Origin of the sequence: Blastopirellula marina DSM 3645, from assembly GCF_000153105.1 — a bacterium.
GTDB classification, from domain to species: Bacteria; Planctomycetota; Planctomycetia; order Pirellulales; family Pirellulaceae; genus Blastopirellula; species Blastopirellula marina.
This window is the reverse complement of record NZ_CH672376.1, coordinates 1297503-1355173: the sequence shown is the minus strand read 5'-3', so window position 1 is coordinate 1355173 and position 57671 is coordinate 1297503. Positions and strand designations below refer to the sequence as shown.

At 57.6% G+C, this 57671-nt stretch carries 36 protein-coding genes and 1 pseudogene (2 of these 37 cut by a window edge); 22 read left to right on the top strand and 15 right to left on the bottom strand.

Features of this window, described 5'->3' with window-relative positions; genetic code table 11:
• The 3 genes from DSM3645_RS07240 to DSM3645_RS07230 form a co-directional block, all read right to left on the bottom strand.
• On the bottom strand, positions 1-301 hold the 5' portion of the coding sequence (locus DSM3645_RS07240; protein ID WP_002651438.1) for an REP-associated tyrosine transposase. It extends 248 nt beyond the left edge of the window; the window shows 301 of its 549 coding nt (coding positions 1-301); it begins with the start codon at positions 299-301; its stop codon lies beyond the left edge, outside the window.
• A 124-nt stretch (positions 302-425) separates the two neighbouring features.
• Complete coding sequence (locus tag DSM3645_RS07235) at positions 426-1526, bottom strand: isocitrate/isopropylmalate dehydrogenase family protein (protein WP_002651437.1); 1101 nt, start codon at positions 1524-1526, stop codon at positions 426-428.
• A gap of 91 nt (positions 1527-1617) precedes the next feature.
• Complete coding sequence (locus DSM3645_RS07230) at positions 1618-2892, bottom strand: outer membrane protein assembly factor BamB family protein (RefSeq protein WP_002651436.1); 1275 nt, start codon at positions 2890-2892, stop codon at positions 1618-1620.
• Between the two features lie 211 nt (positions 2893-3103).
• Between DSM3645_RS07230 and mdh the strand changes: the two genes are divergently transcribed.
• Positions 3104-4051, top strand: coding sequence for a malate dehydrogenase (gene mdh, locus DSM3645_RS07225; RefSeq protein ID WP_040351679.1), 948 nt, complete (start codon positions 3104-3106; stop codon positions 4049-4051).
• 229 nt (positions 4052-4280) lie between these two features.
• On the top strand, positions 4281-5012 hold the full coding sequence (locus tag DSM3645_RS27855; RefSeq protein WP_002651433.1) for an alpha/beta hydrolase: 732 nt from the start codon (positions 4281-4283) through the stop codon (positions 5010-5012).
• Between the two features lie 237 nt (positions 5013-5249).
• Here the strand turns inward: DSM3645_RS27855 and DSM3645_RS07215 are convergent, their stop codons facing one another.
• Complete coding sequence (locus DSM3645_RS07215) at positions 5250-6827, bottom strand: AAA family ATPase (RefSeq protein ID WP_002651432.1); 1578 nt, start codon at positions 6825-6827, stop codon at positions 5250-5252.
• 645 nt (positions 6828-7472) lie between these two features.
• Positions 7473-7643 (bottom strand): annotated as a pseudogene (locus DSM3645_RS31230) (IS110 family transposase); the annotation flags it as partial.
• A gap of 210 nt (positions 7644-7853) precedes the next feature.
• On the opposite strand from DSM3645_RS31230, the gene rfaE2 reads away from it, so the two are divergent.
• Positions 7854-9356: a D-glycero-beta-D-manno-heptose 1-phosphate adenylyltransferase gene (rfaE2, locus tag DSM3645_RS07210; RefSeq protein ID WP_040352240.1), complete on the top strand. Its 1503-nt coding sequence runs from the start codon at positions 7854-7856 to the stop codon at positions 9354-9356.
• A 31-nt stretch (positions 9357-9387) separates the two neighbouring features.
• On the top strand, positions 9388-10440 hold the full coding sequence (gene waaF / locus DSM3645_RS07205) for a lipopolysaccharide heptosyltransferase II (protein ID WP_040352239.1): 1053 nt from the start codon (positions 9388-9390) through the stop codon (positions 10438-10440).
• Positions 10441-10629: 189 nt separating this feature from the next.
• Here the strand turns inward: waaF and DSM3645_RS27850 are convergent, their stop codons facing one another.
• Positions 10630-11070, bottom strand: a complete 441-nt coding sequence (locus DSM3645_RS27850) for a CsbD family protein (protein WP_002651427.1) — start codon at positions 11068-11070, stop codon at positions 10630-10632.
• A complete protein-coding gene (locus tag DSM3645_RS07195) occupies positions 11070-12071 on the bottom strand; it encodes an NAD-dependent epimerase/dehydratase family protein (protein WP_002651426.1) in 1002 nt (333 codons plus the stop codon). Before DSM3645_RS07195 ends, DSM3645_RS27850 begins: the two co-directional genes overlap by 1 nt.
• Positions 12072-12292: 221 nt before the next feature.
• Between DSM3645_RS07195 and DSM3645_RS07190 the strand changes: the two genes are divergently transcribed.
• The 13 genes from DSM3645_RS07190 to DSM3645_RS07130 all read left to right on the top strand — a co-directional run bounded on the left by DSM3645_RS07190 (position 12293) and on the right by DSM3645_RS07130 (position 28446).
• On the top strand, positions 12293-15490 hold the full coding sequence (locus DSM3645_RS07190; protein WP_002651425.1) for a tol-pal system YbgF family protein: 3198 nt from the start codon (positions 12293-12295) through the stop codon (positions 15488-15490).
• Between the two features lie 12 nt (positions 15491-15502).
• Positions 15503-16387, top strand: a complete 885-nt coding sequence (locus DSM3645_RS07185) for a MotA/TolQ/ExbB proton channel family protein (RefSeq protein ID WP_050769322.1) — start codon at positions 15503-15505, stop codon at positions 16385-16387.
• A gap of 60 nt (positions 16388-16447) precedes the next feature.
• Positions 16448-17062 (top strand): hypothetical protein, encoded by a 615-nt coding sequence (locus DSM3645_RS07180; RefSeq protein ID WP_002651423.1) that lies wholly within the window; start codon positions 16448-16450, stop codon positions 17060-17062.
• A gap of 341 nt (positions 17063-17403) precedes the next feature.
• Positions 17404-18549 carry a recombinase RecA gene (recA, locus tag DSM3645_RS07175; protein WP_040351678.1) on the top strand — a complete coding sequence of 382 codons (1146 nt, stop codon included), beginning with the start codon at positions 17404-17406 and terminating at the stop codon, positions 18547-18549.
• Positions 18550-18887: 338 nt separating this feature from the next.
• The gene (gene alaS / locus DSM3645_RS07170) at positions 18888-21701 is read left to right on the top strand and encodes an alanine--tRNA ligase (protein ID WP_002651421.1); all 2814 of its coding nucleotides are present in this window, start codon (positions 18888-18890) and stop codon (positions 21699-21701) included.
• 67 nt (positions 21702-21768) lie between these two features.
• A complete protein-coding gene (locus tag DSM3645_RS07165) occupies positions 21769-22539 on the top strand; it encodes a TIGR04255 family protein (protein WP_002651420.1) in 771 nt (256 codons plus the stop codon).
• The gene (locus DSM3645_RS07160; RefSeq protein ID WP_002651419.1) at positions 22536-22997 is read left to right on the top strand and encodes a hypothetical protein; all 462 of its coding nucleotides are present in this window, start codon (positions 22536-22538) and stop codon (positions 22995-22997) included. Before DSM3645_RS07165 ends, DSM3645_RS07160 begins: the two co-directional genes overlap by 4 nt.
• Positions 22997-23407: a hypothetical protein gene (locus tag DSM3645_RS07155; RefSeq protein ID WP_002651418.1), complete on the top strand. Its 411-nt coding sequence runs from the start codon at positions 22997-22999 to the stop codon at positions 23405-23407. The genes DSM3645_RS07160 and DSM3645_RS07155 overlap by 1 nt, the downstream gene beginning before the upstream one ends.
• 193 nt (positions 23408-23600) lie before the next feature.
• Positions 23601-23813 carry a BON domain-containing protein gene (locus DSM3645_RS07150; RefSeq protein ID WP_002651416.1) on the top strand — a complete coding sequence of 71 codons (213 nt, stop codon included), beginning with the start codon at positions 23601-23603 and terminating at the stop codon, positions 23811-23813.
• Positions 23814-24000: 187 nt separating this feature from the next.
• Positions 24001-24525 carry a thiol peroxidase gene (tpx, locus tag DSM3645_RS07145; protein ID WP_002651415.1) on the top strand — a complete coding sequence of 175 codons (525 nt, stop codon included), beginning with the start codon at positions 24001-24003 and terminating at the stop codon, positions 24523-24525.
• A gap of 161 nt (positions 24526-24686) precedes the next feature.
• On the top strand, positions 24687-26108 hold the full coding sequence (locus tag DSM3645_RS07140) for a hypothetical protein (RefSeq protein ID WP_002651414.1): 1422 nt from the start codon (positions 24687-24689) through the stop codon (positions 26106-26108).
• A gap of 32 nt (positions 26109-26140) precedes the next feature.
• Positions 26141-26650: a TspO/MBR family protein gene (locus tag DSM3645_RS07135; RefSeq protein WP_116344377.1), complete on the top strand. Its 510-nt coding sequence runs from the start codon at positions 26141-26143 to the stop codon at positions 26648-26650.
• A 173-nt stretch (positions 26651-26823) separates the two neighbouring features.
• On the top strand, positions 26824-28446 hold the full coding sequence (locus tag DSM3645_RS07130) for a methyltransferase regulatory domain-containing protein (RefSeq protein ID WP_002651412.1): 1623 nt from the start codon (positions 26824-26826) through the stop codon (positions 28444-28446).
• Positions 28447-28483: 37 nt separating this feature from the next.
• Here DSM3645_RS07130 and DSM3645_RS07125 read toward each other — a convergent pair whose 3' ends face one another.
• A complete protein-coding gene (locus DSM3645_RS07125) occupies positions 28484-29446 on the bottom strand; it encodes a deoxyhypusine synthase family protein (protein ID WP_002651411.1) in 963 nt (320 codons plus the stop codon).
• Positions 29447-29802: 356 nt separating this feature from the next.
• Between DSM3645_RS07125 and DSM3645_RS27845 the strand changes: the two genes are divergently transcribed.
• A complete protein-coding gene (locus tag DSM3645_RS27845) occupies positions 29803-32295 on the top strand; it encodes an ATP-binding protein (RefSeq protein WP_002651409.1) in 2493 nt (830 codons plus the stop codon).
• Between the two features lie 229 nt (positions 32296-32524).
• On the opposite strand, the gene glgP is transcribed toward DSM3645_RS27845, so the two are convergent.
• Complete coding sequence (gene glgP, locus DSM3645_RS07115) at positions 32525-34726, bottom strand: alpha-glucan family phosphorylase (protein ID WP_002651408.1); 2202 nt, start codon at positions 34724-34726, stop codon at positions 32525-32527.
• Between the two features lie 373 nt (positions 34727-35099).
• On the opposite strand from glgP, the gene DSM3645_RS07110 reads away from it, so the two are divergent.
• The 3 genes from DSM3645_RS07110 (at position 35100) to DSM3645_RS07100 (ending at position 37276) form a co-directional block, all read left to right on the top strand.
• Positions 35100-36155, top strand: coding sequence for an acyl-CoA dehydrogenase family protein (locus DSM3645_RS07110; protein ID WP_116344376.1), 1056 nt, complete (start codon positions 35100-35102; stop codon positions 36153-36155).
• A 22-nt stretch (positions 36156-36177) separates the two neighbouring features.
• The gene (gene cysC / locus DSM3645_RS07105) at positions 36178-36843 is read left to right on the top strand and encodes an adenylyl-sulfate kinase (RefSeq protein WP_002651406.1); all 666 of its coding nucleotides are present in this window, start codon (positions 36178-36180) and stop codon (positions 36841-36843) included.
• 106 nt (positions 36844-36949) lie between these two features.
• On the top strand, positions 36950-37276 hold the full coding sequence (locus DSM3645_RS07100) for a BON domain-containing protein (RefSeq protein WP_002651405.1): 327 nt from the start codon (positions 36950-36952) through the stop codon (positions 37274-37276).
• A 93-nt stretch (positions 37277-37369) separates the two neighbouring features.
• Here the strand turns inward: DSM3645_RS07100 and DSM3645_RS07095 are convergent, their stop codons facing one another.
• The 6 genes from DSM3645_RS07095 to DSM3645_RS07070 all read right to left on the bottom strand — a co-directional run bounded on the left by DSM3645_RS07095 (position 37370) and on the right by DSM3645_RS07070 (position 56926).
• Positions 37370-37813, bottom strand: a complete 444-nt coding sequence (locus DSM3645_RS07095; protein WP_002651404.1) for a DoxX family protein — start codon at positions 37811-37813, stop codon at positions 37370-37372.
• A 59-nt stretch (positions 37814-37872) separates the two neighbouring features.
• Complete coding sequence (locus DSM3645_RS07090; RefSeq protein ID WP_002651403.1) at positions 37873-38571, bottom strand: pirin family protein; 699 nt, start codon at positions 38569-38571, stop codon at positions 37873-37875.
• Between the two features lie 69 nt (positions 38572-38640).
• Positions 38641-39132: a MarR family winged helix-turn-helix transcriptional regulator gene (locus DSM3645_RS07085; RefSeq protein ID WP_002651402.1), complete on the bottom strand. Its 492-nt coding sequence runs from the start codon at positions 39130-39132 to the stop codon at positions 38641-38643.
• Positions 39133-39435: 303 nt separating this feature from the next.
• The gene (locus tag DSM3645_RS27840) at positions 39436-40641 is read right to left on the bottom strand and encodes an FHA domain-containing protein (protein WP_002651401.1); all 1206 of its coding nucleotides are present in this window, start codon (positions 40639-40641) and stop codon (positions 39436-39438) included.
• A gap of 178 nt (positions 40642-40819) precedes the next feature.
• The gene (locus tag DSM3645_RS07075; RefSeq protein ID WP_002651400.1) at positions 40820-46078 is read right to left on the bottom strand and encodes a protein kinase domain-containing protein; all 5259 of its coding nucleotides are present in this window, start codon (positions 46076-46078) and stop codon (positions 40820-40822) included.
• A 201-nt stretch (positions 46079-46279) separates the two neighbouring features.
• Positions 46280-56926, bottom strand: coding sequence for a beta strand repeat-containing protein (locus DSM3645_RS07070; protein WP_002651399.1), 10647 nt, complete (start codon positions 56924-56926; stop codon positions 46280-46282).
• Between the two features lie 378 nt (positions 56927-57304).
• Between DSM3645_RS07070 and DSM3645_RS07065 the strand changes: the two genes are divergently transcribed.
• Positions 57305-57671, top strand: the beginning of a protein-coding gene (locus tag DSM3645_RS07065) for a hypothetical protein (RefSeq protein WP_131282307.1). 419 nt of this gene lie beyond the right edge of the window; only the first 367 of its 786 coding nucleotides appear in the window; the start codon lies at positions 57305-57307; the stop codon falls past the right edge of the window.

Below are 57671 nucleotides of genomic sequence, written 5' to 3'. Positions count from 1 at the left end.
TCAGCGACGGTTCTTCGATGTGGCCGCCGCTGGCGATCCAATTCCGTGAAAACTGCCCTTTGATTCTTCGCCAGCGGGTCGAGTAGTCGGAGTCTCCTCGCGGTAGTCGCCAAATCGCGTGAAGGTGTTCCGGCATCAAGACAATAGCGACCATCTCAAAGGGAAACTTTTTCCGGACCTCTTTGAAGGCCGTTCTTAGGCATTCTCGCCCAAGATCGGTCGTCAAAATTGGCCGCCGCTCATGGGTCACGATGGTGAAGAAGTAGATTGAGCCTTCGCGCCATCTTCGGTACTTGCTCATTCTCTCTTGCTCGCTATCGAAAGAGGTGCGTCTCGACGCACCCTACACTAGAGGCGAACCGCACAAAGAGGCCGTCTCTGCGGAGACGGCCTCTGGCGGATGAACGCTCCTGGGAACGATGCGACTAGCCGCCCAACTTGGCGCAGATCGCGGCGGCCATCTCTTGCGTGCCGACGGCGGTCGGATCGTCGCGGTTCGGCTTCAGGTCGTACGTGACGTGCTTGCCTTCGGCGATTACGTCGGCGACCGCTTTCTCCAAACGTTCGGCGGCGTCGATTTCGCCCAGGTGACGCAACATCAACATGCCGGAGAGGATCAACGCGACCGGGTTGACCTTGTTCTGCCCTTTGTATTTCGGGGCCGAACCGTGGGTCGCTTCGAACACGGCGCCTTCGGGGCCGAGGTTGGCGCCCGGTGCGACGCCCAAACCGCCGACGATGCCGGCGCCCAGGTCGCTGAGAATATCGCCATACAAATTCGGCAACACGATGACGTCATACAGTTCCGGCTTTTGCACCAACTGCATGCACATATTGTCGACGATGCGCTCTTCGAACTCGATGTCCGGATATTCTTTGGCGACTTCGGTCGCGGTCTTTAGATAAAGACCGTCCGAGTACTTCATGATGTTCGCTTTGTGAACGGCCGTCACTTTTTTGCGACCATTCTTTTGGGCGTAGTCAAACGCACAACGGACGATTCGCTGCGTGCCGCTGACGCTGATCGGTTTGATCGAAACGCCGGTTTCATCACCGCCGGTCTTGATCTTCTTGTCCGACGGCAGGCCGTTGATGTACTCAATCAGCTGCGACGTCTCGGGCTTGCCTGCTTCAAATTCGACGCCGGCGTACAGGTCTTCCGTGTTTTCACGGACGATGACGATGTCGACGTTCAATTCACTGAAGTAGCTGCGGACGCCGGGGTAATACTTGCAAGGGCGAATGCAGGCGAACAATCCCAGCTCTTGTCGCAGATGGACATTGATGCTGCGAAAACCGGTGCCGACCGGCGTCGTGATCGGCGCTTTCAGCGCACAACGCGTGCGACGAACGCTATCCATGACCGACTGAGGGAGCGGAGTGCCGACCTTCTCCATGATGTCGACGCCAGCTTCTTGCTCATCCCAGTTGATCTTGACTCCGGTCGCGTCCACGCACTTGCGCGCGGCTTCGGCCAGTTCGGGACCGGTACCATCGCCGGTGATGAGCGTCACTTCGTATGCCATTATTCACACCCTATTGCGCTAAAAGATGCCGAAAACTGTGTGTTAAAACGGTGAAGAGTACCACAGCGACTCACCACCGTAAACGGGTCCGTTAGTTGCCGATGCAGTACAAAAACTTGTCACTGCGCAGATACATTTTGCCGCCCGAGACCGCCGGGCTGCCGTTAAAAATACCATCGTCTCCACTGAGCACGTTATGTGCTAGTAGTTTAAATTCAGGGGAAGCCGCCAACACATAGGCGCCGGCGTCACGGCTGACGTAATACAACTTGCCGTCGGCGACGATCGGCGAAGCGTAAATGCGGCCTGGTCGCGGCTCAAGCCGCTCTTCGTATTTGATTTCGCCGGTCTTTGCGTCGGCACAATAGACGATCCCCTTCCCTTCGCTGGCCCAGTATAGATGCCCCTCGAAGTAGACCGGCGAAGAGACGTTCGAGCCTTTGTCCTGCTCCCACAACCGATGGGTTTCGGAAACGTCGCCGCGGCCGCCGGCTTTGATCGCGACGGCGGTGCTTTTGCGCGCGCCGATCGCATAGACGATTCCGTCATGCGCGATCACGCTAGGGCAGATATAGTCGTCGATTCCCGCGCAAAACCAAAGTTCTTTGCCGGTCGCCGGATCGAGGGCGCGAATCGTTCCTTGCGAGCTGAAGACCAGCTCGTGCTGGCCGTCCACCGCAACTAAACAGGGCGTATTCCAGGCTCGATTGACCTGATCAAATCGCCATCGCTCTTGGCCGGTCTTCTTATCCAAAGCGACAATCGCGCCGCATTCGACAAATCCATTGAGGATGACCAAATCTTCATATAGCACCGGAGAGTTCGCCGTGCCAAACGCATGGGTCTTGTCTCCCAGCACTTTTTGCCACAGTAATTTGCCTTCGTGCGAGTAGGCGGCGGCGCCGCCGCTGCCGTAGTAAACGTAGATGCCGGTGTCGTCAGCGACCGGCGTGCTAGAAGCAAAACCATGCAGCGCGATAAAGCCGCGGTAGTCAGCCGCTTTGTCGGCGTTCTCGGTATTGGCCTCGTCCCAGATCAGGTCGCCAGACGCTTTGTTCACACACATCAAATGGCGCTGGAGATCTCCTTTTTCGCCAGGCTCTTCTTCGCTCAGTCCATAGCCGTTGTAGTAGGTGATATAGATGCGATCGCCGAACACGATCGGACTCGACGCGCCGAAACCGGGCATCGGTTTGCGCCAGACGATATTCTCTTCCTCGCTCCACTCGACCGGCAACTGGGCCGATCCGGCGTCCCCATCTTGCCGCGGTCCCCGAAATTGCGGCCAGTCAGTCGGCTGGGCGGCCAGCGCCACAGGAGCGGTCAGCAACCAGATTCCGCAGAAAAAAACAGCAGTCCGAATCATAGATCGACTCCGGCGAGTTTGGATGCGAGAAAGTCAGAATCACTGCGGCCGCCATGCCGCTCGATCGGCGATTATAGCCGAAGTTCGCCCCCCTGGCGAAGGCGCAGTCTACTTGACTTCTGCCGTCAGAGGCCGATATTCACCTGTTAATCCTGGTCGCGTCGGCGACAGGAAGAACCAAGACCCTCAGCTGCAAGACGGAGAGACGACCATGCGACGTGCCAAAATCTCAATCATCGGCGCCGGAAACGTGGGCGCAACCACCGCTCACTGGTGTGCGGCCGCAGAGCTGGGCGACATCGTATTGCTCGACATTCCTCAGACCGAAGACATGCCCAAGGGCAAAGCGCTCGATCTGATGCAATCGTCGCCGATCATGGGCTTCGACAGCAACGTCATCGGCACCAACGACTATGCCGACACCAAAGACAGCGACGTGGTCGTCATCACCGCTGGTCTCCCCCGCAAACCCGGCATGAGCCGCGATGACCTGTTGGCGACCAACGCCAAGATCGTCTCGATGGTGACCGAGCAAGTCGCCAAGTACAGCCCCAACTGCGTTATCATCGTCGTCAGCAATCCGCTCGACGCGATGGTGCAACAAGCGCTCAAGGTCAGCGGTTTCCCTCCGGCTCGCGTGTTGGGCCAAGCCGGCGTGCTCGACACGGCCCGTTATCGCACCTTCCTCGCGATGGAACTGGGCGTCAGCGTCGAAGACGTCTCGGCCCTCTTGATGGGCGGTCACGGCGACACGATGGTGCCGATGCCGACCTGCACGTCGGTCGGCGGCATTCCGATTCGTCGTTTGCTCAGCCAAGACAAGCTGGATGCGATTGTCGATCGCGCTCGTAAGGGCGGCGCCGAAATCGTCGGTCTGCTCAAAACCGGCAGCGCCTACTACGCTCCGGCCGCCGCGACGTCGCAGATGGTCGAAGCGATCATCAAAGACAAAAAGCGGTTGATCCCCTGCGCCGCTTACTGCGACAAGGAATATGGGGTCGGCGGTTACTATGTCGGCGTTCCTGTCGTCTTGGGCTCCGGCGGCGTAGAAAAGATCGTCGAGCTAGAACTGGACGACCAGGAAAAGGCCGATTTCCAGAAGAGCGTTGACGCCGTAAAGGAATTGGTCGCCGCCATGGCGAAACTTCTCGAAGGCTAAAGGAATATTATTCGCCGCTAGCGAGATTGATTGTTTCTCGCTTTGCTGCTAAAAATATCGACCGTTGCGAGGACGGACAACGATTCGACCACGGCGGCGCAGTTGACGCGCCGCAGGATAAAGGGGTCGAAAGGGAGACGACGTAGCTGCAATTGCGTTATCTCCCGAGAGTTATTATTCTCCCACTCCAGTCCCCCGCGAAGACCCAACGGCCCGGCGCCAAATACTTATGAAACGCCAAGACGTACTTCCGGCTCCACTTCCTGGAGCCACCACGCAAGCGGCGCAACAAATTCTCGAGTTCAAGATTGATCGGCTGCAGTCCCGCCGCACTGCCGTCGAATTTTTTACTCCTCAAAACTACGAGCCTGGATACGCCTATCCGCTCGTCGTGTGGTTACATGGTCCCGGTGATAACGAACGGCAATTACGCCGTGTGATGCCGTTGACCAGCACGCGAAACTATGTCGCCGCCGCTCCCCGAGCTCCACGGCATGACGGCTCAACCCCCGGCATGACCTTTCGCTGGGATCAAAAGCAACGCGATATCGATGTCGCGGCCGCCCGCGTCCTGCAAACGGTCCGCGTCGCCGAGAAACGTTACAACATTCACCCGCAGCGAATCTTTTTGGCCGGCTATCTCGGCGGTGGAGCGATGGCCTTGCGGCTGGCGCTCCGTAATCCCGAGATGTTCGCCGGCGCCGCTTCGATCGGCGGCGGCTTCCCCCAAGGTTGCTCGCCGTTGTCCCGCTTGAGCGATGCTCGTTCGCTGCCGATGTTGATGATTCATCTCCAAAACAGCAGTCGCTATCCCGAGACGCAACTCTGCGAAGACCTGCGACTGGTCCATACCGCCGGCATGAAGATCGACCTGCACCAATACTTGTGCGGTGACGAACTGACGACCGACATGTTTGAAGATCTCAACCGCTGGTTGATGACCAAGGTCACCGGCGGCTGAGAAGAAAAGCCGAAAGCAAAGCGGGCGACCTCCGGCATTCGCCCCCATCGGACCGGACCGCCCCGCTTTTTTTTTCACCACCCCACAACGCTCTCATCCGCCGTAGCGTGGGTGAAGCAAGCGATTCCAGCCCCCCCATTTTCAACACCATCGCCGCTTGCGCAACCCACGGGTTCCGCCAGTTCGGTAAGTAGTTAGTAGGGTCCGCTGTGCGGTCCATCAGCCCTGCAAAAACGCTCACACGCTTACGCACTTCTCTTGATCCGCACAGCGGACCCTACGCCCGATATCTACGTCGGGAGCGGACCGGACCGCTTCGTTTTTTTCTGGCGGGCTCGAGCGGTCGATCCACCGATAGATCGGAGCGCGTTCCGTTTTTCGCTCGGAGGACTCCATCGGTTTAATTTTTCCCAGCGCAAGCAAGCGATCCCAGGCGGCCGCGAAGCGACTTCCGTTGATGCCGCATTGTTCGCGGATCCGCGATTTGGTGGCTTGCGTCGCTTCGACGTGGGTCAGCGTCGCGTGAATTTTGGTTTGCAATCGTTGGTCGTGGGCGGCCGCGGCGTTGGCCGCCGCTTCGACTTCGATCGACTCGACATCGCGCAGCGTGATTTGCCAACTTCTCCCTTGCGGATCTTCTAATTTTCCCTCGTCGATATCGACGCCCCATTCGCCTCCTTGGCCGGCGCAGCCGCCGTAGGTGAGACGTAACCGATGCTGACCGCTGCCGGGCGAATATGTTTCGCGGCGCTGCAGCAGCATCCACTGCCGCGCGAAATCGAGACTCGTCGCGACGTCGGTCGCCAAGGTCGCGCCGCGCGGGATCGCTTTGCGCGACTGACAACATAAGATCGGCGTCGCGCCGGCCGCTTTGCAGCAGCCGACCAGGTCGCACAGCTGCTTTGCCTGCGACTGCTTGCCGGTCGATGTCAGCCGCACCGCATCGATCACAACCACTTCGAGTTCATTACCACGGATCCAGTCGCGCAGCTGATCCAAGTGCGCCGGATCGGCCGCGTCGGCGACCAACAGCGACCAAATCAGATTCGGCAACTTGCTCGAATCAACGCCGCCCGCTTCGCTCCACCGTCCGGCAAGATCGCTCAGCGCTTGCCGCTCGTCATGACGGCTGACATAGCCGACGCGAAACGGACGATCAGCGGTGAACTGCCCCAAGAACGAACCCCCGCTCGCCAGCGCCGCGCACAGATCGACGGCGATCGAGGACTTCATGCTTTTGCTCGGCCCGACGATCACCGCCGGTTCGTTTTGCACGAATATCCCCGGCGCCAACCACTGCAGCGGTTCTTGCTGGGCGATCAACTCGGCGGTGGTCAACGTTTGAAACGGACTGGCGCCGCCGGCCGTATCGAGCCGGACGAGTTCGCTATTGGGCAGCGTCAACTCGGCCGCCTGATGCGCCTGAAAACGCTTTTCGAGCGTCGCCGTATAGTCCTCAAAATTTTTGATTTGGCCGCGGCAATGCAAGACTTCGCTCAGCATTTCGAGCGCACTTTCTTCGGGATATCCTGCGACGTCGAGCCGCGCGAGGAGCTCTGGAAGATCGTTGCAGCGGATCCGTCGCGATTGCATTTGCAGCATCGCGCGGAAGATGTCAAAGTGCGTCTGATGTTGAAAATGTTCAGGCCGCAGCGGGCAAGTCGAAAAGAGATCAGACCGCATCAACACCACGGCGAGCCACCGCGCTTCGGCGATTTCGCCGCGCGTTAGATTACGCGTCTGAAGGTCGACGCTTCGCGTCGTGGGGTCAGCGCACAAACGGGCGATCAGCCGACGAAGTTGGTTGAGTGTCATCACAAATTGCCTCCCCACGAAAAGTCGAAACGTCAAAACCGCGCAGCGCCAAAGGCGCCGCAAGACCGACCGTTTGGGTAGTCGACCCCAGTTCCGTGCGCTTCGTCAAGAGACAATTTGCGCGCGACGTAGGGTGGGTGGAGCAAGCGATTTCCGGCCCCCAAACTCAAACCACATCACCGCTTGCGCAACCCACCGATGATCGGTTTTCGAGCAGGTTCTGGTGGGTTACGCAAACCGGTCGTGCTGGTTGGCGATGGTGAAATCGAGCGCGGTTTTGCTGCACCCACCCTACGATTTTTGTAGTTGACGCTGGGTGCGTGCGCTTTGTCAAGGGACAATTTTATCGCTGGGCGGCCCGACTAGTTCGTGCAGATGTAGGGTGGGTGGAGCAAGCGATTTCCGCCCCCCAAACTCGAACCACATCACCGCTTGCGCAACCCACTGATGATCGGTTCTCAAGCAGGTTCTGGTGGGTTGCGCAAACCGATCATGTCGATTGGTGATGGTGAAATCGAGCGCGGTTTTGCTTCACCCACCCTACGATTTTTGTAGTTGACGCTGGGTGCGTGCGCTTCGTCAAGAGACAATTTTATCGCTGGGCGGCCCGACTAGTTCGTGCAGATGTAGCGACTGTCTTGATCGTCAAGCCGTTTTCAATTTCTCATTCCATGCTTTTCCCTCTTTGGCCATGAGATTGAGGATAGTAAGCAGCTTCCGCATGCAGGCGACCAGGGCGACCATTTTGGGTTTGCCTTCGGCGACCAGGCGGTCGTAAAACGCTTTGATCTTTGGGTTCCGTCTTGTCGCTACCAGCGCTGGTCTGCTAGCACAATGTCGAGTTCGACGGGCAGGCCGGTCACGTTGTTCGCGATTCTTGGCCCGCACACCGGCCCCTACGGCTACCTATTCCTCCCCGCTTTCCGCTCTCACCTTCCTCCCCCCCATCTCTCGACTTCGTCTTTGTCGATTTGTCTCGCTCGGGTATAACCTCCAGCGTGAATGACCATCGTCAAGGATGACGCTATGAATAATGAGTCCCTGTTGGCCGCATTTCAGCGGCTTGGGCGCCCCAAAGTGTTGGTCCTGGGGGACCTGATTCTCGATCGCTACACCTATGGCGACGCCGAGCGCGTCAGCCAAGAGTCGCCGGTGATCGTGCTGCGCGCCGATAGCCACGAGCTGCGTCTCGGCGGAGCGGCCAACGTCTGCAATATGCTGCGCGGGCTTGAGTGCGAAGTGATCGCCGCTGGCGTCGTCGGTTCGGACGCTGCTGGCTGCGATTTGATCGACTTGTTGGAAAAAACCGGCGTCGACGCATCGCTCTGCCTGACCGACGCATCACGTCCGACCACGCTGAAAGAACGGTTCGTCGGTCGCGCCGGAGCGCGCCATCCCAGCCAAATCTTGCGTGTCGATCATGAGACGACCGACGCGGTTAGCGGCGACATCGAAGAACGCTTGCTGTACGGCGTCGTCAATCGATTGGACGACTGCGACATCGTGCTGATCTCGGACTACGCCAAAGGGGTTTGTACGCCGGCGATCTTGCAAACGCTGATTCGCTGCGCCAATGAGCGCGGCGTGCCGGTGTTGGTCGACCCGATGAAAGGTCGCGACTTCGGCCGCTATCGCGGGGCCGATCTGATCAAAGCCAACCGGATCGAGACCGAATCGTGCACGGGCCGAAAAATTCGCACGCCTGACGAAGCGGCGCTCGCCGGCCAAGAGTTGTGCGCCGCTTTGCAGTTGGAAGCGGTGATCGTCACCCTTGATAGCGACGGGATGGCGCTGGTCGAAAAAGGAGGCGCGGCGACGCTCTTCCCGACCGAGGCCCGCAGCGTTTACGACATTACCGGCGCCGGAGACATGGTGCTGGCGATGCTGGGCGCCGCGATCGGATCTGGCTTAACCCGCGCCGAGGCGGTTCGCTTGGCGAACGTCGCGGCTGGGCTGGAAGTCGAAAAGATCGGCGTCGCGGTCATCCCGCTCGACGAGATCGAAGCCGAACTGACTTCGCATCATCAGCCCGGCGTGCGCAAGATCATGTCGCTAGAACAACTGGCGCGACAAGCGGATGAGTTGCGTCGTCGCGGTCAGCGAATTGTGTTCACCAACGGCTGCTTCGACCTGCTCCACTATGGGCACGTCAGCAATTTGAACGAAGCGTCGCGGATGGGAGACATTCTGGTCGTGGGGCTCAACAGCGACACGAGCGTCGCGCGGCTGAAAGGTCCCGAGCGCCCCGTCATTAACCAAGTGGAACGCGCCGCGATGTTGGCGGCTCTCTCGTGCGTCGACTATGTGGCGGTCTTTGACCAAGAGACGCCGCTCGAACTAATTCAGGCAATTCGTCCCCATGTGTTAGCCAAAGGGGGCGACTACAAGGCGGAATCGATTGTGGGCTATGACTTTGTCACCTCCTACGGAGGCGAAGTGCGGCTGATCAACCTGGTTGACGGCCATTCGACGACCGACATCATTCGTCGCGTCACCGAAGCACAACCGCCGCGTCGTCAGGCCGCGTGACGCCCGAGTTCCTCCTTTCGAGAGAATGCCGATGAAAACCGTCGTCGTGCTGCCGAACTGGATTGGCGATGTCGTGATGGCGACGCCGGCCCTGCGAGCAATCCGCGCCCAATCGCAACCCGGCGACGAAATCGTCGGCGTGATGCAGCCGTATGTCAAAGATGTGCTGCGCGGGACCAACCTACTGGATCGCAGCGTCTATTGCAGCAAAAAAACGTCCGATCGACGTCGCCGCTTCTGGGGAGTCGCTCAACAACTGCGGCGGGAAAAGTTTGATCAGGCGATTCTGTTCACCAATTCGTTGCGGACGGCGGCGCTGGTTTATTTCGCCGGCGCCAAACGTCGCTTCGGCTACGCTCGCAGTTGGCGCAGCCCGCTGCTGACGCATCGCCTGGCGCCGCCGAAACTGCCCAACGGCAAATACGCGCCGATCTCGGCGGTCGACTACTACTTGGAATTGGCCGACTACGCCGGCTACGGCAGCACCAACAAACAACCGCTGCTAGCGACCTCGACCGCAGAAGAGCAACGCATCGATAAGATCTGGCGCAAGTTTGACTTTGTCGGCAAGCGAGTCGTCGTCTTCAATACCGGCGGCGCTTACGGCGCGGCCAAGCATTGGCCGCCGGAGCATTTCATCGCGTTGGCCGAACAGCTGCTGAAAGATCCCAGCGTCGCGGTGCTGCTGATTTGCGGACCGCAAGAGCGCGAAACGGTCGCCAAAATCGAGCAGGCGATCGATCATCCCAACGCTTGCAGTATGGCGGACGAAACGCTGAACATCGGCTTGTCGAAAGCGGCCGTCGCTCGCGCCGATGTGTTGGTCACCACCGACAGCGGCCCGAAACACTTTGCCGCGGCGTTCGCCACGCCGACGGTCGCCCTGTTTGGCCCGACCGATCCGCGTTGGGGAAACAGCTACAATCCGGTCGAGACGATGCTGACGCACCCGGTCGATTGCGGACCATGCGTCCGGCGCGTTTGTCCCTTGGGGCATCACGACTGCATGCAGAAGCTGTCAGTCGCCCGCGTTTATCAAGCGGTGTTGAATCAATTGGGCGAAGCGCGTCGCGCGGCGGCGTGACTTCCGCTTAGCCCAATGCGCGAGCGAGGAAAAGTCGCTCGGCGTTTTAGATACGATTTGAAGCAGACGACCGCATTTCCCTCGCTCGCGCATCGGACTACGAAGAGTTGTGGGCGACGAAGAATTGCGCGTGTTCCATGGATCGAACACATTCGAAAAACCGACCAAGGCGAAGTAACGTCTCCGACCTCACTTTCGCCCTAGCCAGCGTTGCATCTTCTCTTGCGCTCGACCGAACGTCTCTTCCGCTTTACCGGTCCAGCGCTCTCGCGCGCCATGAAATTGTCGTCGCCGGCTACCGGTCAAGCGACCGAGAGCCTGGCGAAGCGAGCCTTTCCATTGTCGCCACTTTCCGTGGATACTTCGGCGGTTCATCACTTGCCTCTTTCTTCTCTTTTGCAGCCTGCTGTGCCCAGGCTCATTCCAGTCGGCCCAGCGTACCCAAAATTCGGGGAGCTGATCGCCGTACTGTTGTTTCGCCAAAGCGAAGATCTCTCCCATCGTCAGCTCCTCCATCGCAGTCAACGGGCGCTGAAGTTTCTCGGCCAATTCGGCCACCGCATCGTAGAGCGGCGTCCCGGCTGCAAACTGCAAATCAAAGCGATCGTCGTTGGGTTGCTTTTCCCACATCACTGAGACTCGCGCGACGTTAGTTCCGCTTTTTTCGCGACGATGACATCGGCGATGATCCCTTCCAGGTCGAACTTTGGGCGATAGTCGATCGCCGAGCGCAACTTGGTCAAGTCAGGCACGCGGCGGATCACATCTTCAAAGCTGCTGTTGAACGCATCTTCATACGACTGAAACGAAGGGATCAGCGTGGGGTCAATCGCCGCGGTGACCATTTGGGCCAATTCCAGGATCGTCACCGGACGATCGCTGCCGATGTTGTAGACCTGTCCGGCCGCGGACGACGTTCCCATCAGCTGAATCACGGCGTCGACCACATCGTTCACATGGGCGAAACAACGAATCTGCCCACCATCGGAGTGCACCGTCGGGCCTTTGCCGGACAACGCCGCTTCGATAAACCGCGGCAACACCATTCCATAGGCGCCGGTCTGACGCGGACCGACCACGTTAAAGAAGCGGCCGATCACCGTCGGCGTCTGACGTTGCCGCCAATAAGCGAGGGCCAGAAACTCGTCAATCGCCTTGGAAGCGCCATACGACCAACGTGGTCGCGTCGTCGAACCAAAGACCAGATCGTCTTCTTCGGTCCAGGTCGCTTTCGGGTTCTTGCCGTAGACTTCGCTGGTGCTGGCCAAAAACATCCTGATATCGCGGCCCGCTTCGCGCTGCGCGGCGATCTCGGCCAGCAGCAATTCGGTCGGATAGATGTTCCGTTCGATCGTCTGGATCGGCTCTTCTTGAATCAGCGCCACGCCGACCGCCGCTGCCAGATGATAGACTTCATCGGCCTGAACCAATAAGCTTTTGATCAGTTCGCGATCCGAGACCGTTCCTGAAACGAAGCGAAAGTTCTCGTGATCAATCACGTGCGACAGATTTTGGCGACTACCGGTCGACTCGTCGTCGATCGCGGTCACCGTCCGTCCGAGCGCCAAGAGCGCTTCACAGAGATGAGATCCGATAAACCCGGCGCCGCCGGTCACAAGCGCATGCGTCATTCAAAACACCGAAGAAAGGAGAGCGTAACCTTCCGCTGCAGCGGTTTATCCTAAATCGACCGCTAGCGAGCCACAACCTAAGCCCCAGTTCAGAACCGGCTTGCTGCTGTTTTCTACTGGCATAATCGGCGCCATCGGGAATAATAGAACGTAAATAGCAGATCGTCCCGCTACGGCGTCCAATTAACCCGTCCCGCTTTCCACCCCCAACGCGCCTGATAATGTCGATTCGCAATTTGACTCTGCCGCTTGCCGGTTCGCTGCTCTCGCTCCTGCTTTCCGTCTGCATCGTTTGGGGGCAAGAGACTCCCCCCGCGGCTGCGATCATCTATTCGGATGCAGTCGCTTTTCAAAAGGCGGAAGAATACGGGCTAGCCGCCGAAGAGTGGAGCAAGTTCCTCAAGCGTCACGGCGATGATCCGTTGGCCGAGAAGGCTCGCAACAACTTGGCGGTCTGCCAGTTAAAGCTCGACAAGTACGCCGACGCCGCCGGCAACTTTTACGCGATTTTGAAAAACAACCCCAAGTCGGAACTCCGCGAAGATGCGCTGCTGAATCTCGGCTCGACCTATTACAGCTGGGCCAAGTCAGGCAGTCCCAAGATGTTTGACAGCGCAGCCAAGACGTTCGAGCAGCTTTATAAAGAGTACCCCCAAGGGAAGAACGCCGATCAGGCCCTCTACTTCGCCGGCGAATCCTTTTATCTCAGCGACCAAAAAGATCGTTCGCTCGGCCCCTACAAAGCGCTAGTCGAACAGTTCACCCAAAGCCCCTATCGCGCCGATGGCGCATACGCTTGGGGGGTGACCCTCGAAGAGTTGAACAAACCGACTGAAGCGGCCGACGTCTACAGCAAGTTTCTCGCCGCTTTTCCTGATCATGATCTAGCGGCCGAAGTTCGGATGCGCCAGGCCGAAACGGTTCTGAACCAAAACGATTTCGCCAAAGCCGAACAGATGCTGACGACGGTCACGGCCGATCCCCAGTTCCCGCTGATTGATCATGCGCTTTACCGACTGGCTTTCGCTCGCTTGAAGCAAGAGAAGCTCGCCGACGCCGGCGCGATCTACGCCCAAATTGCCGCCGACTATCCGAAGTCGAAATACCACGACGAATCGATGATGCTGGCCGGGCGCTGCTACTATCGTGCCGGCGACTGGACCGCCGCCGCCAAGTGGCTCGCCGCCGCATCGAAACTGAGCGGCGATACCGGTCTGGAAGCGGCGCATTGGCTATGCCGCGTTTACCTGAAGACCGGCAAGCCGCAGGACGCCGAGAAGCTGGCCGCCGCGAAAGTCGCCGCCGCCCAGGGAAGTCTGCAGTTGGTTCCGCTGCTGATCGATCAGGCCGACGCGTTGTACGATCAACCGCAGCGTCGCGGCGAATCGGTCCGGCTTTACCAGCAGATCGTCACGCAGCATCCGAAAGATCCCCAAGCGCCGCAAGCGCTGTACAACGGCGCGTTCGCCGCACTCGAAACGCAAGATCACGCGGCGGCGGCCCGCTTGGCGAAGACTTTTGTCAATCAATTCCCTCAGCACGAACTGCTGCTCGACGCGAAGTACGTCGCCGCTGAAGGCGCTTTACAGGAAAAGAAGTACGCCGACGCCGAAAAGATGTTTCGCGAACTGATCGCCGCCGGCGACAAACGCCCCGAAAAGTCGAAGTGGCGCATGCGTCTGGCGCTGGCGCTGCTGCTGCAAAACAAGCACCAAGACGAAATCGCGTTTCTCTCGCCAATCGCCGGGACGTTGACCGATCCCGCATTGAAAGCGGAAGCCTTCTTTTTGCTGGGCTCTAGCCAGTTTGCGCTCGATCAGTTTCCGGCCGCTCAACAAAGCTTGATCGCTTCACTGGCCGCCAAAGCCGACTGGCGTCAAGCCGATGAAACGCTGCTGCTCCTTTCTCGTGCTCAACACGAGCAAGGGGACGACACGGCGGCGATCGCCACCGTCAGAAAGATGCAGAAGCAACTTCCCAACTCGCCGCTGGCCGACCATGCCGCCTATCGACTGGGTGAGTACTACTATGCCGCCGGCGACTTCGCCAAAGCGGCGGCGGAGTACCAAACCGTGGTCGACAAGTTTGCCAGCTCCTCGCTCGCGCCGCACGCGCTGTACGGACTTGGCTGGTCGCACATTCAACAGCAGCAAGGGAAAGAAGCGCGCGACGCGTTTTCCCAATTGCTCACCAAACATAACGACCACCAACTCGCGCCGCAGTCGTTGCATGCCCGCGCCGTCGCGCGACGTTTGTCTAACGACTTTGCCGGCGCCGCGTCCGACGTCGACGCTTACCTGAAAAAATCGCCCCAAGCGGCCGACAAAGCCGACGCACTGTATCTGAAAGGGCTGTGTCTGGTTGGCGCTAACGATCAAGCCGGCGCCGCCGCCCAGTTCGCCGCTTTAAAGAAAGAATTTCCCAAGTATCGAAACGATGACAAAGTGCTGTACGAACTGGCCTGGTCGCTGAAAGCCTCCGGCGAGCCTGCCAAAGCGACCGAAGCGTTCGCCAGCCTAGCGGCGACCCATCCGCAAAGCTCGCTCGCGGCCGAAGCCAACTATCACGTCGGCGAAGCGGCCTACGATCGTCAAGATTACGCCGCCGCACAAAAAGCGTACGCGGCGGCTCTCGCGGCCGCCCAAGCGGATGATGTCGGCGAAAAGTCGGCTTACAAACTGGGCTGGGCTCAGTATCAACAACGCGATTACGCCGCGGCGTCTGATGCGTTCGCCGTTCAGACCAGCAAATATCCAAACGGCCCACTTGCGGCCGACGCTAGTTTCATGCGGGGAGAGTGTCTCTACAAAAAGGATCAATTCGCCGATGCGCTCTCCGCCTACGGGCAAGTCAAATCCGATCGCCTATCCAGCAACGACATGCGCGACCTTTGGCGACTGCACGCCGGTCAATCGGCAGCCCAACTGAAAAAGTGGGACGAATCGATCCGCTGGATGAACGAATTGTTGACCCAATCGCCCGATTCGCCGGTCGCGGCCGAAGCCCAGTACGAACTGGGCTGGGCCAATTACAATCAAAAGAAGACCGACGAAGCGATCCAGCGATTTTTGGCCGCCGCCGACCTGTCGCCTGGTAAAACGGGCGCTCGAGCGCGGTTCATGCTGGGCGAGTTGTACTTTGAGAAGAAAGACTACGAAGCGGCCGAAGGGCAATTCAAACGGGTTGTCCTGGGTTTCGGCGGCGCCAAGTCGCTGGACGAGGTGAAACCATGGCAAGCCAAAGCGGCCTACGAACTGGGACGTTGCAACGAAGTCCGCATCCGTGATGCGATCGGCGCACCAAAAGTCCGCTACGTCTCCGAAGCGAAAAAATATTACGGCCTGGTAGTCTCGGACTATCCGCAAGCAGCGGAAGCCAAACTGGCCGCCAGCCGTCTCGAAGCGATTAACAAACTGTAAACGCAGGTTCCCATGACACGATTCTCGTTGACCCAGCGCTTTGTCGCGCTGCTCCTATTCACCTTCCTGCTGACCGCTGGACTGGGCGTGGTCGCCGCATGGGCACAAGAGAATGACGCCGCCGAAGCTGAAGAAGCGGCGCCGGTCGCGAATGAATCAGGCGCGTTGCTGGAAGACAAGCTGCTGGGAGACGACAATCAATTGCACCTGGTCGCGCTGATCCTAAAAGGGGGTCAGATGATGATCCCGATCGGCTTGATGTCGCTCTTGGTCGTCACCCTCGCGTTTGAACGAGCCATCGCGCTGCGCCGCGGACGAATCATCCCGGCCGAGCTGGTCGAGGGACTCGAACAAATGCAATTTGCGCCCGACGGTTTTCAACCGCGCGACGCTTATCGGCTTTGCAAGAAGTATCCGTCGGCGATGGCCAACATCGTCGAGTCGATGCTGGCTCGCGTCGGCCGTCCGCAGGCCGAAGTCGTGCATGCCGTCAACGAAGCGAGCGAACGAGAAGCTGACCGTCTCTATAGCAACGTGCGTTGGCTGACGCTGGCCGCCGGCGTGACGCCGCTGATGGGCCTCTTGGGTACGGTCTGGGGGATTATCTGGGCGTTCTACAAAACGACCCAGCTAGAAATCGGCGGCAACCGCGCCAATCAATTGGCCGAAGGAATCTATGTCGCGCTGGTCACCACCCTGGGCGGACTGGTCGTCGCGATTCCGGCGGCGATCTTGGCCCAATACTTCGAGAGCCGCATCATCAGTCTCTTCCACCAGATCGACGAACGGCTCTTCGGCCTGCTGCCGGCGATCGAGCAGTACGAAGGCAAAACGCGGATTCATCAGCACCATTTGGATGAAGCGGAAGAAACTGCGGCGGAAGAGATCGCTTCGTAGTAGTCGAATCGCACGGATACTGCGTCAATCGGTTTCGCCGTGGTGGAACGTAGGGCGTCCATGAATCAACTTCCTCGCTATTCGCGTGATCACGACTTTCCACTGAACGAAGTTTTGCTGGGAATTGTGACGAAAATCTGGGCCTTTACCGTCGTTTCGTGTCTGCTTCTGGTCGTTGTTGGTTGTGAAAATGACAATCCCAATTCGCAGATCGCGAAACCGAAACGTCTACGCCGTTCGGCATCGATACCAGTTCCATCCTCTTCGCTCGATGAGATAGATCAATTGACGGGGGAGCCAATGCACTATGCGGTGTTCGATACGTACATCCAAGCTTTTAGAATCATGCAAGGGGCGCTATCACCTTCGTTTAACGATTTAACGACGGACTTTAGCGAGGAGCGAATCGGACGCGAACTAGGGGGACGCATCATTCTCCATCGAGGCGTCGTCGAGGCAGTTTCGGCGTCTGGGGACGTGAAGAGATTTAATTATGATATTCGCTTTGTGCGATCGCTGAGCGAAGGCAAGGTAACGGCCAGATGCTATTTCGCAGAAGTGGCTGGTGACATTCTTCTAGATGATCGCCTGGACGTTGACGTTGTGTCTCTCCTCGGCAATGGTGAGCCCGTGGAAAATTCCGCTTTGGAATTACTAGTGAGACCGCAGTATTAGTCCTCGATCAAAATGGCCCAACTCGCCTATCTCGCCAATTCTTGACACAAGTCGTTTTGCTTCGCCAAAGTTGGCCTTGGTCACCGTCTGCTGCGAGTAGCTTTCTTGCCGCCGCGAAAAAATTTTGGGAATTCCCACCGGCCGGTGACCAACCGTGTCCCAGGGCGCCCCGATACTTCTCTTTAGTCGCCGGCAAGTTACTGTTGACATGTACAGTACACAGGCGTACACTGTCCATCCGTTTAGTTGATGCAAAACGGGGGATGCTTGCCAGCGGACAGGACATTTACCATAAAGGAGCCCGGAAAATGGTCACCGCAACTGCTTCAAAGAACAGTCGAATGGCGAAAAAAGAGACCGCGAAAAGCAGCAAAAAAAACGCCGGTAGCGACAAGTCGCCCAAAGCGGAACACAAAGATGTCGCCGGCATGCTGTCTGGAAACGCCGTTCTAAAAACGACGCTCCAGCAAATTGAAAAATCGTTTGGCGAAGGGGCGATCATGCCCCTGGGATCGAATCACGCTGTGATCGAAGGAATCCCGACCGGATCGATTTCGCTCGACCTGGCGCTCGGCGGGAAGGGACTACCCCGCGGACGCGTCATCGAGATCTTCGGCCCCGAATCAAGCGGTAAGACGACGCTGGCCCTGCATGTGATCGCTCAGGCCCAAGCGATGGGGGGGATCGCCGCCTTCGTCGACGCCGAACATGCATTAGACCCCAGCTGGGCGAAAAAGCTGGGAGTCGAGCTCGAAACGCTGCTGGTCAGTCAGCCTTCGAGCGGTGAAGAAGGACTGCAGATTACCGAGATGCTGGTCAAATCAAACGCGGTTGACGTGATCGTGGTCGACTCGGTCGCCGCACTCGTCCCGAAAGCGGAATTGAACGGCGAAATCGGCGCCTCCCATGTCGGTTTGCAGGCTCGGCTGATGAGCCAAGCGATGCGTAAATTGACCGGCGTGATCTCCAAATCGAAGACGATTGTGATCTTTATCAACCAGATCCGCGAAAAAGTGGGCGTGATGTTCGGTAGCCCCGAAACGACCCCCGGCGGACGTGCGTTGAAATTTTACTGCTCGTGCCGCGTCGATGTTCGCCGCATCGGGCAACTGAAGGATGGCGAAGACGTGGTCGGCCAACGCGTTCGCTGCAAGATCGTGAAAAACAAGGTTGCTCCGCCGTTCCGCATCGCCGAGTTCGACATGATGCACTCCAACGGGATCAGCTACGAAGGAGACATCCTCGATCTAGCCATCGAGGCGAAAATCGTCGCTCGCAGCGGAGCCTGGTTCCGGTACGGCGACATCCAACTGGGTCAGGGAAAAGAAAAGGCCCGCGCCTTTTTGATGGAAAACCCCGCGATGACCGAAGAACTGAAGCAAAAAGTGCTCATTGAGGCCGGCCACGGCGGCGAAAAGCTGTTTGACGCCGCACCGGTCAAGCAAGGGGCTGAAGACGAAGAGTTTGAACCAGAAGAAGAGCTATAAGCTTCTCTTCTCTCGAGTACGGCTAAATCTCCACTGCGTGCGGCTGAATCTCCGCAGCCGCTACGCAACCCCAAGAGACTGCTTGAGTTGAGTGACGAGACTTCCTCCGTTTGGGCGTCGGCGGGCTCCATCCGACGTCCGTGACCAAAGAGGCTTCCGGTTTGCATCACCCGGAAGCCTCTTTTTTTTGTGGGTCGCAAACCTTTTCCGCGCGGTGGGGTCCTATTCTTTACGGCGGCGCTGACCACCGCGGCGCCTAGCCGATTTGCCGCGGAGGCCTTATCATAACCCCTTTAAACAGCACTATTTGACTCCTACTGGCCCGGCCTAATTTCGCCATGAAGACCGACGAATTACGCGAAAAGTACCTCAGCTTCTACGAAACCAAGGGGCATTCCCGCCGCGCCAGCGATGTGCTGGTCCCGACCTGGGATCCTTCGGTGCTGTTTACCCCGGCCGGGATGAACCAGTTCAAGGATCACTTTCTGGGGCGTGTGAAGCTCGACTTCACCCGCGCGACCACCTGTCAAAAGTGCTTGCGTACCGGCGATATCGACAACGTCGGCCGCACCGCCTACCACCACACCTTCTTCGAGATGCTGGGCAACTTCAGCTTCGGCGATTACTTCAAGCCGGAAGCGATCTCTTGGGCTTGGGAGTTTCTGACCGACAAAAAGTGGCTCGGACTTCCCGCCGATCAGTTGACAGTGACGGTCTATAAAGATGACGACGAAGCGGCCGATTATTGGCACGAAAAGATCGGCCTGCCGACTTCTCGCATTCATCGCTTGGAAGAAGACGAAAACTTTTGGCCCGCCAGCGCACCAAGCCTCGGCCCCGACGGCGTCTGCGGCCCTTGCAGCGAAATCTATTTTCACCCCAAAGGGAGCAGCCCGGTCGAGATCTGGAATCTCGTCTTTACGCAGTTCAATCGCGTCGGCGATCCGCCGAACAATCTCGAGCCGCTGCCGAGCAAGAACATCGACACCGGGATGGGACTCGAACGAACCGCCGCGACGCTGCAAGGGGTCGCCACCAACTATCACATCGACATCTTGCGTCCGATCGTCGAAGCGGCCGGCGAGATCTGCGGCGTGAAGTACGTTCCAGAAGATGACAACGGTCGCCGTCTGCGTCGCATCACCGATCACGTTCGCGCTTGCACCTTTGCGATTCACGAGAACGTGTACCCCGGCGCCAACAAAGAGAAATACGTCATCCGGCGCTTGCTGCGACGTGCGGTGCTGGATGGCCATCAAATGGGACTGCGCGAGCCGTTCGCCTATCAACTGGTCGACAAAGTCGCCGAGATGATGAAGGCCGGCTATCCCGAACTGCAAGAGACGACGCAGCGCGTCGCCAACGTCATCCGCACCGAGGAAGAAAACTTCCTCGACCGACTGGATGACGGCCTGGCTCGGACCGAGAAGGTCTTCAACACGATGCGCAAAGACAACTTGACCATCGTCGACGGCAATGACGCGGCCGAGTTGTATCAAACGTATGGATTTCCGCCGGAGTTGTTTGAACAAGTTGCGGCCGAAAAGGGACTCGCGTTTGATTGGCCCGGCTACAAAGCGGCGATGGAGAAGTTCGGCGAAGAAACCGGCGGCGGCACGTCGGTGCTGTTCACCACCGGCCCAATCGAATCGCTGAAGAACACGCTGCGCAAGACTGACTATGTGGGCTACGACCAGTCCGAAGCCGATGTGACGATCAAAGGGATTGTCGCGCACGACGCTGACGGCGCGTCCAAGCTGTTTGACGACTATGACCAGACCGGCGAAGCGCACCCGCTGATCGTGGTGACCGACTGCACTCCTTTCTATGGTGAGTCAGGCGGTCAGGTCGGCGACAGCGGCGAGATTGTCGGCGCCGCTTTCCGCTTTGTTGTGACTGACACGCAAAAAGATAGCGACCTCTTTTTGCATCACGGCTATTTGGCCAGCGGCAAAATCAGCAGCAATACCGACGCCAAAGCGATTGTCGGCGAGCGTCGGCTCGGCATTCAACGCGCTCACTCGGCGACGCACATTTTGCACTACGCGCTGCAAAAGAACTTGGGCGCGCATGCGCAACAACAAGGCTCCAAAGTTGACGAAGATTGGCTGCGGTTTGACTTCACCAACCTGGCGGCGGTCACGCCAGAGCAGCTTGCCGCGATCGAAGAAGACGTTAATGAGCGCGTCGAGGCGAGCGAAAAGGTGAAATGGGAAACCGTTCCCTTGGCGAAAGCGCGTGAGTTGGGCGCGATGATGCTGTTCGGCGAAAAGTATCCCGATCCGGTTCGCCTGGTTTCGATGGGAACGTTCAGCCGCGAACTTTGCGGCGGAACTCACCTGACCAGCACCGGTGATGTCGGCATGTTCGAGGTGATCAGCGAAGAAGGTCCTTCGGCCGGCGTGCGGCGCATCGTCGCGTTGACCGGAACCAAAGCGAAAGAATATCGCCAACAGGTCGCCGCTTCTCTGGGCGATATCGCCAAGTCGCTCGGCGTCCACACGCTGGACGTTCCGGTGGCGGTGAAAGAGTTGATGCAGTACGTTCGCGATTTGAAAAAAGCGGCCAGCGGCAGCGGCCAACCGCCGGAAGATCTGCGTCTTCCTACCGAGCACGCGAAAGCAGCGCCGCCGTCCTACGCCGCGCAAAAAGAGACGCTGAAAGAAACGGCGCGCATGATCAACGTCGGCATGTTCGACGCTCCAGCTCGGATCGCGGCGCTGCTGTCCGACATCGATTCGCTGAAGCAAGAGATTGTCGCTCGCGCGGAAATCGGCGTGCTGACCGCGGACGATTTGCTCGCCCAAGCCGAACTGATCGGCGACGTGAAACTGATCGTCGCCGAAGCCCCCGGCGCCAACCCGAACGTCATGCGTCAACTGATTGACCAGTTGCGCAAGAAAGCGGCCCCCTGTGCAGTGCTGCTGATCGCCGGCCAAGGAGAAGACAAAGTGATGATGGTCGCCGGCCTCAGCCAAGACGTCGTCAAGTCTGGCGGTAAAGCCGGCGAGTGGGTCAAAACCGTCTCGACCATCGTCGGCGGCTCTGGCGGCGGACGCCCCGACATGGCCCAAGCCGGCGGCAAAGACCCCGCCAAAATCGCTGATGCTGTCGCCGCAGCGAAGGCATTTGGGAGAAAGATGCTGGGGTAGCCTATAATTCCCTCGGGGGAAATTCCGAGAGCAAGATTGGACGACCGGTTTCCTTGATTGAGAAAACATGGGCACGCCAGCGAAATTCCAGATTGATCTCGATAAGAAGTTTCCGACGCTGGCGAAACCGCCGATCGTGGAGGCGGCCATCTATTGGAATGGGGAAACCACGCAAACGACCAGCCCTGCTTCCATTGCAGGCGAGCTTATGTCGAAATTTCCAGGCTATGTTTCGAGCACTTATTTTCCTCCCCCCAATGATCCAATCTCGATCGATCTGAAGAAACCGCCGTCCGATTCGCCCGATCAGTTTCGCCTGCTCCTATCCCTTACAGAGGATGGTCGCGTCGGTCTTTTTCAGTCAGAGGGAGCGACATTCAGCCAGCTAAAACCTTATCCTGGATGGGATATGTTTCTTACGGAAGGGATGCGTTTCTGGCAAGCCTATTCCGATATTCTGGCGCCTCAATCGCTCGATACTCTGGGCCTAAGGTTTACATCGCAAATTGAGGTAACTTCCGGCGAGCGGATCGAGGAGTTGATAAAGAACGTCTCCCATCCCTTGATCGAAATTGGGTTGTCTCAAGAAAACTTCTTCCATCGCGAATCTGCGATATTGCCGCAGAATCCATTTCGTGTCGATTTATCGATCACGATGCAAACCACACCCCAAACAACGCAACAGTTTCTTCTCGTCGATATCGACGTTCAGGCAACGCAATCCATTCCGAATGAGATGAAACAAATTCATTTGCGTTTGGCTGAAATGCGCTACATAAAGAATGCCGTCTTCTTTGGTTGTATTAGAAATCCAGAAGTGAGATTTGGAACCAGATGATCGCTTCGAGCGGAAATTTTGAATCCGGCTTCAGCGACGCCGCCAAAGCAATCAAGGCGGAGCGAGTGTCAGCGCGTCGACACATGAACCAATTGGCGACCTTTTCGATCGATCCCGCCATCCGTGAGCTGCTGAGCGTCTGGAACAACTGCCGTACGCCGAACTGGGACGGTTATGGCGCGACTTCTGTTTCCGAGACAACCGTGCGAAACGCCGTAGCCCTGCTCGAGGCGTTACCACTCGGCTGGCCCCTGCCCTCGATCGGATCCGAACCAGACGGGCACATCACGCTGGAATGGTATCAGAACCCACGGCAACTTCTTTCGGTGAGCATCGATGAAAATAGCTCGCTTTACTACGCCGCGATATTAGGAAACGAAGACCCGCGTGGCACCTGCCGATTTGACCGCGAGGTCCCAGAAACCATCCTCTATTGGATTCGACGAGTCTTGCGCTAATGGACGATGAAGTTGCCGATGAAGAATTACTCGCTCGATTCATCACGCAGCGCAGTCAATTTCGTTCGAGTGACGAAACGGTCAAACCGGATCTCTTCATTCCGTATCGTCACGTAGAACTTTCCGTCACACGGCATGATCAGCCGGGGCCGATTGATCTTTGGCAAGTTGGCCGCGATGTCGTCTCTGAGCGAGAATCGGCGGCTCTTTGTGGAAGATCTGACGTAACAGCGATCCATTGTCGCATCGGTCCACTGACGGTTTCTCCCGATCCGATTCTGCCGCCAGCGTCACCAACGAATCCGAATCATGCCAACATCTTGGGTTTTCCGGAGAAGAAAGAAGATCAAAAGGCCCTTGCGATTCAAATTGCAGCGAAGGCCTCCAAGCGGATTCCACCGCCAGGATAACCATCCCCTATCTCTTTCCCCCCAAGAATTGCCGCCGTAGGCGGCGCCATCGTCATGATCGGCGCCGCTTCGCAAAAATTGGCCTTCGATCGCGGATACCGGGCTCAATTCGCTCCGCTAGCAGGTCGATAGCTATAACTGGTCAGCCCCACCGTGACGTTCTTCCCCCGCTTATCCCAGTTAGAGCAACTCCATGAACCAAGCTGATTATTCCGCCAACGTCGAGCGCGCCCTCGCCAGCAATCCCCATTTCGCCGGACGCACGCTCCGCTTTGAACAAGAGCAAGACCGCATTGTGCTGAAAGGAAGCGTCGCCTCCTTTTTCCATAAGCAGATGGCTCAAGAGGCCCTTCGTCAGGCAGGGGTCGATCAGATCGAGAACCAGCTCGAAGTGAACTGGGCCTAACGCCCAATCTCGCGCTACCTACGACTTGCACCAGCCCGTGGTCTCCACCCGCGGGCTTCTGCATTTCTTGTCCCAAGAAGTTTCACCGCTCGGCACGTGCGCCCCCTTTTTCCGTGAACGAGAGTGCGTGACAATGCGAGCAGCATTGAACCCCCTCGCACGCATATTCCGCTCAGGAGAATCTCCCATGTCGCGACACGGCGCTATCACGTTCAAAGGAAATCCGATGACCTTGGCCGGCGAAGCGGTCGAAGTCGGCAAGCCGGCTCCCGACTTCACGCTGCACAGCTTTGGTCCCGAAGGTCTGACGGCGATCACGCTGGCCGACGTCAAAGGGAAGCCGACCATTCTGAGCGTTATCCCTTCGGTCGACACCAGCGTTTGCGCCACGCAGACGCGCAAGTTCAACGAAAAGTTGGGCAGCTACGGCGATAAGATCAACGCCCTGACGGTCAGTCTCGACTTGCCGTTCGCGCTAAATCGCTTCTGCGGCGCCGAAGGGATCGAAAGCATCCAAAAAGCCTCGGACTACCAAACTCGCAGTTTTGGCAACAACTGGGGCATGTTGATCGAAGAGCTGATGCTCTTGGCTCGCGGCGCCTTCGTAATCGACGCCGCCGGCAACGTCACCTATGCCGAAGTGGTCCCGGAAGCGACGCAAGAACCCAACTACGACGCCGCGATCGCTGCGCTCGACAAATGTATGGCGTAGGCGTCGTCCGGCATTGATAATGCAGCGAAAGAGCGGCCCCTGGGGCCGCTCTTTTTTTATACTTGGCGGTTTAGGGCCGTTAAAGTTTTCGCAATCGACCGATTTGCCGTTAAAATAGCACCGCTTTACGCTTGCTTTCCCTGGTTCGAAGGTCGACGCCGATGACCGCAGCTCCTTTGAAAAAACGCCGCCGGCGCTGGTGGGTTTTCAGCGCTCTTGCGGCGCTGCTGCTGTTTATCGCGTTCTTACCGACGTTGGCCTCGTATCGTCCGCTGACCCAAGGGGGCCTGAGCGCCGTGTTGGCGGCGACCGAAGTCGAAGTCTTTGTCGACCGCGTTTCGTTCGGCTGGTTGGCGATCACGCAGATCGAAGGGCTGCAGATTCGGCAGCGCGAGGGAAAATTTAACGTCTCCGTACCGCAGATGAGCAATGACGTTTACTTCTGGCAGTTGATCGCCAATCCGCGTCAGTTGGGAAATCTCGAAATCATCCAGCCTGATCTGCACTTCGTGATTCAGAAGCCAGAGGATAGCCTGATTGATTCGATCGCGGACGAACCGACGCCGCTGGATCCTGAGAAACTGACCGAGGCGCTCAACCGTCAGATCTCGGTCAACATTCGGGACGCAACCCTCTCGGCGCAGCGTCCCGGCGGCGCTGCTTGGAAGATCGAGCATTTCGAGTTGTCCGGCAAACTGACGCCGGCGACTTCCCAGCAAGGGCCCTTGCTCCGCTTGGATCACATTCAAGCGATGGACCACTTCCAGCTGACCGAAGAAATGTGCGACGACCTGCTCAAGTACGCAGTTCCGATCATGCACGGCGTGACCAACATCCACGGCGAAGCGTCGCTCCGATTTGAAGCGTGGGAGTTTCCGCTCGAAAATCCGCAACAAGGCACAGGGCGCGGTTCCTTAGAAATCCACGAGGCCTCCCTGGTCAGCGGCCCGATCCTGAAATCGATTACCGATGCGCTGCAAATGGCGCCGTCGGTTCAGATCGCCAGCAACTGCAAGGTGAAGTTCAAGCTGGCCGACGGCCGCGTCTATCACGAAGGGCTTGAGCTTGGTTTCCCCAATTGCCGCGTGCGGACCAGCGGCTGGGTCGGACTCGATGACACCCTCGACATCCTCTGCGTCATTCCCATCCCCGTGGGCGACTCTATCGACGAGACGCTGCCGCTGCTGCAATCGCTGCAAGGAAAAACGATTCGGCTGCGGATCACCGGTACGCTGCAACAGCCGCAAGTGGGACTCGACGATACGTTCAATCAGTTGGCCCAAACGTTTCTGGGCGCCAGCGACGGGGGCGCGATCCCGGTTGATCAAGTCCTGAGCGCCGCGTCAGGCATGCTGCAGAAGATGCGAAAAGGGGCCCCCAGCGAGACGCTCGATCGCTTGCGAAAACAGCAACCCTTGCCGATGGAACCTGCCGATTTGCAGCGACCGCTAGGCGGGCTCTTCGATCGCCTGCGACAAGGACTCGGCGGCGTGATCGAAACGGTTCCGCTGCAGGATGAAGCGATGGAAGAGGAGCCGCCGCCTCCTCGGCCAGAATCCCCTGGCCGACCGCTCGATCTTTAAAAGACCGCTGCTTCCCAAAGGCGATAAGCAACTTGACTGACTCCCTCGATTCCGCTGCTTCACGATCCACACTGGTTCAGATCTGGGTGCTGCTTGCCGCCGTGGCGCTATGCGTTGCGGTCGGTATCGTCGGAGCCCTGTTTACCACGCCGCAAATCCCGACCTGGTACGCCGGCATCGACAAACCAAGTTGGACTCCGCCCAGTTGGATCTTTGGGCCGGTCTGGACCACGCTGTATGTAATGATGGGGGTCGCCGCTTGGCTCGTTTGGCGGCGGCGGCCTTGGTCGGCGGTATGGCCGGCGCTCCTTTTGTTTGGGATTCAGTTGATCCTGAACGCGATCTGGTCTCCGCTTTTCTTTGGTTTAGAAAGCCCGTTGCTGGGGCTGATCGACATCGTGTTGCTCTGGCTGATGATTGGCGTGACCATTTATTGCTTTGCACGACTATCGCTGGGAGGCGCCTTGTTGCTGGTCCCTTATCTTCTTTGGGTCAGCTACGCGGCTTGTCTGAATTTCGCAATTTGGCGATTGAACGGATAAGTCGGTATCGCCAGTCGTTACAATCGGCGCAATTCGCCTATTTCATGATTTGATCATGATGAACCTGTCTGATTTGGACGGTTTTCCGCAGACATCCCAGGGGCTGCACGAGAAAATGGAGGGACCTATCGCCCCCCCATTTCTCTCGCTATCTCTTGGAGTCCATCGTACTGATGACGGCCGAAAACATGCAGTCGAACGAAAGCAACGAAAGTCTCGACGCTTCGAAATACAGCTACGACATCGTTCCCTATCCAAGCCATCCCTTTCGACAGACGCACCCCGAGCGACTGCACGCGATCAGCCGCATGTTTGGCATGTCTCCTGCCGAAATCACCCAGTGTCGCGTGCTGGAGATCGGCTGCGCCGGCGGCGGCAACATTATTCCGATGGCCGAGACTCTCCCCGAGAGTCAATTTGTCGGCATCGATTTGTCGCAGCGGCAAATCGAATCGGCGCTGTCGAGCGTCGAGAAGCTAGGGCTGACGAATATCGAGCTGAAGCATCTCGACGTGATGGATGTCGACCAGTCGTTAGGGAAGTTTGACTATATCATTTGCCACGGCGTTTTCTCTTGGGTTCCGCCTGACGCGCAAGACAAGATTCTTGCCGTCTGCCGCGACCATTTGAACCCGCAAGGGGTCGCGTTGGTCAGCTACAACACGCTGCCGGGCTGGCGTCTCCGCGGCGCGATCCGTGACATGATGAGCTATCACGTTCGTAACCTGTCGGACCCGACGAAGAAGATCCAGCAGGCTCGAGCGCTGTTGGAATTTCTCGCGAGCAGCGTTTCGGCAGAGACCGGCGCGTATGGCAAAATGATTCACTCCGAACTGAATCTGTTGAAGAATCAGACCGACAATTATCTGTACCACGATCATCTGGAAATGAACAACTATCAGTTCTATTTCCACCAATTTATCGAGCAGGCCAACAAGCACAATCTGCAATATCTGGCCGAATCGCATATCGCGACGATGTGGACCGGCAACTTCGCCAAAGATGTGGCGCAAACGCTCGAGCGCGTCGCGCCCGATATCATCCAGCGCGAGCAATACGCTGACTTCGTCCGCAATCGGATGTTCCGCCAAACGATTCTTTGTGCGAAGGGAACCAAGCTTGATCGGGCGCTGAACGAGAATACGCTGAACGGCTCCTGGATCAATTCGCCGATGCGAATGATCGAGAAGGATCCGGCCAAAAACTTTCCTGAAAACACGGTGTCGTTCCGTAATTTGCAGACCAATCAGGGTCTGAACACTTCGGATCCGTTGATGATCACCGCGATCGAATATCTGGGAGATCAATTCCCGCTCGCCGTTTCGTTTGACGATCTGCTCGCTCGCGTGCAAACCAAAGCGGAAGAACTGGGCAACGTCGAGATGTCGCAATTACGTCGCGCGATGGCGAACAACATGATTCACCTAGCGGTCGGCGGCGTGGTCGAACTGTCGTACACTCCCAATCGATTCACGAGAGAGATTTCGGTTAAACCGAAAACCTCGGGAGTCGCTCGGTTACAAGCGGCGAGCGTCGATCGCTTGACGAACGCGCGGCACGAGATCATTAAGCTGGACGACCTGACGCGCCATATCGTCACGATGATCGACGGCGAGAAAACGCATCACGAGATTCGTAACGGCCTGAAAGATATGCTGCACAACGGCAAGCTGACGATGCGCAAAGATGGCGAACCGATGCCGGCTCCGAATGGAGAAATGCTAGAGAAAATCGCCACTGAGGCCGTCGCGAAAGCGATGCAGCGCCTCAGCAAGGCGGCGATGCTGATTAGTTAGCCGCCTTGCTGCTGGAATCGAGAAACGTGCTGCGGCGCTATTGCCCCAGCACGTAAGCGAACATCAACGGCGCGACGATCGACGCGTCGGAGTTGATCATGAACTTGTCGGTTTCGACATCGATTTTGTTCCACGTGATCTTTTCGTTCGGCACCGCGCCGCTATACGAACCGAACGACGTGGTCGAATCCGATATCTGACAGAAGTAGCTCCAGTAGCTGACATCCAACTCAAGATCTTGAATGATCAACGGGACGGCGCAAATCGCGAAGTCGCCGGCGATGCCGCCCCCGATTTGATAAAAGCCGATCGGGTGATCTTTCTGATTGGCCAGGTACCACTCAACCAACTCTTGCATCTGAGCGGTGCCGGGCTTCAGCACGTTGTGCGACTTCACTTTTCCTTCGATCACGCGGGCCGCAAAGATGTTCCCCATGGTCGAATCTTCGTAACCGGGAACGTAGACCGGGATCTTGGCGTCAAACGCCGCTTTCAACCAGGAGTCTTCGACCGGAATTTGGTAGTACGGCTCCAGCGCGTTCGCGTCAAAGAGCATCCGAAAATAGTCGACCGGCGAATGCTGCTCTCCCTTTTCGCCCGCTTCGATCCAGAGTTCGGTCAGCAGACGCTCGAGATGCCGAACGACCGTCTCCGGGATGCAGGTATCCGTCACGCGATTGAATCCTGCGTCACGTAGATCGCGTTCCGCCTCGGGCGAAAGGTCGCGATAGTTGGTGGCCAGCTTGTACTCATTGTGAGCCACCAAATTGAAGACGTCTTCTTCCAGATTGGCGGCGGTGCAGCTGATCGCGTGAACCTTGCCTTGGCGGATCATTTCGGCCAACGAAACGCCTAGCTCGGCGGTGCTCATTGCGCCGGCCAAAGTCACCATCATCTTCCCGCCGTTTTCGACGAAAGATTTATAGGATTTCGCCGCATCGAGCATTTCTCGAGCGTTAAAATGACGGTAGTGGCGTTCCATGAACTGGGTAATCGACATCGCGCACAAGCCTCGGTTGGGAGATTGCCGGTAGGGACTCTAGGAATGGGCCACAGTATATCACTGCAACGCCGGCCAGACGAGAACGGGTCGACGTCACAATCCGTGCAAACTGTCCATATCAACCACGACGCAGTAACGAGAAATTTCGACGATTCCGTAGTTCCCAAAAGTCAGAGCATCGCGATAAACCAAGCCTGCGAGAGCGTTCGGCCTGAGACTTTCATTCTAGAAATGCAGACTGGTGAAATCGTCCGAGTCAATGAAACTCGGTAATCAGCAGAAATCAGCAAACATCGGATCGACTACAAGCTATCCTTTCCGCTGAGAGTTAATTTTGCGTAGGGGCAACGCATATGAAGCTTACGACGAAGTTTTATTCGTTACTGATCGTCTTGATGATCAGTACGCTGTTAGTCGGTTATCTCGCTAGTCGTCAGGCTTCGGAGGTTCTCCGCAACGTCATCATTAGCCGGTCGGCCGGCCAGGCGCAATCTGTGATCGACGAGATCGATCGGATGGTGCACACGAGGATAGCCCAATGGAGGGCCTACTCGGAATCGCCGCAGATCCGGCGCGCTCTCCAAGATTCCAACGCCGAGTTCGCCAAGTTGCCCGACGTTCAGGCGACAATCGACGAGCGCGATCAGCAGTGGCGCTCGAACGATCCCGCCGTCTCCAAGCTCTCTACCGAGATTGACGCGCTCCCCTTGTCGCAAGAACTGGCGCGTCAGGTAGCGCTGCTCAATGATGAATACGGCGCCGCCGAGTATGGCGAAGTCTTCATTACGAATCGCTACGGAGCCAATGTCGCCGAAACGAACCGTACGTCCGACTATCGCCAAAACGACGAGACCTGGTGGCGCTCGGCGAAAAACGAAGGGATCTACGTCGATAGCGTCGCCTATGACGAAAGCGTTCAAGAGTACGCGATTAGCCTTTGTTTGCGGATCGATGACGCCCAGGGCGATTTTCTCGGCGTGCTGAAAACGGTGATCTCCATTCACGAAATCGTCGATGTAATTGATCAAAGCGCCAAACAAGATTCAGTGCTCAGCATTTCGTTGATCGACGCCGAAAAGAAATTTATCTATCACTCCGCCTACAGTTCGCGGACCCCACTCGATCAGATCTCGCCGCTCGCAGGTCTGACCCACACGTCGTTTGGACCAACGCAACGGATTTACGAATACGCGAGCGAGGACGGAACGCGCATCCTATCGATCGTCGCCGAAAGCCGCGGCTCTGGAAAATACCAGGGACTCGGTTGGGAGGCGATCGTTGAGCAAGCCGAAGATTCGCTGATGGCTCCCCTGACCCGATTGCGCTGGAACATCTTGGGCGTCGCATTACTGCTAGCGTCGATCGCCCTCGGAATTAGTTGGCTCGTTGGCAATCGCTTGCGCACACGCATCGCGCGTTTGTCTCACGCCGCCAAAAGAATCGGCGATGGCGAATTTGGGCTGCAAGTAGACGACGAAAGTCACGACGAGCTGAATGACGTCGTGCGGCAATTTAACGCGATGTCGTGGAAAATTGTCCAGTCGCACGATGAACTGTTAGCCGCCCAACACCGCGCCGAGTCGGCCAATCTGGCGAAGAGCCGCTTCCTAGCGACGATGAGTCATGAACTGCGCACGCCGATGACGGCGATTCTGGGCTTTACCGAAAACCTGCTCGAGTCGCCTGACTACGGCTCGCTCGAAGAGCGAAACGAAACGCTTAACACCATCCTCCGCAACGGCGAGCATCTGCTCGGCTTGATCGATGATGTCCTCGATCTCTCGAAGATCGAAGCAGGACGCACCGAGATTCAAACCGAACTTTGCTCACCAGGACAGATCGCTAACGAAGTTATCGGCATCTTGAAGAAGCGAGCCGCGTCGCGCCGGCTGACCCTCAGGATCCGCTGCAAAACTCCGATCCCCGCCGAAATCGAGACCGACGCGCTCCGCTTGCGACAGATCTTGCTAAACCTGGTCGGCAACGCGCTCAAGTTCACCGAAAAAGGGGGAATCTCGCTAGAGCTTTCCTCAACGTTTGGAGACGTAGGGCGGCGGATGTTGCGAGTCCGTGTCGAGGATACCGGACCAGGCATTCCGAGCGATCAGCTGGAGCATATCTTCGAACCGTTTGTTCAAGTCGACAGTACGACATCGCGCTCGTTCGGAGGCGCTGGCCTGGGACTTCCCATCAGCCGGCGTCTGGCCGAACTGCTGGGCGGAACGTTGATCGTCGAAAGCACGATCGGCACAGGGTCGGCGTTTACGCTCTCGGTGCCTGTGGGCGACATCGAAGGAATCCCGTTTGTCGAGTCGATCGACCAATGCCTAAAGAGCCATTCGCAGCCGTCCCAGGACATGCCCCCGCGGATCGACGCGAACGTGCTGCTGGTCGAAGATAGTCGCGACGCGCAATTGCTGATCCGCACCATTTTAGAACGAGCCGGCGCCAAAGTAACCCTAGCGACCAACGGCGTCGAAGCCCTGGAGAGAATGGAAATCGCCGAGGAACTTGCCCTGCGCTACGACGTGATTCTGATGGACATGCAGATGCCGATGATGGACGGCTATACTGCGACCGAAAAGCTGCGTGGTCTCGGCTGCCAAATACCGATCATCGCATTGACGGCGCAAGCGATGGAAGAAGATCGGCAGCGCTGCCTGGATGTTGGTTGCACCGACTATCAATCGAAGCCGATCCACCGGAAGACGCTGCTCAAAAAGATCCACCTCGCATTGAGCGATCAACAGCAAGAGACGGTGATCTCGTCGCCAGGCGGACGTTCCGAAATGAACAGTTTTGAGCGGTTGCACCCGGCCAACGGTGACAGCAGCACAGACGATTAAAAGGGACGCGGACTTGATGACAGCATCGTCGAAAACCGGCGTTTCCGTCGCATTTGCGCGGGTCGCTGCAATTTTGTGCTCGACCGCTTTCTCTGCGAGTCTCGCGCGCCATGGTCACTCTCTGGACGCAAACAGATCTCAGGGGACGAGTGCGAACAAAAAAAGAGGGAAGAAAGCTTGGCCTTCTTCCCTCTCGAATCGTTGTTGCTGAACGTCTCGACCGAACCGCTTAGAACTGGCTCATATCGCAGCTCAAGCCGCCGGCGGCGGGGACATAGGCGAGACGCGTATAGTCCATCACCATGCGGTGAGCGCTAAATCGCCAGGCCAACGTGCCGATCGAGTTCATCATGCGCTTGATCCACTCACGCGGCAGTCCATCGACGTCGCGGTCATAGAAGAGCGGAACCACTTCGTTTTCTAGCACGCGATACAGCTGCTCGCCGTCCCGTTCGTCTTGGCGTTCGACCGAACTGTGCGTTCGTCCGTTGCCGATCGCGAAGCCGTTGTTGCCGTCGTGCGCTTCGGCCCACCAACCGTCGAGGATCGAGCAGTTCAAGCCGCCGTTCAACACGACCTTCTGACCGCTCGTGCCGGAGGCTTCCAGCGGACGTCGCGGGTTGTTCAACCAGACGTCGACCCCTTGGATCAAATGGCGACCGACGTTGATGTCGTAATCTTCGACGAAGACGATTCGATGACGGAAGCGTTCGTCGTTTCGCAAATTGAAGATCTCGCGGATCTTCGCTTTGCCGGGTTCATCTTTCGGGTGAGCCTTGCCGGAGAAGATAAACTGGACCGGACGGGTCGTCGAGTTGACGATTTCGTCCAAGCGATCCGGATCATCCAGCAACAAGTCGGCTCGTTTGTAGGTCGCAAAGCGCCGCGCGAATCCGATCGTCAGGATGTTCGGATCGAGCAGCGTGCGCGCTCGTTCGACTGCTTCGTCACTTTCACCCCGGCGGCGACATTGTCGCGAAACGCGGCGGCGAACAAATTGCAGCAACAGGTTTTTCAGCGTCGCGTGGGTTTCCCATAGTTCGCCGGGATCGACGCTATGGATGTTTTGCCAGAAATCGGCCTCTCCCATGCGGCTGTACCAACCGCTCGGGAAATGGCGATCATAAAGCTGCAACATCTGCCAGGCGACCCAGCTCGGCACATGCACGCCGTTGGTGATGTGACCAATCGGAATCTCTTCTTCCACGCGCCACGGCCACAGATGAGCCCACATGCGTCGTGAGACATGTCCATGCAACTGGCTGACCGCATTGGCGCGGCGGGAAAGTTTGAGCCCGACCACGGTCATGCAGAAGGTCTCGTTTTCGTTCTGCGGCTCTACGCGTCCCAACCCCATCAACTGATCGTGCGAGATCCCCATGGCGTCGCGCAGCGGGCCCAGGTGCTCTTCGATCAGACCGGCGTCAAAACGGTCGTGCCCCGCCGGAACCGGCGTATGCGTCGTGAAGATGGTCTGACGAGCGACGTCACGCATTGCGTCTTCGTATGGCAGACCGTCTTCCTGAATCCGCTCACGCATTCCTTCGAGCGAAGCGAAGGCGCTGTGTCCTTCGTTCAGGTGGTAAACGCCGGGAGTAATGCCGAGCGCCTTGAGCGCTCGCATGCCGCCGACGCCCAACACCAACTCTTGGCGAATACGCGTTCGTTCGTCACCGCCGTACAAACGGCTGGTCAACTCCCGATCTTCCGGCTTGTTGCCGTCGACATCGCAATCGAGCAGGAAGAGTTTGACGCGACCGACGTTCATCTTCCACAGCTTGGCTTTGAGCGTGCCGCTGCGCGTGTCGATCGAGATCGTAATCGGAGTTCCATCAGGAGAGATCGCCGGCTTCATCGGCAGATTCTCAACCTTGGTGTCCATGTACTCTTCGTGCTGATAGCCGTCGACATCCAAGTGCTGCTTGAAATAGCCTTGGTCGTAAAACAGGCCGATCGCGACCAGCGGAACGCCCAGACCGCTAGCACTTTTCACATGGTCGCCGGAGAGGACGCCTAAACCGCCCGAATAAATCGGCAGCGATTCATGGATGCCAAATTCGGCCGAAAAGTAAGCGACCGGACGCGATCCCAAAACGCCGGCGTGGGTCGCCGACCAGGTATCTTTCGTCGAGAGATATTCTTTCAGCCGGCGATAAGCATGGTTAATGCGGCTGTAGAGGACCATTTCGGCGGCACGAAGCTCGAGCCGCTCTGGCGTAAACTCTTTCAGCAGCGCGATCGGGTTGTGATCGAGCTGGCGCCAACGAATCGGATCGAGGTCGCGAAAGAGGTTGAAAACGTCGGGCTGCCAAGTCCACCACAGATTGTTGGCCAGTTCGATGCACTTGTCATAAAGCTTCTCGGCCGATAATTCTGCGACGACGCCTTTCAAGGCGTCGGACTCGGTTTGCGTCAATTCTGCTTGACTCATAATCCATCCTTCAGCAGGCAATGCCTGAAACGCTTTGGAACTGGAGACTTAAGGCAAATGTACCTGTTCATTATCGGGGATGCGACCCCAATCACTCCTACGAATCGGAACCTAGAACCGAATGCTTGAAGCTAACTTCATGCAGTCGCTTTCTCCTTTAGACATATCGCAGTAAGTTGGCGATAGCAACTAGCTATTCTGGAATTGCTCACGCCGCTAGCAGCTTTCATTCTTCGCCGTTCACGAAATCGGCTCTCGCCGGGCTTCGCTGGCTACGACGCGCGGAAATGCGTACGATGACAGCTGATAGCAAATCGAATGCCCATCTCCCCTCGTTTTATTTTCTTCCTTGAAATCGCTCGAAAGAAATTTCGTGATCTCTCAGCCGAACGATCCGCAACTCGATCTCCTTTGTGAACAGCTCCATCAGCTTTCGGCTCAGGAAGCCTGGCCGGCGCAGTCATTGCAAGCTTGCGGCGACGCCGGCGTTTTTCGCTGGTTTCTCTCGGCCGAACAGGGCGGAATGGGATGGAGCGATGTCGATGTCGTGCGGGGATATTTAAAGCTCAGCGCCGCCTGTTTGACCACCACCTTTGTCATCACGCAGCGGACCGGCGCCTGTCGACGAATTGCGGGCTCGACGAACCTTTTGGCCCAGCAACGTCTGCTTCCTGACTTGGCTAGCGGCGCGTCGTTCGCCACGGTGGGGATCTCGCATCTAACCACCAGCCGGCGACATCTCAGCAAACCGGTATTGAGCGCAAGCATCGATGGCGACTCGTTTTTGCTCGACGGTTACAGCCCTTGGGTCACCGGCGGCGTACATGCAGACACGCTGGTCGTTGGCGCCACATTACCGGATGGACGCGAACTGTTGGCCGCGGTCGCCGGCAATGCGGCCGGCGTCTCAGCAGAAACTCCGGCAAGTCTCGTCGGGCTGACCGGCAGCGCTACGGGGATGGTCAAGTTTTCCCAAGTTCGCGTTACCCCTGCAGATTTGTTGGCTGGACCGGTTGAGAACGTCATGAAGGTAGGCGTCGGCGCGAAGACAGGGGGTTTAGAAACATCAACGTTGGCCATCGGTCTGGCGTCGGCTGCGGCGGCGTATATCCGCAACGAGGCGACCCAGCGGCCGGACCTCTCTGCCCCTGCAGAGTCATTTGCTCAGGAATTGAGCGATCTACAGACCGACTTGCTATCTGCAGCAGCAGGAAAGCCGCTCTGCAGCACCGAGCAACTCCGCAGTCGCGCCAACAGTATCGCCCTGCGATCGACGCAAGCCGCCTTGTCGGCCGCCAAGGGAGCAGGCTACGTTACAGGCCATGCGGTCGGCCGTTGGTGCCGCGAAGCGTTGTTCTTTTTGGTTTGGAGTTGCCCCCAACCTGTCCAGCAAGCCAACTTGTGCGAATTGGCCGGCATCGCCGAATAAGCAATAGCGGAAGAAGCGAGAGATGGAAAAAGTCGAAGTCACTTGGCACGACCATGCGGTTACCCGTGCCGATCGAGAACATCTCAACGGCCATCGTGGATGCGTCGTTTGGTTCACCGGGCTCAGCGGTTGCGGCAAGAGCACGATCGCCAACCTGGTCGATCGTCAGCTGCACGAACAAGGCGCCCACACGTTTCTATTGGATGGAGACAATGTGCGCCATGGGCTCAATCCATCCACCGCGATGCTGGCCACATCGCATGACGCTGACTTCGCGACTCGGTTTGGACTTGGCTTTGGCCCGGCCGATCGCGAAGAGAACATTCGCCGCATCGGAGCGGTCGCCGATCTCTTTTGCCAGGCAGGACTAATCACGCTGGCGGCGTTCGTAAGTCCTTATCGCAAAGATCGCGATCTGGTCCGACAACGTCTGGAATCAAGCGGCGCCGTGGGCGACTTCATCGAAGTATTTGTCGATACGCCGCTGGATGTATGCGAGAGTCGCGATCCGAAGGGCCTGTACAAGAAGGCGCGGGCTGGAGAGTTAAAAGGCATGACCGGGATCGATGATCCTTACGAAGCTCCGCTGAATGCCGAGATCACGTTGGCCGGCGGATCGGCCGCGGCTGAAGAGCTTGCCGCTCTGGTGATCGCCCAATTGAAGAAACGTGGAATCGTCGGTTCATGAAATGCTAGCGAGAAGAATTGGCGATTACGTGAACATTCCTAAAAAAATGGTTGACGGTGATAGCGATGAAATCATACAACAACTATTCCGGCGTTAAGCCCCACGGATGACCTCGCAAAACGAAATTTGCCTCGCTCGCGTTCGCCGGAAACTCCCCACCCGCTTGTCAGCGCCACTTGCCAAGACTTGTCGCAAGGAAGATCCACGGATGATTAGCTCAAATGTAAAAAACGTGCGCTCGCGCATCCGCACCGCACTCGGTGCAAGTCCACTTTTTCCGCTTCGCCAATTGCAGGTCGAATACTTCGACGATCGCATTGTGTTAGCGGGTCGCGTTGACAACTTCTATCAAAAACAGATGGCGCAAGAAGTCGCCCGCTCGGTATCTCCCGAAATTGAATTAATCAATTCCGTCGAGGTCGGCCTCTCTTAAGACGATCCCGTTGCTCTTGGCTGCGGCGCAAAAAAAGGGGAACGCCGATCGACCGACGTTCCGCCCATTCTTCACTTCCAGCCGCAGTGCGATTTAGAATTCTGCTTTCTCTTCGGCCGCTTCGTCTGCAGTTCCTGAACCATCGAGACTGCCGGCGCCGGAACCATTGGCGATGACAAAGATCATCGCGCCCGCCATCGATAAGTTCTTCATGAATTGAATCATCTGCATTTGGGCTTCTTGTCCTTCTAGATTCCAAAAGTCATGGAAGTAGTAAGTGGCCAGCACCAAAAAGACCAGCAGCAGCCCCGCGCCAAACCGCGCGTAATAGCCGGCCGCAACCGTAGCGCCGCCGACGATCAAGAACAGGATGGCGCCTGCCAACATCACGTGGGGAGCCGGAACTCCGACCGAGGCCATATAGCCGGCGACGCCTTCAAAGTTGGGCACTTTGTTGCCGACGGCGCTCATCACAAAAATGGTGGCCAACATCACGCGGCCAGCGATCGAAACGATCGGGATCATGGGATGGTTCATGCAAATTCTTCCTGAATAGGTTTCCGTTGGCGTCACGGAAAATTGGTCAATAAAAGGGGTTAGTTCATCTCAAACAACATGATTTCCGCGTCATTCGTCGCGGTGATCTGGACCGTCGGCTCAAAACTGATCGCGGCGCCGTCGCTTGTCCCTAACGGCTTGCCGTTCAACTCCACCGCGCCACGCAACACTTGCAGCCAAGCATGTCGCTCGTCCGGCAACGGATGTTCCACCGCCGCGCCGGAAGCAAGTTCGGCCAAGTAAATGCGTGCATCCTGATGGATTCGCAACGAACCGTCAGCAGCGTCCGGCGAAGCGACCAGTTGCAGTCGATTCTGGCGATCTTCGACCGGAAAACTCTTTTGTTCGTAGCTCGGCTCAATCCCCTTCTCGGCGGGATAGAGCCAGATTTGATAAAGGTGCACCGGTTCATCCGATGAAGGATTGAACTCACTATGCAAGATCCCTTTGCCGGCCGACATCCGTTGAAACTCGCCGGGGCGAAGCGTTTCGCCGTTCCCCATCGAGTCTTGATGTTCCAGCGCGCCTGACAAGACGTAGGTGACGATTTCCATGTCGCGATGCGGATGCTTCCCAAAACCTTGACCAGGGGCGACCCTGTCTTCGTTCATCACACGCAACGTACGGAAACTCATGTTGTACGGATCTTGGTATCCGCCAAACGAGAACGTATGGAAAGTGTTGAGCCAGCCATGATCAAAGTGCCCGCGGTCCTCCGCTTTGCGAATTCGGATCATCGTCCTCTCCTTTTAAATTCACAACATTATTTTACATATCAACTATCTGATGAAAAAAAGACGCGATGGTTACGCTTCTTTTTCTTTTCCAGGCGCCAGGCTCATCCGGGCCTTCTCCAACAGACGGCTCAGCTCTTGCAATTCCGCCTTCGAGAGATGCCCCATCAATTGGACGTGGGTGTCGCTGACCGGTTGGTCCATCTCGCTCAGCAGCGTCATTCCCTTTTCGGTGATTTCTACAAAGACGACCCGGCGATCATCGTTGCACCGTCGGCGCTCGACCAACTCCTGCTTCTCTAAACGGTCGATCAGTCCCGTGATCGCGGGAACGACCTGGATCATCCGCTCGGCGATTTCCAAACTGGGCAACGCTTTCCCCTCGCCGCGCAAGATTCGCAGCACGTTATACTGCGACGAAGTCAGTCCGTATTTGCGAAACAAGCGTCCGAACCGGTTGTGAAGTTGGTCGCTCGTCCGCAAGAGATTGAGCGTCGCTTCTTGCTCTGCCGAAGCAAACGGCTCTTTCTTTTTGATTTCTTCTTGCAATCGACTCGCAGACATCACAAAACTCCTTTCGATCCACTTAATTTACATGTCATCTAATACATCGTCAATAGATTAATAACGACTTTTTCGCATCCGAGAGAGTTTTGCGATTGCTACTGACAAAACGAATTCTGCAAAACAATCGGACGCCGCGAGACGGAAGCGCCGAGAATTAATAACGCAAGCGGTCTGCCCCACGAGCATCTTTTCAATGCGGAAAGCCAGGGAGATTGCGTGCGCCACCGCCGAAAGCCCAGGCTCATCCCGCCAAGACGCGACAAAAGCGTCGGCTCGCAAGACGACAAGACCAAACTGACGCTAGGGGCTCTGTTGGGCAGACGCCGGCGGACACGGCATACCCAGGGTGCGCCAAGTTCGAATTTCAGCGTCGTTCTTAAAGATCGCCCAACCGGCGCCGCGATCGACTTCGAGCATAATCGCGGAAACTTCCTGGAACAGCTCTTGGGCGTCCTGCGACGACTTCGTATAGAGCGATTCCAGCAACTCGCTGGGGAAGGTTAGTTTGTCCGCGACGCGCAGTGCGTGAGCGACAAACGCAAACTTGCTCGCGCGGCTCGCCAGACAGATAACAGCGTCCCGTCCCCAGATCGAGCGCATGGTCGCTTCAAATTGGGTGACGCTGCGGTCATCCAGCACTACCTGATTGTCAGAAATCGGCACCGCCCCGTGCGAGGTCGCTTCGCGATAAAAGGCGCTGCGATCATCACCTGGCAAACGCGTCAAATTGACAACCGCATAGAGGTTGCGACCTTGTCCAATGTAGCGAGCGACCGCGATCGGATCGACGACGACGCGCTGCGTGAAGTAGTTCAAACCAGACGGAGCGACGCCTGACTCATAGTCCAGCGGTCCCGGCGCTGCGGAACCGGAAGCGGCCGGATGAGCGCCATGGACGACTGGCTGCTCAACTCGCTGGGCCGGCGGATCAATATGGGGCTGACTGCCGTAGCCCGCTTTCTGACGCAGTTTTTGGAAATCGCCGCTCGACAAACGCGAGTAATGATCCCCCACTTCGTGCGGTTCGTCCGCCGATTCGACATGTTCCGCTTTGGCGGAGAGGGACGGGAGAAATTCGGTTAGATCCGAGTCATAACGGGGAGGAGCCGGCGGCTGGGGAACCTGATTCGTCTCGTCACCCATCGCCAGAGCGGTTTGCTCATCAAACCAGCGCGATCCAAACCCAGAACGTGAACCGGTCGATTCGCCGGGGATCGCGGCCTGCAAATGAGTTTTTCCGACCGTGACGACATCGCCATCGTGCAGCGCGACCGGCTGCGTCAATCGCTCGCCGTTCAAGTAGGTGCCGTTGCGGCTCTTCAGATCGGTCAGCATCAGTTGGTCGTCAACCAATTCAACCGCGAAATGGAGCCCCGAAACGTGCGGGTCGCCCGGTATGAGAAACTCAGCAGCATGCGTTCGACCTACTTTGATCGTTTGACCGTCACCGATCCAGATTCGTTGGCCAGCGCTCGGTCCGGCATAAATGTTAAGCGCGCATCGCACGGTCTTATTCTCTCGGTTCGCTAGTCAAAGGAAGGCGAAACGCAAAGGCCAAAATCCATTCGACCTCCTTCTCGTTATCCATTATTCCCAATTCCTACCCATCAGTCGTGGTAAAAAGCAGGAAAACAATCACAACTTGGGGCTCATCACCCCACCGGTTTACCGAGGCGAATGACGTTTACTCCTCTTCCGTCATCGGCTGCGGAGCATTCTGTTCTTCTTGCCAATCCACGGCAAACCAGATCGTGGCTCGCCCATCGTCGCCGGCTGTCATCAAGTCGGTCTTTTGCGGCGAAAACTTGATCGCCTTAATCCCCTTCTGATGTCCTCGCAGAGGCATGATCTCTCGCATAAGCGAGAGCTTGTCTTTATCAGGACGATCCACGTACCAGACAATGACCATACTATCCGAACTGCCGGTCACCAGGCGACGACCATCCGCTGAAAAGGCGACGCTATTCACTTCGGCGGAGTGCCCATCGTGCGTGAGCGGTTTCCCTATTTTTCCCGCCGCTAGGTCGACTTCTAGCCAAACACGCACTTTTCGGTCGCTGCTGACCGCCGCCAAACGCTTGCTGTCAGCGTCCATCGCAACGCCCAAGTAGCTGCCGTTGTGCTTGCCAAATGGCTCACCAACTTGCTGCGCCGTCTCGCCAGAGACGATCCGTAGTTGTCCGTCGACGCAACCGGCGATCAATTGATCGTGCGGCTGACTCGCCCAAGTCATATCGAGCGCCGCCGAGTCAAGTTTCCCCTCGGCGACCGGTTTGCCGGTCTTCCAATCGAAGATCGTCAAGCTTGCGTCGCGGCAGGCGATCGCCAGTTTGTCATCCACTAGCGCCGCCGAGGTGACGTCGTTGCTCGAGGTCGTCCATTGGCCGATCTTCTTACCGTCGATGACGCTCCAGCGTCGGATCATGCCGTCGCTATGAACGGCGATAACTTCTGAATCATCACGAGAAAACCCAACGTAGATGACCGAGCGAGCCGAATTCAACCGCTGAATGCGGCCTGCCATCGTGTTCCAAATTTCGACATCGCGATTGGTGAAGTAAATCGCAAACTCATCGTCGCTCGTCGGCGAGCTGATCACGCCGCCGATCTTGCGGCCGTTGCTGGCCGCCGCTTGCGCGACTCCCGGGATCGACCGCGGTTCTCCCTTGAGGTCCCACAGCGCAACGTCGCGTTCGCTGGCCAAAAGCAAATTGCCCTCGGCCGTAAATGCAGCGGAGCGGACTTCGTACGGAACCGAGGTCTCGGCGATCGTTTCAGACCGGGGACGCCAAATCCTTACGACGTGTTCGCTTTCTGCGCCGCGGCGCAGCAGTACGGCGATCATCGTGCGATCGGGAGACAAACAGAAGAACTGATACGACTCATCCTCTTTGGCGCGGAACTCGGCTAGTTCGCTACCTGACTCCGTCTCCAGAACGGCCACTCCTCCCCCGGCGCCGTTCGCGCTCCCGATGGCGACGACGTCCTCTTCGAGGAATCCGATTTGCTTCACGCCGTTCATCGCGCGCTTCCAAATCAGCGGCTCGCTGGCAGGCTGAGTCGAATAGATCGAGGCCATCACCAATTTTGCGATGGCGAGCTTATTTCCGCTGGGAGAAAAATCGAGTCCCCAGGCTTTCGCCCGTTGTGCGATGGTCGTTTCGTTTCCAGAGAAGTCGCAAATTCTTAGTAGCGACGCTTCTCCATCTTGCAGCGCAAAATGTTCGCCGTCGGGCGATGCGGCAATCGCTACCGAATTGCCCCCCACTGGAAATGCGCTAACCTGTTCCGTCGTGTCAAGTCGCCAGACCGCGGCGCTGACGCCGCCGATTTGGGTCACTAGATGATTCGGACCGACAAACTGAGCGCCAAATTCGGTCGCGCGACTTTCGGCCAGCCAGTCGCCTTCATGCAGTTCTAAAACATCACCGCCGTTCAACAGGCCTGGCTGAAAAATTCGGACGACGCCGCCGCTATCACCGGTCGCGGCCAAACGTCCGTCGCTGGAGTAAGCGGCCGTGAGGATGCCGTGATCATGCTGAATCGTCAGCTGATCGCGGTAGGCTTCGTAGTCCCAAAAGCGAAGATGTTGATCGACGCTCCCCGAGACCAGCGTCTTGCCATCCTTGCTCCAACGCGCCGAGCTGACGACATCCAAATGCCCCCGCAGCGTCTTGCCGCGCGTCGGCTGCGTGGCGCTGCCGGTAACGTTCCAAACGCAGATCGAGCCATCTTCCATCGCCGCCGCCAACAAGCCGGTTTGCGGATTGTAGTCAAGCGAATTCACACGCGAGTTCAGCCGATCGAACTCCAATACTTCAGAATCGCCCACGGTCCAGGTCGACATCGCTCCGTCGCTGGTCGCCACGGCGGCGATGCCGGGCGCGATCCAACAGGCGGCGATCGGGATCTCGCGCAGCGCTAGTTCCGCCGAGGTCTCGGTCGTCTCCAGGTCAAGCGTTTCGATCTGACCGCGGCGGACGTTCCCGCCGGCCAACAACAGCGTCGAGCCATCCGACGACAGGCTCACCGCATTCAAACCGTCCGTGAAATAGCGGAGCGGTTTGGCGGTCGCTTCTGGTGACGCGACAGAGAACAGATAGCCATTCGCGGCGATATAGGCGACGCCGCTTTCCGGATGAAACGTAATTCGCTCTACGTGATAACGTGAATCGATTCTCTCGGGGACAAATATATTTCGCACGAGGATCGACTGTTTTTCATCGTTCGCCGGATACCAAGCGACCAGGGGTTGCTGCGGATCATCGCAACCGATGAGCAAGTAATCTCCAGGCGGAGCGAAGGCGATCGACGTAATCGACGCTCCCTGCAGATTCAATGATTTTTGGGCGATCGCTCCTTCCGCTTGGGAGTAGAGTGAAACGATTCCATCGGTTCCGCCTGCCGCCGAAAGGTCTCCTTGAGGAGACAACGCGACTGCCGTGATTGGACGCAGCGCATCGATCTGCGGCACGTCGGCATGACATCGATCGTACAGGTGGCCCCACTCCCAATTGCGGAAGCGTTTGGGAACCTGCTCCAGAAGCTCAATGGCGCGGCCGATATCGTTCGCTTCGATTTTGGCCTGGGCCAAACCTATCCGAGAAAAGACCGCGGCAAATTCGGCTTCGGCGCGGGCTATGTCGGCGAGCGCCTTCTCATTCACAGCCGTTTCCCTCGCTACGTCCGCAGCCGCTTTTTCTTTCTCCGCGGTCAACTTCGCCTTGTCCGCGGCCGCTTTTTCCATCTCCGCAGTTAACTTTGCTGCATTGGCGATCGCTCTCTCATTCTCGGCTACTTTCTTCGCCGCGTCTGCGGCGTTTTTCTCCTTGACGGCCTGTTCTTCATTTTTCACCGCCCGCTGACGTTGCACTTCGGCATTGTCTCGTTCTTTGGCGATGGCCGCATTCTTGCCGTAGACGACCACGCCAAACGCGACGGCGCCCACCATCAACAGCAACATGGCCGCAATCGCAGACACTTGGGCGAAGCGTTTTCGCGATTGGGCGAGTCGACGATCAGTTTGTCCCCGAATCAACGCAGCGTATAACGCTTGCGTCTCGGGATCGTTCTCGTCCAGTTGCTGCAAACCGAGATCAAAGTCCGCTTTGGCCAGCGCGCATTCGGCGTAGGCCCGACGTGCGTCGCGAAATCCAACGATCGCCGCATCGTTCTTTGGCCAAAGATCCATCGCATCTTGAAAGCCGAAGAGGGAGCGAGAGAATTGCTCGTAGTTTTGCGTCGTCCGCGCTTCTTCCAGATCTTCGCGTGCCCGCGCCGCCATCCCCAAGCTTTGCGAATGGAACTGATACTCGCGAATCGCTGACTGGAACTGGGCGACCGAGACATGGCGATGACTGATCTCACTCGACATCGCGCGAAGTGCGATCTTGAGCAGCGTGCTGCTTGACTCGACAGGGGTAATTTTGTTTTCGGCCGCCGCGACCAGGCACTCGGTCACCGTCTTGGCCGCATGTGGCGGCGCGCCGGTGACGATCTCATACAGGATCGCGCCCAGCAAATAGATGTCGCTGCCGATTCCAATTGTTTCGATGGGGCCGCGCACCATCTCTGGCGCCATGTAGGCCGGCGTACCGCCCATGCTGAAATGGTCGCCGCGATTGAGATCGACCGCCAAGCCCCAGTCCATGACCAAGACTTCGCCATACTCGCCGAGCATCACGTTTTCAGGTTTGAGATCGCGGTGAATCACGCCGCGCGAATGCGCAAACGCCACGGCGTCGCAGACGCGGTCTAAATACTCAAGATTCTCCAGCTCCGTCTTGTTGCGAATCGCCTCGTGCCAGGGCGTGCCGCTCACCAGCTTCATCGAGTAGAAGAGCGTGCCGTCGCCGGTCTGTCCCAGTTCGTGAATCGGCACAATATTCGGATGATCCAGAAAACCGGTCAGCACCGCTTCACTTAAGAACTTGGCGCGATCGTCTTTCCGTTTTCCTCCTTTGTTTTTCAGCGTCTTGATCGCGACGCGACGACGCACCGATTTTTGATCGGCTGCGTAGACGGTTCCCATTCCTCCTTCGCCGAGGATGTTGATTAACTCGTAGTCCGAGGATACGCCTTGCTGTGCATTTTTGGCCAGAATCCGCTCGCGAATTTCAACGCCCAGTTCGCGTCCCTTGGCGACGGTCGCCGTCTTGAGCGACGTCAGCGGAGAATCCCCCGGGTTTTCTGCGCCGTCCCAATATCGACGGACGCCATCGGCCGAAAGCGGCTGTGAGCCCAGGGCGAGATCGAACTCAGAATTGTCGGCGCCTACGCTGTCGACCGTCTGTCCGATTCCCAAGTCAGGCGGCAAGTCGATCGTTCGTCCCGCGCCGTCGCTGGGCAAATCGAGCGTTTGTCCGAAAATCGGTCCGCCGCCGTCCGGAAGATCCAGCGTATTTTGCGCCGAAAGCACATGGTCAGGCAAATCGATCGTATCACCGGGAGACGAATTCGGCGGAGGAAGATCGATCGTACGATTCACTTCCGTCGCTTCTTCAACTTCTTCCGCGTCGCTTGACAACGAAAATTCAAACTCCTCATCGCTGGGCGGATGCGTTGGCGACGACTCAGCGCCACCGGAAGCAGGCGACTCTAGAATACTGCGCGGCGGAACCGGCGCCGCTTCCGCGTCGGGCAGATCGATCGTCTGCTTCACTTCGCGCGCTTCCGCGGGATCCGGCGTCTCGATTTCGACCGTGCCTTGGCGCCCATCCAGAGTCGTTGCGTCGCTCGAAGAAGCTGCGGATGGATTTGATTTGTCGGGATTGTCGTCGACCAGATCAAATTCGTACGTCTGCCCAAGGTCTTCGCTATCCGGCAGATCGATCGTTCCGCCGATCGCCGGTTCAGCATCCCATGCAACCCCACAGTCAGGACAGCGTCCTTCCGACTGCTGAGTATCGGTCAGCTGGGCGGCACATTGCGGGCAGACAAACATGAACTAGCTTTCCGGCAATCAAGTAAGAAGCGATTGGAGCGGTTGAAGTAAGGCAGGAAAAAGGATGGCGAAATCGTGATCAAGGCCTGGGATCGATCGCGCATCGATTACCCTTCGATCATAAATCAAAGCCTCTCGATTCACCAACAAAACCGGCATTTCGCGGGGGTAGATGCGAGAAAATCGCCATTTCAGTCCGAATTATCGAACGCGTCGTCGCCAGCGGCGACGCGAAAGACTTTGCTTTGGCTCGCTCGGCTGCTGAGTCTCCCGCTCAAGCGCTTCGTCGACCGCGTCGGCTCGCTCACGATCGGCTTGCGGATTGAGTGCGAATGCGGCCATCATCAGCGCGCCGCCAATCCCCCCCGGCAGCATCCAGCGGCGACGCAGCGAAGAATGTTCGTCACGCGGCTCTGCAAGCTTTTCGCTTTGCCATGCGGCGGAGAGGCCGGGAGTCCAAGCGTCATCTGCAGCTGGCGAATTTTCTTCTTCCGGTGAAGTGTCGTCGGCGTCGAACCATTTTTCGTATTGCAGCGCCCAGACTTGCTCGGCCGACGCATCCGCCGGCAGCTCTGGCGACGCGGATTGCACATGCCGTTCCAATCCACCGTCGGCTCCGCTGCTAGCGCCATCCGGCGCGTCGGCAGCGACCTTATCAAAGTAATAGACGTCCGGCTCTTGTTGCCCGGCCAGCAGAATCGAAACCTTGTATCGGCCAGGCAAAAAGCGCGTACTCTCTTGAATGTATTGCTTGACCTCTTCGATCGTGCTGAAACCTTGCAGCACCACACGTTCCCCGACCTCTTCATCCAAAGCGTTGACGATCACGACTACGACTTCTTGGACTTGATTTAGCGAGCTTCCATCCGAACTGGAGGTGGAGTTCGTCGTCACAGCGAAGACAGTCTCGGGCAACAGCGCGGCCGGCGCAATTTCGGGAGCGACAGGCTGCGTGAACGGCGGCGACTCGGGCGCATATTGCACGCCGACCGGGATGATGACTTCAAAGGTATCCGTGACCGAGTTCAAATCGCGGAACGTCGTCGCATCCACGACGTTGTCATACAGATTGATCTGCGGATCGTTGAATGCAGTAATAGTCACCGTCGCGCGCTGTTCGGTCAACGCAAAACCAGAGTTGTAGGTATGCTGCAACGTCTGGGCGCCGTTGATCGGATCCTGGAAGAGATAGATGTCTTGCGAACCATCACCCCAATCGACCAAGACGCGCGAGTTCTGTTCGACATAGACCGGTTTCCCGTCGACAATCAGCGTCGACGAATCTCCCAGCTTCGTGATCGTCGCGTTGACTTGAAACTGCCCATTGCCAAGCCCTTTGGCGATTTGCGAAGTCGATGCGTTGGGATCAGGGCTCTGCGGCGTTCGCTGATAGATGGGGCCAAACTCGCCGACTTCGATAAAGCCAGGCTGAGTATCCACGTCCACGAAAGTTGCAAACGAACTGACGGCGCCCAACGAGCCGATCGAGTCGGCCAACCCGCCGCCGACAAAAGGAGTCAACGTGTTATTCGCGTCGTTCAACAGATAAAAATCGGCCGCCGAACGCATCACCAACATCGAGTCTCCCGCGATGTCCAGCGTGCCGCCGGCCAATGCGGTGAACGCATTGTTAGTGGTCCCACCGCCGGTCATCCGCACTTCGCCGTACACGACGACGTTGTCCGACGGATCGGCCGCTTGCTCGGCAAAGGTCAAGTCGCCGACTGTCTGTACAAACATGTGCCCCGCCGCAACTCCAACCGCTGAAAACGCCGGTGTAAAATCGGCGATCGCCAAGTCATCGCTATTGGCGACTTCAAACGCCAGCGTCACCGGATCGGCCGCGATGGTTCCTAATGCGTCCGTCACCAACGCAATCGTCAGACTGTTCACGTCCGACAACACCACCGAATAGGCGCCATCCATATTGGTTTGCGTGTCTGGCGTCGTACTGGGTCCCTTCGGCGCGAACGTGTCGTCGTTCGAGTTGGGCAAGTAGCTCGAAATCGCATCGGTCGTACGGCGACCGAGCAATCCGCCGTTCGCCGCATCAGTCGTATTCAGCGCAGCGCCAGGCGTCACCTGCAAAGTTCCGTGGGCCTGCATTGTCGCCTGTTGGAAATCGACGTTGGTCATCACGATCGCTCCGCCGGCGACCAACAACGCTTGATCGGCGACGATCATGCTAAACGCGGCGCCGGTTCGCTCGTCGTTGATTTGGACGAGATGGCCGTCGGACCTGATCGCCATCGTTCCGGCGGTTTGCGAACCATCGACCAACAATAAACCGCCGTCGCTGGCCGAAGTTTCCGTGATCGAAACGTCGCCGCCGACCGTCAGCGACAACCGCCGCAGATCAATCGCGTCCCCGGCCGAGTCTCCCAGATGCACATCGGCGCCGGCTCGCAAGATCGCTAAGCCGTCGACCTGATCCTCGGCCGAACCGGCGACCGGCGCCGCAATCCGTTGGGCGACGACCAGACTGGTCCCAGCCGTATCGTCGATCGATCCGCTGCTCTCAAGCACCAGCGAATTGGCCGTACTACCGGTTCCTCGCAAGGGGTTTCCCTGGGCCAGCGTCGTATCGCTATCTTCATGAATCGTGACGTCACCCAGGGTCGCCTGAAATGTGAGCGTCCCCAGTTGTACGTTGGCGCCGCTGTCAGCGCCCCGATCGAGCGCGTTGACGCTCTTGGCCAGAACGCCCAGATCGATATCACCCAGCTGCGACGCAAAGTAGGCGTTTCCTTCGATACTAAACACGTCCGCCGATTCATTCGCTAACACAATGTGCGAGTTGGCCTGAAATAGGGCGTAGTCGGTCGCTTCGATCGAAGTACCGCCGACCCCGTCGATTTGCGAATCGGTGATCGTCGCATTATTTGCGGCGTTGTCGGCAATCAGCATCGCCGTCTGAGCAAAGTTGGTGATCTCGGTCGAACCGCCCCCTTCGCGACGCTCGGCGTGGGTGATCACCATCGACGCGTCTTCGCGAATCGTCGCATGGACGCCGGCATCCAGATTGGCGAAACCAAAAAACGTCACACTTCCCAGCGACACCATCGCGCCGCTTTCGGCTCCCCGTCCAGAAGCATTCGGGTTACTCGCTGCATCGACATCGATCACGCCGACGCTAATCTCGCGCACAACGCCGGGCGTTGCAAAGTAGTTGGTGTCGCCGGAAGTGAACAGTGCGTTGCCGATGACGGTCAATTCGTCGGTCTTCTGATCGGCGAGCACCACATCCAGTTCGGCATGAAACTCCGCGAAATCGGTCACCGTGACCTTGGTCTCGACAGCGTCGCGAAGATCCCCCTGGTTCGCGACCAAGACAAGCGTATCGGCTTGACTCGTCCCGGCCAGCAACATCCCCCCATCCTCATGGACGGTCACGTCACCGCCGCTGCTCTCGAACCGCAGCGCGCCTAGTTCGACGGTCGCGCCGCTATCGGCCCCGCGATCGGTCGCAAGTTTCGCTGTTGGCGTTACGCCGATGTCAATCTGCTCTCCGCCGGTCGAAGTGAACGATGCGCCGCCCTTCACGACTAGCTTGTCGCCGACGTTGTCACCTAGCGTGATCGTCGTAGCGGCCGTCAGCGCAGCAAACGTATCGACTTCAATGGTCGTCGCCAAAGCGTCGGCAATAAAACTGTCAGAGAGGAGCGTCGCCGAGGAAGCGTAATTCGTGCTGCCGCCGGCAAAGTTGGTGTCGATGATCGTCATTCCGGCCGCGGGCGCGACAAAGCCGCCGCTCGCGTTCGTTTCGGTGATTCTCACCGCGGCCTTCGCATTAAACGTCAACGTGCCCAAATTGACGCCGCTCGTCCCTACGCCTACCGTGACGGATCCGCCAGACTGGAAGAATGCGTTGTCGCCGACCAGCAATTGAGCGTCGGCATCCGAGTTCACTAACTTAATGTCGCCGCTCGCGAGAAAACGTGCGTCACCGATAACCGAGGTCTTGTCGCTTCCGGCCGAACCGATCAGTCCCGTCGTACGCAACACCAGATTGTCGGCGAGATTCTCATAAGTGGTGCCGGCGAATTTACGGTTGGCCAGAAGGGTATCGCTGTCGGTTTGCAGATAGACGCTCCCCGTTCCGCCCACCGTGTGGAAAGTCAGGCCATCGACCTTCACCGACGCGCCGCTGTCGGTCGCCAACATGTCGGACACGCCCACGCGAATATCTTGACCTGCGGTCGTCACGAACAATGCGATATCGTTATCCAAGGCGCCGTCATTCAAGCCGAGCGAGTAGACGCCCAGGTCGACGCCATCCACCATGATCGTCGCTTGATCGGCCAGATGAATTTCTCCGTCCGCAATCATCACCGAACTGTTGGCGACATCGACGCTGGCTCGCAAAATATTTCCGTTGAGCGAGCCGTCCGAATCGGCGTCGGTCAAATCGCCTTCGGTGATCAACACCAACGAGTCGCCCCGGTTCACGAAGATCACCGGCGAACCGTCAAGATCGAACCGTCGTGAAGCCAACAGCGTCGAGTCGGTCTCGTGAATAACGATATCGCCGCGGGCCGTCATTCGATCACTGCTATGGAAAGTCAGCGAGGAGAGTTCGACCGTCGCTCCGCTGGCGGTTCCATTCGCATCGCTGGCGCCGATGACAATCGCTTTGCCGGCACGCGAATAGAAGAACGCGTTGTCATCCGCCGCGGCGCCGATCTTCAGTTCATTGTTCGCCTCGTCGGCCAGCGTGATCGTGCCGTCGGCGACGATGATTGCGTCTTGCGCAACGATCGAAACGCCATCCATATCCGCAATGCTGTTCAAAGTTCCGAGCGCTTCGAGAATCAACTGAGCGCCGACATTGAGATCGTCATCAATCAGCATATCCGCCGCCGCAAACTGGATCCTCAGGTTCCCAGTCACCGTGCCTGGCAAGGTCGGAAAGAGCGCCGCCGTGCTGATATTGCGATAGTAGATATCGGACAGATCGCCGCCGCCTGGGGCGCGAAATTCGACGCCCGCGATTTTGTTATCCGCCAAAAACGTCGAGACCGGCTCACCTAGCGGATTGGCCGAAGTGTCGCCAAAAAGATGGATGACAGCGCCAACGGCCGCTTCAAACAGGGCGTCGCCAACCACGCTACCATCGCCGTTCACATCCAGATCAATCCGATCCGCCGTCAGCGGGTTCCCATCTTCGACTTGAATGATCGATCCGTCCGCCGCCAAAAATAAATCGGCCGCCAGATTGACTCCCGTTACTTCCACGTCGGAATCTTCGCGAATCGTGACCGAATCACGCACATTCAAGCCGTTGTCGCTGACGAACGTCACTTGCCCGAGCAAGACCGTAGCGCCGCTGTCATCCCCACGATTAATACCATTGTCGACGCCAACGTCAATCGTCTGGCCGCCGCTCGAGATGAACGTCGCCAGGCCATCCACCTGCAGCAGATCCGTCCCCTCATTCGCTAGGTTGATCGTTGTGCCCGCGTCGAACGTCGCCGAACCGCTAACTACGATCGAAGCCCCAGTCGCGTCGGTGATCGAATCCTCAGAGGTTAAGTCCAGCGAGTTGGCCGTGCTCGAACCGGAGAGAACGGTGTCGCTATCCTCCTGGATCGTGACCACGTCCCCTTGGAAATTCAGCAAGCCAAAATTCGCTGTGCCTGCGGGGCCGATGTCGATCGAGCCGGCCGCGATGAATGTCGCTAAGTCGTCTACTTGCAAGATGTCGCCGGCTTCATTGGCCAGGTTGATCGTTGTGCCCGCGTCGAACGTCGCTGGACCGCTGACTACGATCGAAGCGCCGGTCGCATCCGTGATCGAATCACTCGATGTGAGATCCAGCGAGTTCGCCGTACTCGAACCGGAGAGAATGGTGTCGCTATCCTCCTGGATCGTGACCGCGTCCCCTTGGAAATTCAGCAACCCAAAATTCGCTGTGCCTGCGGGGCCGATGTCGATCGAGCCGGCCGCGATGAATGTCGTCAGGTCATTGACCTGCAAGATGTCGCCGGCTTCGTTCGCCAGGTTGATCGTCGTGCCCGCGTCGAACGTCGCCGAACCGCTAACTACGATCGAAGCGCCGGTCGCGTCGGCGATTGAATCACTGGATGTGAGACCCAGAGAGTTCGCCGTGCTCGAACCGGAGAGAACGGTGTCGCTATCCTCCTGGATCGTGACCACATCCCCTTGGAAATTCAGCAACCCGAAATTCGCTGTGCCTGCGGGGCCGATGTCGATCGAACCGACTGCTTTAAACGTCGCCAGGCCATTTACCTGCAGCAGATCCGTTCCTTCATTCGCGAGGTCGATCGTGGTGCTTGCATCGAACGTCGCTGGTCCGCTGACTACAATCGAAGCGCCGGTCGCATCCGTGATCGAATCACTCGATACGAGATCCAGAGAATTCGCCGTGCTTGAACCAGAGAGAATGGTGTCGCTATCCTCTTGGACCGTGACCACGTCCCCTTGAAAATTCAGCAACCCAAAATTCGCTGTGCCTGCGGGGCCGATGTCGATCGAACCGACTGCTTTAAACGTCGCCAGGCCATTTACCTGCAGCAGATCCGTTCCTTCATTCGCGAGGTCGATCGTCGTGCTTGCATCGAACGTCGCTGGTCCGCTGACTACAATCGAAGCGCCGGTCGCATCCGTGATCGAATCACTCGATACGAGATCCAGAGAATTCGCCGTGTTCGAACCGGAGAGAATGGTGTCGCTATCCTCTTGGATCGTGACCACGTCCCCCTGAAAATTCAGCAGGCCAAAGTTTGCTGTGCCCGCGGGACCGATGTCGATCGAACCGACTGCTTTAAACGTTGCCAGGCCAGTGACCTGCAGCAGATCCGTTCCTTCGTTCGCCAGATTGATCGTCGTCCCCGCATCGAACGTCGCTGGTCCACTAACTACGACCGAAGCGCCGGTCGCATCCGTGATCGAATCACTCGATGTGAGATCCAGCGAGTTCGCCGTACTCGAACCGGAGAGAATGGTGTCGCTATCCTCTTGGATCGTGACCACATCCCCTTGGAAATTCAGCAACCCAAAATTCGCTGTGCCCGCGGGGCCGATGTCGATCGAGCCGACTGCGATGAAAGTCGCTAAGTCGTCTACTTGCAAGATGTCGCCGGCTTCATTGGCCAGGTTGATCGTTGTGCCTGCATCAAACGTCGCTGGTCCGCTGACTACGACCGAAGCGCCGCTCGCGTCGGTAATCGAGTCGCTCGACGTGAGCCCCAGAGAATTCGCCGTGCTTGAACCAGAGAGAATGGTGTCGCTATCCTCCTGGATCGTGACCGCATCCCCTTGGAAATTCAGCAACCCAAAATTCGCTATGCCCGCGGGGCCGATGTCAATCGAGCCGACTGCGATGAATGTCGCCAGGTCATTAACCTGCAAGATGTCGCCGGCTTCATTGGCCAGGTTGATCGTTGTGCCTACATCAAACGTCGCTGGTCCGCTGACTACAATCGAAGCCCCGGTCGCGTCGGTGATCGAATCCTCAGAGGTTAAGTCCAGCGAGTTCGCCGTGCTCGAACCGGAGAGAATGGTGTCGCTATCCTCCTGGATCGTGACCGCATCCCCTTGAAAATTCAGCAGCCCGAAATTCGCTGTGCCCGCGGGGCCGATGTCAATCGAGCCGACTGCGATGAATGTCGCCAGGTCATTAACCTGCAAGATGTCGCCGGCTTCGTTGGCCAGGTTGATCGTTGTGCCTGCATCAAACGTCGCCGAACCGCTAACTACGACCGAAGCGCCGGTCGCGTCGGTGATTGAATCCTTGGAGGTGAGATCCAGCGAGTTCGCCGTGCTTGAACCAGAGAGAATGGTGTCGCTATCCTCTTGGATCGTGACCACGTCCCCCTGAAAATTCAGCAGGCCAAAGTTTGCTGTGCCCGCGGGACCGATGTCGATCGAACCGACTGCTTTAAACGTTGCCAGGCCAGTGACCTGCAGCAGATCCGTTCCTTCGTTCGCCAGATTGATCGTCGTCCCCGCGTCGAACGTCGCTGGTCCACTAACTACGACCGAAGCGCCGCTCGCGTCGGTAATCGAGTCGCTCGACGTGAGACCCAGAGAATTTGCCGTGCTTGAACCGGAGAGAATGGTGTCGCTATCCTCCTGGATCGTGACCGCGTCGCCCTGAAAATTCAGCAACCCAAAATTCGCCGTCCCGGCTGGGCCGATGTCGATCGATGCACCCGCCTTCAACGTCGCCAGGCCGTTGATTTGCAGCGTATTACTAGCCTCGTCCGCCAGCGTGATGGCGTTCTTCGCGGTCCATGTCGCCGCGCCGGTAACAATGATCGAAGTCATCGAAGCATCGGTCATCGATCCGGTTGACTTGAGTTCCAGCGAACCAGCCGTGCTCATGCCAGAAAGTGTCGTATCACTGATCTCGGTGATCTTCACCGCGTCGAGCGTGTTAAACGTCAGTGTGCCAAACTCAAAAGCGTCGCTCCCATCCTGACCGAGCGTGATCTGATTGTTGCCGTTCGCCAGACTATCCGTGGCGATGAACGAAGCGTTGCCAGTGACCTTTAGCTCGGTGCCGACAGCATTTTCGATTTTGCCGGTCGAACTCAAGACGAGAGCGCCTGCCGAATTTGCATTGATCAACTGCGTATCGCCCGACTCGGAGATTTTCACCTCATCGAGCGTATTGAACGTCAGAGCGCCAAACTCAAAAGCGTCGCTCCCATCCTGGCCGAGCGTGATCTGATTGTTGGCGTTCGCCAGACTATCCGTGGCGAGAAACGAAGCGTTGCCAGTGACCTTCAGTTCCGTGCCGACAGCATTTTCGATTTTGCCGGTCGAACTCAGATCGAGCGATGTTGCCGCGCTCTTCCCAGTCAGCAACGTATCGTTGTTTTCTTGGATCGTGACTGCGACGCCACTGAAGTTGAGCGAACCGAAAGTGATGAGATCCTTCGACTGATTACCGATCGAGATATCGGTTCCCGCGATCAGCACCGCGTCGCCGGTCGCGTTCAGCGTTGCGTTCGCTTTGTTCTCGATCTTACCGGTCGACGCGAGCCTGAGTGAACCCGCCGTATTGGTCGCTTCTAGCAGCATGTCGCTATCTTCGGCGATCGAGACGCTGTCCACGGTATTAAAGTTCAGGGAGGCGAATTGAAACTTGTCGTCCGCCTGATCCCCTAGCGTAATTTGATTGTTGGCGTTCTTCGCATCCCCATCGTCGGCGGCGAACTGAGCGACGAAATTGACCTTCAGCTCGGCGTTGGCCTCATTGGTAATTGAACCGGTCGAATGCAGATAAAGCGTCGCTGCTTTACTGACCCCACGAAGCTTCGTACCGTCATCTTCGCGGAGCGATACGCCAAAATTGGAGACAAACGTCAGCGAACCAAGCTGAATCAAGTCATTCGTTTCATTGCCCAGCGCAATGGAACTACCGGCGACGAACTTGGCGTTCTGCGCGACGACCAGTTCGGCCTTCATTTCATTCTGAATCGAACCGGTCGAGTCCAATATCAGCGAATCAGCCTTGCTAACCCCACTCAACAAGGTATCGCCGATCTCAGCGATGTTCACGGCGTCAACCGTATTGAACGTCAGCGAACCAAATTCAAAGACGTCGCTTCCATCCTGACCGAGCGTGATCTGATTGTTGCCGTTCGCCAGACCGTCGGCGGCGATGAACGAAGCGTTGCCAGTGACCTTTAGTTCCGCGCCGACGACGTTTTCGATTTTGCCGGTCGAATTCAAGACGAGAGCGCCCGCCGAACTCGCGGCGATCAACTGCGTATCGCCGGCCTCGGCGATCTTCACCTCGTCCAGGGTATTGAACGTCAGCGAACCAAACTCAAAAGCGTCGCTCCCATCCTGACCGAGCGTGATCTGATTGTTGGCGTTCACCATGCCGTCGGCGGCTGCGAACGAAGCGTTGTTGGTCACCTTCAGTTCGGTACCGACGGCGTTTTCGATCTTCCCGGTCGAACTCAGATCGAGCGATGTTGCTGCGTTCTTCCCAGACAGCAGCGTATCGGCATCTTCCGCGATCGATACCATGGCTCCATCGAACGTCAGCGAGCCGAATGACAGATCGTCGCCGGCTTGGTCTCCCAAAGTCACGCTAGCGCCCTTAAAGCTGGCGTTGTTGGTCACATCGACCGCGGCGTTCACCTGGTTGGTGATCGATTTAGTCGAAACCAGTTCGAGAGCTTGCGTTTTGACCTGATCCAGCGAAATATCATCCGCCGTCGCGACCTTTACGTCGCCCCCTTGGCTGACGTTCAACAGCGAGATCTCATTGTCCGTCGAGTTCAAAGTGACGTCGATCTTGGCGCCGTTGATCGCGGCGAAGCTGACCGGCGTCGTCGCCGGGGTCAGCAAATCAGCGCCGGACTGATTGACCTGCGCGGCGTGGGTGTCGGCCGTAATCGAAACTTCGGTTGCGAAGGTCCACGAATCGCCAGGTGCGGATCCTTGGAAAGAAACGGCTTCGACGCCCTTGGTGATCAACCCTTTACCGAGCGAAGGATCCAGCGTCGCATGATCATCGAGGAGCGTCACCTGTTGCCCGTCTTCGACTCCTGGCGAAGTGTCGCTGACCGTGATTCCGGCAACAAGGCTCGCATCCCATTTCTGGTCAAACCCTTTGCCATCGGTGACTTGGTAATAGCTGGTGCCGCCATCGTCGTAGAACCGGACTTCGACCGCGTCGTTGGCGTCGTCGACTTCAATTTGAAGAACGTCACCGACAAGGTTCGCATCGGCATTCAAAACGACGCGAGGTTCCAACTCTCGAAAGCGGAGCTTGGTGTCGAACTGATCGAAAAAACGAGGAGCGGGCCCATCCGCACGGCGCGTTTTTCGCTTCAGCCAACGCGAAAAGATTCGCTTTCGGTTCATTCGGTAGCGCCCTTGGTCGGTCGCTCGCCTGGCGCTCGGCGGCGCGCGGCAAGAGGTTCGTCGCCAGCGAGGAACGCGTCATGTGCGCATAACCCCTCTAGCCGTCAAAAGATACGTATTTTCCCATTCAAGTTACGAATCCCGAGGATGTCAACGAATCGCGACGGCATTTCCTCATTCCTGCGGCTTTCAACTCCCCAACCCACGCAAACCCCCACAATCCTACCCACCCAACTTCTCCGATGGCGCCGATTTTGCCAAATATGCGGAAGCTTTACCGTCTGTCCCCCAGTCGACTGGACTAAATTCCCGGTAAACGCCGATGGAGAGGAAACGGAGACATTTGGCCCGTTCGCACTCGCATGGTGAAGACGAAGGATGCGTCTAATTAATAGCCTCTGCCTGATCGCATTCCCCCTCTGTGGAGCCATTCTTGCTTCGTGGGAGGTCCGTGCTGAGCCTGCGGAGACCCCGTATGGGATTCGGCCCGTCGTGCTCGTTGAAACGGCGGAGCCTGAGTTTGGACCGGTCGATCCTCCGCCGGATGAAATCGTTCCCCAAGGGGAAATCATCTCCGAGGATGACATCCTTCCCCCCGGCAAACGCTACGGCGAACTCTATCGCTCTGTCGCGAGCGGTCACGATCCCTTCAGCAGCATGACGCCTGAGCAATTGCAAACTTTGCTAGAGCGCCGACCGGCCGACTCCTACACGATTAACACCGGCTACCGCGATCCTGAAATCC

Coding starts and splice junctions, on each gene's coding strand:
- DSM3645_RS07235 (WP_002651437.1), bottom strand. CDS start 1,526: ATGGCATACGAAGTGACGCTCATCACCGGCGATGGTACCGGTCCCGAA.
- DSM3645_RS07230 (WP_002651436.1), bottom strand. CDS start 2,892: ATGATTCGGACTGCTGTTTTTTTCTGCGGAATCTGGTTGCTGACCGCT.
- mdh (WP_040351679.1), top strand. CDS start 3,104: ATGCGACGTGCCAAAATCTCAATCATCGGCGCCGGAAACGTGGGCGCA.
- DSM3645_RS27855 (WP_002651433.1), top strand. CDS start 4,281: ATGAAACGCCAAGACGTACTTCCGGCTCCACTTCCTGGAGCCACCACG.
- DSM3645_RS07215 (WP_002651432.1), bottom strand. CDS start 6,827: ATGACACTCAACCAACTTCGTCGGCTGATCGCCCGTTTGTGCGCTGAC.
- rfaE2 (WP_040352240.1), top strand. CDS start 7,854: ATGAATAATGAGTCCCTGTTGGCCGCATTTCAGCGGCTTGGGCGCCCC.
- waaF (WP_040352239.1), top strand. CDS start 9,388: ATGAAAACCGTCGTCGTGCTGCCGAACTGGATTGGCGATGTCGTGATG.
- DSM3645_RS27850 (WP_002651427.1), bottom strand. CDS start 11,070: ATGTGGGAAAAGCAACCCAACGACGATCGCTTTGATTTGCAGTTTGCA.
- DSM3645_RS07195 (WP_002651426.1), bottom strand. CDS start 12,071: ATGACGCATGCGCTTGTGACCGGCGGCGCCGGGTTTATCGGATCTCAT.
- DSM3645_RS07190 (WP_002651425.1), top strand. CDS start 12,293: ATGTCGATTCGCAATTTGACTCTGCCGCTTGCCGGTTCGCTGCTCTCG.
- DSM3645_RS07185 (WP_050769322.1), top strand. CDS start 15,503: ATGACACGATTCTCGTTGACCCAGCGCTTTGTCGCGCTGCTCCTATTC.
- DSM3645_RS07180 (WP_002651423.1), top strand. CDS start 16,448: ATGAATCAACTTCCTCGCTATTCGCGTGATCACGACTTTCCACTGAAC.
- recA (WP_040351678.1), top strand. CDS start 17,404: ATGGCGAAAAAAGAGACCGCGAAAAGCAGCAAAAAAAACGCCGGTAGC.
- alaS (WP_002651421.1), top strand. CDS start 18,888: ATGAAGACCGACGAATTACGCGAAAAGTACCTCAGCTTCTACGAAACC.
- DSM3645_RS07165 (WP_002651420.1), top strand. CDS start 21,769: ATGGGCACGCCAGCGAAATTCCAGATTGATCTCGATAAGAAGTTTCCG.
- DSM3645_RS07160 (WP_002651419.1), top strand. CDS start 22,536: ATGATCGCTTCGAGCGGAAATTTTGAATCCGGCTTCAGCGACGCCGCC.
- DSM3645_RS07155 (WP_002651418.1), top strand. CDS start 22,997: ATGGACGATGAAGTTGCCGATGAAGAATTACTCGCTCGATTCATCACG.
- DSM3645_RS07150 (WP_002651416.1), top strand. CDS start 23,601: ATGAACCAAGCTGATTATTCCGCCAACGTCGAGCGCGCCCTCGCCAGC.
- tpx (WP_002651415.1), top strand. CDS start 24,001: ATGTCGCGACACGGCGCTATCACGTTCAAAGGAAATCCGATGACCTTG.
- DSM3645_RS07140 (WP_002651414.1), top strand. CDS start 24,687: ATGACCGCAGCTCCTTTGAAAAAACGCCGCCGGCGCTGGTGGGTTTTC.
- DSM3645_RS07130 (WP_002651412.1), top strand. CDS start 26,824: ATGACGGCCGAAAACATGCAGTCGAACGAAAGCAACGAAAGTCTCGAC.
- DSM3645_RS07125 (WP_002651411.1), bottom strand. CDS start 29,446: ATGTCGATTACCCAGTTCATGGAACGCCACTACCGTCATTTTAACGCT.
- DSM3645_RS27845 (WP_002651409.1), top strand. CDS start 29,803: ATGAAGCTTACGACGAAGTTTTATTCGTTACTGATCGTCTTGATGATC.
- glgP (WP_002651408.1), bottom strand. CDS start 34,726: ATGAGTCAAGCAGAATTGACGCAAACCGAGTCCGACGCCTTGAAAGGC.
- cysC (WP_002651406.1), top strand. CDS start 36,178: ATGGAAAAAGTCGAAGTCACTTGGCACGACCATGCGGTTACCCGTGCC.
- DSM3645_RS07100 (WP_002651405.1), top strand. CDS start 36,950: ATGACCTCGCAAAACGAAATTTGCCTCGCTCGCGTTCGCCGGAAACTC.
- DSM3645_RS07095 (WP_002651404.1), bottom strand. CDS start 37,813: ATGAACCATCCCATGATCCCGATCGTTTCGATCGCTGGCCGCGTGATG.
- DSM3645_RS07090 (WP_002651403.1), bottom strand. CDS start 38,571: ATGATCCGAATTCGCAAAGCGGAGGACCGCGGGCACTTTGATCATGGC.
- DSM3645_RS07085 (WP_002651402.1), bottom strand. CDS start 39,132: ATGTCTGCGAGTCGATTGCAAGAAGAAATCAAAAAGAAAGAGCCGTTT.
- DSM3645_RS07075 (WP_002651400.1), bottom strand. CDS start 46,078: ATGTTTGTCTGCCCGCAATGTGCCGCCCAGCTGACCGATACTCAGCAG.
- DSM3645_RS07070 (WP_002651399.1), bottom strand. CDS start 56,926: ATGAACCGAAAGCGAATCTTTTCGCGTTGGCTGAAGCGAAAAACGCGC.